Annotated in this window: 51 protein-coding genes, 1 pseudogene and 1 riboswitch (1 of these 53 running past the window's edge); of the genes and pseudogenes, 32 read left to right on the top strand and 20 right to left on the bottom strand. The window is 63.9% G+C overall.

What is annotated here, in order from left to right:
* The 7 genes in view from EN853_RS27535 to EN853_RS27505 are tightly spaced (at most 33 nt apart) and all read left to right on the top strand, a layout consistent with a single transcriptional unit that may run on beyond the window.
* Positions 1-790, top strand: the 3' portion of a protein-coding gene (locus EN853_RS27535) for an ABC transporter substrate-binding protein (protein WP_127861956.1). Its footprint begins 215 nt before the window's first position; only the last 790 of its 1,005 coding nucleotides appear in the window; the start codon falls outside the window, past its left edge; its stop codon occupies positions 788-790.
* Positions 791-805: 15 nt separating this feature from the next.
* Positions 806-1,624: an ABC transporter ATP-binding protein gene (locus tag EN853_RS27530; protein WP_127861955.1), complete on the top strand. Its 819-nt coding sequence runs from the start codon at positions 806-808 to the stop codon at positions 1,622-1,624.
* Complete coding sequence (locus EN853_RS27525) at positions 1,611-2,462, top strand: ABC transporter permease (RefSeq protein ID WP_127861954.1); 852 nt, start codon at positions 1,611-1,613, stop codon at positions 2,460-2,462. Before EN853_RS27530 ends, EN853_RS27525 begins: the two co-directional genes overlap by 14 nt.
* A gap of 33 nt (positions 2,463-2,495) precedes the next feature.
* Positions 2,496-3,797 (top strand): cytosine deaminase, encoded by a 1,302-nt coding sequence (locus tag EN853_RS27520; RefSeq protein ID WP_127861953.1) that lies wholly within the window; start codon positions 2,496-2,498, stop codon positions 3,795-3,797.
* A complete protein-coding gene (locus EN853_RS27515) occupies positions 3,797-5,194 on the top strand; it encodes an FAD-binding oxidoreductase (RefSeq protein WP_127861978.1) in 1,398 nt (465 codons plus the stop codon). The genes EN853_RS27520 and EN853_RS27515 overlap by 1 nt, the downstream gene beginning before the upstream one ends.
* On the top strand, positions 5,194-5,775 hold the full coding sequence (locus tag EN853_RS27510) for an NAD(P)H-dependent oxidoreductase (RefSeq protein WP_167524621.1): 582 nt from the start codon (positions 5,194-5,196) through the stop codon (positions 5,773-5,775). Before EN853_RS27515 ends, EN853_RS27510 begins: the two co-directional genes overlap by 1 nt.
* Complete coding sequence (locus EN853_RS27505) at positions 5,775-6,362, top strand: NAD(P)H-dependent oxidoreductase (protein WP_127861951.1); 588 nt, start codon at positions 5,775-5,777, stop codon at positions 6,360-6,362. The genes EN853_RS27510 and EN853_RS27505 overlap by 1 nt, the downstream gene beginning before the upstream one ends.
* Before the next feature lie 36 nt (positions 6,363-6,398).
* On the opposite strand, the gene EN853_RS27500 is transcribed toward EN853_RS27505, so the two are convergent.
* Genes EN853_RS27500 through EN853_RS27480 form a run of 5 tightly spaced genes read right to left on the bottom strand, consistent with a single transcriptional unit; the run spans position 6,399 to position 13,948 of the window.
* Positions 6,399-8,861 (bottom strand): FAD-dependent oxidoreductase, encoded by a 2,463-nt coding sequence (locus EN853_RS27500; RefSeq protein WP_167524620.1) that lies wholly within the window; start codon positions 8,859-8,861, stop codon positions 6,399-6,401.
* On the bottom strand, positions 8,858-10,039 hold the full coding sequence (locus EN853_RS27495) for a pyridoxal phosphate-dependent aminotransferase (protein ID WP_127861950.1): 1,182 nt from the start codon (positions 10,037-10,039) through the stop codon (positions 8,858-8,860). The genes EN853_RS27500 and EN853_RS27495 overlap by 4 nt, the downstream gene beginning before the upstream one ends.
* Positions 10,032-10,937, bottom strand: a complete 906-nt coding sequence (locus EN853_RS27490; RefSeq protein WP_127861949.1) for a homocysteine S-methyltransferase family protein — start codon at positions 10,935-10,937, stop codon at positions 10,032-10,034. Before EN853_RS27490 ends, EN853_RS27495 begins: the two co-directional genes overlap by 8 nt.
* Positions 10,934-13,387 carry an FAD-dependent oxidoreductase gene (locus EN853_RS27485; protein WP_127861948.1) on the bottom strand — a complete coding sequence of 818 codons (2,454 nt, stop codon included), beginning with the start codon at positions 13,385-13,387 and terminating at the stop codon, positions 10,934-10,936. The genes EN853_RS27490 and EN853_RS27485 overlap by 4 nt, the downstream gene beginning before the upstream one ends.
* Positions 13,388-13,405: 18 nt before the next feature.
* Positions 13,406-13,948 (bottom strand): XRE family transcriptional regulator, encoded by a 543-nt coding sequence (locus EN853_RS27480; RefSeq protein WP_167524623.1) that lies wholly within the window; start codon positions 13,946-13,948, stop codon positions 13,406-13,408.
* Between the two features lie 288 nt (positions 13,949-14,236).
* On the opposite strand from EN853_RS27480, the gene EN853_RS27475 reads away from it, so the two are divergent.
* Positions 14,237-14,941, top strand: a complete 705-nt coding sequence (locus EN853_RS27475) for a nitroreductase (RefSeq protein WP_127861946.1) — start codon at positions 14,237-14,239, stop codon at positions 14,939-14,941.
* Positions 14,942-14,984: 43 nt separating this feature from the next.
* Here the strand turns inward: EN853_RS27475 and EN853_RS27470 are convergent, their stop codons facing one another.
* The 5 genes from EN853_RS27470 to EN853_RS27450 all read right to left on the bottom strand — a co-directional run bounded on the left by EN853_RS27470 (position 14,985) and on the right by EN853_RS27450 (position 21,690).
* The gene (locus EN853_RS27470) at positions 14,985-16,367 is read right to left on the bottom strand and encodes an MFS transporter (RefSeq protein ID WP_245517206.1); all 1,383 of its coding nucleotides are present in this window, start codon (positions 16,365-16,367) and stop codon (positions 14,985-14,987) included.
* A 186-nt stretch (positions 16,368-16,553) separates the two neighbouring features.
* Positions 16,554-17,141, bottom strand: a complete 588-nt coding sequence (locus tag EN853_RS27465) for a sarcosine oxidase subunit gamma (RefSeq protein WP_127861944.1) — start codon at positions 17,139-17,141, stop codon at positions 16,554-16,556.
* Positions 17,134-20,127: a sarcosine oxidase subunit alpha gene (locus tag EN853_RS27460; protein ID WP_127861943.1), complete on the bottom strand. Its 2,994-nt coding sequence runs from the start codon at positions 20,125-20,127 to the stop codon at positions 17,134-17,136. The genes EN853_RS27465 and EN853_RS27460 overlap by 8 nt, the downstream gene beginning before the upstream one ends.
* A complete protein-coding gene (locus EN853_RS27455; protein ID WP_127861942.1) occupies positions 20,124-20,417 on the bottom strand; it encodes a sarcosine oxidase subunit delta in 294 nt (97 codons plus the stop codon). The genes EN853_RS27460 and EN853_RS27455 overlap by 4 nt, the downstream gene beginning before the upstream one ends.
* A gap of 13 nt (positions 20,418-20,430) precedes the next feature.
* On the bottom strand, positions 20,431-21,690 hold the full coding sequence (locus EN853_RS27450; RefSeq protein WP_127861941.1) for a sarcosine oxidase subunit beta: 1,260 nt from the start codon (positions 21,688-21,690) through the stop codon (positions 20,431-20,433).
* A 204-nt stretch (positions 21,691-21,894) separates the two neighbouring features.
* Here EN853_RS27450 and EN853_RS27445 point away from each other — a divergent pair, with 204 nt between their 5' ends.
* From EN853_RS27445 to EN853_RS27345, 21 genes are all read left to right on the top strand, one after another.
* Complete coding sequence (locus tag EN853_RS27445) at positions 21,895-24,384, top strand: mechanosensitive ion channel family protein (RefSeq protein ID WP_127861940.1); 2,490 nt, start codon at positions 21,895-21,897, stop codon at positions 24,382-24,384.
* Between the two features lie 156 nt (positions 24,385-24,540).
* Positions 24,541-24,804 (top strand): hypothetical protein, encoded by a 264-nt coding sequence (locus EN853_RS27440; RefSeq protein WP_127861939.1) that lies wholly within the window; start codon positions 24,541-24,543, stop codon positions 24,802-24,804.
* Positions 24,805-25,003: 199 nt separating this feature from the next.
* Positions 25,004-26,443, top strand: coding sequence for a UbiA family prenyltransferase (locus tag EN853_RS27435; RefSeq protein WP_127861938.1), 1,440 nt, complete (start codon positions 25,004-25,006; stop codon positions 26,441-26,443).
* Positions 26,440-27,798: an FAD-binding oxidoreductase gene (locus tag EN853_RS27430; RefSeq protein ID WP_127861937.1), complete on the top strand. Its 1,359-nt coding sequence runs from the start codon at positions 26,440-26,442 to the stop codon at positions 27,796-27,798. Before EN853_RS27435 ends, EN853_RS27430 begins: the two co-directional genes overlap by 4 nt.
* A gap of 122 nt (positions 27,799-27,920) precedes the next feature.
* The gene (locus tag EN853_RS27425; RefSeq protein WP_127861936.1) at positions 27,921-28,370 is read left to right on the top strand and encodes an EamA family transporter; all 450 of its coding nucleotides are present in this window, start codon (positions 27,921-27,923) and stop codon (positions 28,368-28,370) included.
* Positions 28,367-29,374 carry an NAD(P)-dependent oxidoreductase gene (locus EN853_RS27420; RefSeq protein ID WP_127861935.1) on the top strand — a complete coding sequence of 336 codons (1,008 nt, stop codon included), beginning with the start codon at positions 28,367-28,369 and terminating at the stop codon, positions 29,372-29,374. The genes EN853_RS27425 and EN853_RS27420 overlap by 4 nt, the downstream gene beginning before the upstream one ends.
* A 24-nt stretch (positions 29,375-29,398) precedes the next feature.
* Positions 29,399-30,871, top strand: coding sequence for an aspartate aminotransferase family protein (locus EN853_RS27415; RefSeq protein WP_127861934.1), 1,473 nt, complete (start codon positions 29,399-29,401; stop codon positions 30,869-30,871).
* 8 nt (positions 30,872-30,879) lie between these two features.
* Entirely contained in the window at positions 30,880-32,115 is a 1,236-nt protein-coding gene (locus EN853_RS27410; protein WP_127861933.1) for a hypothetical protein, read from the top strand.
* Positions 32,112-32,864, top strand: a complete 753-nt coding sequence (locus tag EN853_RS27405) for an FkbM family methyltransferase (protein WP_127861932.1) — start codon at positions 32,112-32,114, stop codon at positions 32,862-32,864. The genes EN853_RS27410 and EN853_RS27405 overlap by 4 nt, the downstream gene beginning before the upstream one ends.
* An 88-nt stretch (positions 32,865-32,952) precedes the next feature.
* A riboswitch (TPP riboswitch) is annotated at positions 32,953-33,069 on the top strand.
* A gap of 104 nt (positions 33,070-33,173) precedes the next feature.
* Entirely contained in the window at positions 33,174-34,988 is a 1,815-nt protein-coding gene (thiC, locus tag EN853_RS27400; RefSeq protein ID WP_127861931.1) for a phosphomethylpyrimidine synthase ThiC, read from the top strand.
* A complete protein-coding gene (thiO, locus tag EN853_RS27395) occupies positions 34,985-35,959 on the top strand; it encodes a glycine oxidase ThiO (RefSeq protein WP_127861930.1) in 975 nt (324 codons plus the stop codon). The genes thiC and thiO overlap by 4 nt, the downstream gene beginning before the upstream one ends.
* A complete protein-coding gene (gene thiS / locus EN853_RS27390; protein ID WP_127861929.1) occupies positions 35,956-36,153 on the top strand; it encodes a sulfur carrier protein ThiS in 198 nt (65 codons plus the stop codon). The genes thiO and thiS overlap by 4 nt, the downstream gene beginning before the upstream one ends.
* 2 nt (positions 36,154-36,155) lie before the next feature.
* Positions 36,156-36,929 carry a thiazole synthase gene (locus tag EN853_RS27385; protein ID WP_127861928.1) on the top strand — a complete coding sequence of 258 codons (774 nt, stop codon included), beginning with the start codon at positions 36,156-36,158 and terminating at the stop codon, positions 36,927-36,929.
* Complete coding sequence (locus EN853_RS27380; protein WP_127861927.1) at positions 36,926-37,531, top strand: thiamine phosphate synthase; 606 nt, start codon at positions 36,926-36,928, stop codon at positions 37,529-37,531. Before EN853_RS27385 ends, EN853_RS27380 begins: the two co-directional genes overlap by 4 nt.
* Positions 37,522-38,280 (top strand): hydroxymethylpyrimidine/phosphomethylpyrimidine kinase, encoded by a 759-nt coding sequence (locus tag EN853_RS27375; protein ID WP_127861926.1) that lies wholly within the window; start codon positions 37,522-37,524, stop codon positions 38,278-38,280. Before EN853_RS27380 ends, EN853_RS27375 begins: the two co-directional genes overlap by 10 nt.
* A 157-nt stretch (positions 38,281-38,437) precedes the next feature.
* Positions 38,438-40,999 carry an FAD-dependent oxidoreductase gene (locus EN853_RS27370; protein WP_127861925.1) on the top strand — a complete coding sequence of 854 codons (2,562 nt, stop codon included), beginning with the start codon at positions 38,438-38,440 and terminating at the stop codon, positions 40,997-40,999.
* 87 nt (positions 41,000-41,086) lie between these two features.
* On the top strand, positions 41,087-41,935 hold the full coding sequence (locus tag EN853_RS27365; protein WP_127861924.1) for a DUF1194 domain-containing protein: 849 nt from the start codon (positions 41,087-41,089) through the stop codon (positions 41,933-41,935).
* Between the two features lie 200 nt (positions 41,936-42,135).
* On the top strand, positions 42,136-42,480 hold the full coding sequence (locus EN853_RS27360; RefSeq protein ID WP_127861923.1) for a peptidase inhibitor family I36 protein: 345 nt from the start codon (positions 42,136-42,138) through the stop codon (positions 42,478-42,480).
* A 161-nt stretch (positions 42,481-42,641) separates the two neighbouring features.
* Entirely contained in the window at positions 42,642-43,592 is a 951-nt protein-coding gene (locus EN853_RS27355; RefSeq protein ID WP_127861922.1) for an ABC transporter substrate-binding protein, read from the top strand.
* Positions 43,593-43,655: 63 nt separating this feature from the next.
* Positions 43,656-44,432 (top strand): ABC transporter permease, encoded by a 777-nt coding sequence (locus EN853_RS27350; RefSeq protein ID WP_167524619.1) that lies wholly within the window; start codon positions 43,656-43,658, stop codon positions 44,430-44,432.
* Positions 44,429-45,220: an ABC transporter ATP-binding protein gene (locus EN853_RS27345; protein ID WP_127861921.1), complete on the top strand. Its 792-nt coding sequence runs from the start codon at positions 44,429-44,431 to the stop codon at positions 45,218-45,220. Before EN853_RS27350 ends, EN853_RS27345 begins: the two co-directional genes overlap by 4 nt.
* 71 nt (positions 45,221-45,291) lie before the next feature.
* On the opposite strand, the gene EN853_RS27340 is transcribed toward EN853_RS27345, so the two are convergent.
* Entirely contained in the window at positions 45,292-46,230 is a 939-nt protein-coding gene (locus EN853_RS27340) for a GlxA family transcriptional regulator (protein WP_348628162.1), read from the bottom strand.
* Positions 46,231-46,536: 306 nt separating this feature from the next.
* On the opposite strand from EN853_RS27340, the gene EN853_RS34165 reads away from it, so the two are divergent.
* On the top strand, positions 46,537-46,890 hold the full coding sequence (locus EN853_RS34165) for a hypothetical protein (protein ID WP_168247759.1): 354 nt from the start codon (positions 46,537-46,539) through the stop codon (positions 46,888-46,890).
* A gap of 141 nt (positions 46,891-47,031) precedes the next feature.
* On the opposite strand, the gene EN853_RS27330 is transcribed toward EN853_RS34165, so the two are convergent.
* Positions 47,032-47,217 (bottom strand): hypothetical protein, encoded by a 186-nt coding sequence (locus EN853_RS27330; RefSeq protein WP_127861919.1) that lies wholly within the window; start codon positions 47,215-47,217, stop codon positions 47,032-47,034.
* A 218-nt stretch (positions 47,218-47,435) separates the two neighbouring features.
* On the opposite strand from EN853_RS27330, the gene EN853_RS27325 reads away from it, so the two are divergent.
* Both EN853_RS27325 and EN853_RS27320 read left to right on the top strand, forming a co-directional pair.
* The gene (locus tag EN853_RS27325) at positions 47,436-48,335 is read left to right on the top strand and encodes a LysR substrate-binding domain-containing protein (RefSeq protein WP_127861918.1); all 900 of its coding nucleotides are present in this window, start codon (positions 47,436-47,438) and stop codon (positions 48,333-48,335) included.
* 166 nt (positions 48,336-48,501) lie between these two features.
* Complete coding sequence (locus EN853_RS27320) at positions 48,502-48,717, top strand: helix-turn-helix domain-containing protein (protein ID WP_245517205.1); 216 nt, start codon at positions 48,502-48,504, stop codon at positions 48,715-48,717.
* A gap of 4 nt (positions 48,718-48,721) precedes the next feature.
* On the opposite strand, the gene EN853_RS27315 is transcribed toward EN853_RS27320, so the two are convergent.
* The 8 genes and pseudogenes from EN853_RS27315 to EN853_RS27280 all read right to left on the bottom strand — a co-directional run bounded on the left by EN853_RS27315 (position 48,722) and on the right by EN853_RS27280 (position 57,303).
* Positions 48,722-49,669, bottom strand: coding sequence for an alpha/beta hydrolase (locus EN853_RS27315; RefSeq protein WP_127861917.1), 948 nt, complete (start codon positions 49,667-49,669; stop codon positions 48,722-48,724).
* 230 nt (positions 49,670-49,899) lie between these two features.
* Positions 49,900-50,085, bottom strand: coding sequence for a hypothetical protein (locus EN853_RS27310; protein WP_127861916.1), 186 nt, complete (start codon positions 50,083-50,085; stop codon positions 49,900-49,902).
* Between the two features lie 186 nt (positions 50,086-50,271).
* Entirely contained in the window at positions 50,272-52,341 is a 2,070-nt protein-coding gene (locus EN853_RS27305) for an ASKHA domain-containing protein (RefSeq protein ID WP_189343919.1), read from the bottom strand.
* Between the two features lie 10 nt (positions 52,342-52,351).
* Positions 52,352-53,329 (bottom strand): methyltetrahydrofolate cobalamin methyltransferase, encoded by a 978-nt coding sequence (locus EN853_RS27300; RefSeq protein ID WP_127861915.1) that lies wholly within the window; start codon positions 53,327-53,329, stop codon positions 52,352-52,354.
* Between the two features lie 80 nt (positions 53,330-53,409).
* A complete protein-coding gene (locus tag EN853_RS27295; RefSeq protein WP_127861914.1) occupies positions 53,410-54,501 on the bottom strand; it encodes a methylenetetrahydrofolate reductase in 1,092 nt (363 codons plus the stop codon).
* Entirely contained in the window at positions 54,498-55,097 is a 600-nt protein-coding gene (locus EN853_RS27290) for a methylenetetrahydrofolate reductase C-terminal domain-containing protein (protein ID WP_127861913.1), read from the bottom strand. The genes EN853_RS27295 and EN853_RS27290 overlap by 4 nt, the downstream gene beginning before the upstream one ends.
* Positions 55,090-55,392, bottom strand: a complete 303-nt coding sequence (locus tag EN853_RS27285; protein WP_126088682.1) for a virulence factor — start codon at positions 55,390-55,392, stop codon at positions 55,090-55,092. Before EN853_RS27285 ends, EN853_RS27290 begins: the two co-directional genes overlap by 8 nt.
* Before the next feature lie 1,039 nt (positions 55,393-56,431).
* Positions 56,432-57,303: pseudogene (locus EN853_RS27280) on the bottom strand (IS5 family transposase).
* Positions 57,304-57,671 lie beyond the last annotated feature (368 nt).

Here is a 57,671-nt window from a genome sequence, read left to right as displayed (position 1 = left end):
GATGCTGCTGGCCGGCAAGATCGATTTCTACATGGGCGGCAACCTGCTCTCGGCCTTCGACGCCGTACAGCAGGGCATTCCGATGCGCGTCGTCGCTGCCGACTTCCAGAAGGACCCGCAGGTCATCATGTCCCAGCCGGGGCAGGGGCTGGACAAATGGGAAGACCTCAAGAACGCCGACCAGTACATCCTCGGCGACGAGGGCGCGCAGACCTTCTTCCAGTGGATGGTGACGGATCTCGGCTTCGATGCCGCCAAGCGCGTGCCCTACACCTTCAATCCGGCGCCCTTCATCGCCAACAAGAAGTCGATCCAGCAGGGCTACGTGACGTCCGAGCCCTTCGCCGTGCAGAAGCAGGGCGGCTTCGTGCCGAACCAGTTCCTGCTCGCCGACAATGGCTGGGATACTTATGCCACGACAGTCGAGGTGATGCAGGACACGATCGACAAGCGGCCGGAGGTGGTGCAGTGCTTCGTCGATGGCTCGGCCAAGGGCTGGTACAACTATCTCTACGGCGACAACAAGGCCGCCAACGATATGATCAAGAAGGACAATCCGGATATGACGGATGAGCAGATCGCCTTCTCGATCGAGCAGCTGAAGAAGTTCGGCATTGTCGATTCTGGCGATGCGGAAAAGCTCGGCATCGGCGCCATGACCGATGCGCGCATCCAGAGCTTCTACGATAAGATGGTGAAGGCCAAGGTTGCGCAGCCGGGCATCGACATCAAGAAGGCCTATACACTCGCCTTCATCAACAAGAGTGTGGGGATGGAGCTGAAGAAGTAAGGCGGCCCGCCTGACATGATCCAGGAGAAAGTGGCGCGGAAGCCGGCGTCGAGCGAGAGCCCGATGCTGCTTTCGCTGCGCAACGTCGGCAAGGTCTTCTCCAACGGCGTGACGGCGCTGAGCAAGGTTGACCTGGCGATCCGGGAAGGCGATTTCCTCAGCCTGCTCGGGCCCTCGGGCTGCGGCAAGTCGACCGCGCTCAGGCTGATCGCCGGCCTGTCGACGCCGACCGCCGGCCAGCTCGACTGGCGCGGTTCGATCGATCGCTCGAATATCGGCTTCGTCTTTCAGGAGCCGACGCTGCTGCCCTGGGCCAGCGTCTTCGACAATGTCTGGCTGCCGCTCCGGCTGAAGGGCGTGTCGCGTGCAAATGCCGAGCCGGCGGTGATGGAGATGCTGTCGCGCGTCCACCTCAACGGCTTCGAGACCGCCGTGCCGCGCGAGCTTTCCGGCGGCATGAAAATGCGCGTCTCGATCGCCCGGGCCATGGTGACGAAGCCACGCATCCTTCTGATGGACGAACCCTTCGCGGCACTCGACGAGATCACCCGCTTCAAGCTCAACAATGACCTTCTTGAGCTTTGGCAGGACGAGCGCTTCACCGTTGTCTTCGTCACCCACAGCGTCTTCGAAAGCGTGTTCCTGTCCAGCCGTGTCGTCGTGATGGCGGCGCGGCCGGGCCGCGTCTTCGGCGAGCTAGCTATCGATGCGCCTTATCCGCGCGACGAGGCGTTCCGCACCTCACCCGATTATGCGGCGCTGTGCCGGCAGGCCTCGGACGTGCTGGTCAATGCCATCAACTCAACCGCCGGATCCCATCATGACGGTCATTGAAGACACAGCCCTGAAGCTCGACCCGGAGGAGGCGCGCCGCGTCCGCCAGGAGCGGCTGGAGCGGATCGGCAAATGGGTGCTGCCGCTGGCGATCATGGTGCTGGCGATCTGGCTGTGGGACCGCATCTGCGTCTGGAACGAGATCCCGCAATACATCCTGCCGCGCCCCGGCGTGGTGCTGCAGACACTGCATGACGATGCCGGCCTGTTGTCCTCGTCGCTGCTGGTGACGCTCAGGATCACCTTCCTCAGCCTGCTTCTTGCCGTCATCGGCGGCGTCGGGCTGGCGGTGCTGTTCGCGCAGTCGAAATGGGTGGAGATGTCGTTCTTCCCCTTCGCCATCGTGTTGCAGGTGACGCCGATCGTTGCCATCTTTCCGCTTATCAACATCTACATCAACAACCAGACGACGAAGCTTCTGCTCTGCGCCTGGATCGTCGCCTTCTTCCCGATCCTGTCGAACACCACACTCGGGCTGAACTCGGTCGACCGCAACCTGCGCGACCTGTTCAAGCTCAACGGCGCAACCCGCTGGCAGCAACTGCGCTATCTGCGCCTGCCCGCGGCGATGCCTTATTTCCTCGGCGGGCTGAAGATCGCCGGGGGCCTGTCGCTGATCGGCGCCGTCGTTGCCGAATTCGTCGCCGGCGCGCAGGGACAGTCCTCCGGGTTGGCCTCCCGCATCATCGAGGCCGGCTATCGGCTCAATGCGCCGCGGCTGTTCGCGGCGCTGATCTTGATCTCGCTCACCGGCATCCTGATCTTCCTGGTGCTGTCGCTGGTGTCGCATCTCATCCTGCGGCGCTGGCACGAGAGCGCGCTGAAGCAGGAGCGCTAGGGTGGTTCGTCCCGTCACCCAGGAGAGCCGCGGTTGATTCCGGTTTCGACGTCATACCATCTCGCCAACGTCCGTGTTCATCGCTCGCTGACGCCGGGTTTTGCCGCGACGTTCGACGCCGACGGTTTCGCGCTTGCCGACATGACAGTGGCGAATGGTAAGATCTCCGGCATCGTCGCGCACGGCAAATCGAAGGCCCCGGCATATGCCGTCGATCTCGGCGGCCGCATCGTGCTGCCGTGCTTCGTCGACTGCCATACCCACATCGACAAGGGCCATATCTGGCCGCGAAAACCCAATCCCGACGGCACCTTCATGGGCGCGCTCAATGCCACCGGCGCCGACCGCGCCGCGCGCTGGAACGCTGAGGACGTCGCGCGGCGCATGGATTTCTCGCTGCGCTGCGCTTACGCGCACGGCACGAAAGCCATGCGCACGCATCTCGACAGCGTTGCCCCGCAGGAAGAGATCTCCTGGCCGGTATTCGAGACGATGCGGGAGACCTGGCGCGGCCGCGTCGACCTGCAGGCCGCCTGCCTGCTCGGCATCGAAGGGGTGCGGGACAAGGTCTGGTTCGAGCGGCTGGCGAAGCGCGTCGCCGCGGCCAAGGGCGTGCTCGGCGTCGTCACCTATATGGTGCCGGATCTCGAGGAATTGCTCGACCAGGTGTTCGCGCAGGCGATCAAGCATGGGCTCGACCTCGATTTCCATGCCGACGAGACTGACGACGTCGCGGCCGTTTCGCTGAAGAAGATCGCCGAGGCCTCGCTTTGGAACGGTTTCGACGGCAACATCCTGGTAGGCCATTGCTGTTCGCTCTCGCGCCAGCCGGACCTCGAGGTGCTCGACACGCTGGACAAGGTGGCGAAGGCCGGCTTGGCCGTCGTCTCGCTGCCGATGTGCAACCTCTATCTGCAGGACAGGCGCAACGACCAAACCACTCCGCGCTGGCGCGGCGTGACGCTGCTGCACGAGATGAAGGCGCGCGGCATCAAGGTGGCGGTCGCTTCCGACAACACGCGCGACCCGTTCTACGCCTATGGCGATCTCGATATGCTGGAAGTCTACCGCATGGCGACGCGCATCCTGCATTTCGACCACCCGGTCGGCGATTGGCCGAAGGCGGTGGCGGCGACGCCGGCCGAGGTGATGCGGTTGGAAGGCGTCGGCACGCTTGCCGCTGGCGGCAGCGCCGACTTCATCGTCTTCAAGGGGCGGAACTGGACCGAATTGCTGTCGCGGCCCGAATCGGATCGCATCGTGGTGCGCGAGGGCAAGGCGATCGAGCGCCGGCTGCCCGACTATGCCGAACTCGACGAACTGATGGTGGGATGATGGATATCGCAGCGCTGAAGCGCGATCTCGAAGGGCTGAAGATCGACGACCATCCGGCCATCGTCCAGCAGAAGAGCCGCGATTTTTACTGGTACAGCCCGGTTCTGAAACAGCAGCTCGACCACATCAAGGGCGACCTCATCGTCACCCCGAAGAACGAGGCCGAGGTGATCCGCGTGCTCGCCGCCTGTCACCGGCACGGCGTGCCGGTGACGCCGCGCGGCAGCGGCACCGGCAATTACGGGCAGGCGATGCCGCTGTCGGGCGGCGTGGTGCTCAATCTCGCCGAGATGAACGAGATCAAGACGATCGCGTCCGGACGCGTGGTGACTGGACCGGGAGCGGTGCTGGCCGAGATCGACAAGGCGACGCGGGCGCATTCCGCCCAGGAACTGCGCATGTCGCCGTCCACCTACAACACGGCATCGATCGGCGGCTTCGTCGCCGGCGGCTCCGGAGGCGTCGGCTCGATCCGTTGGGGCGGGCTGCGCGATCTCGGCAATGTCATCCGGCTGAGGACGGTGACCATGGAGGCGGAGCCGCGCGTCATGGAACTCACCGGCGAAGACGTGCTCAAAGTCATGCACGCATACGGCACCAACGGCATCATCACCGAGGTCGAGATGCCGCTGACGGCCTCCTACGACTGGATCGATGTCATTGTCGGCTTCGACGATTTCATGGATGCGGCCGGCTTCGGCAATGACCTCGCCGTCCAGGACGGCATATTGGCGAAGCTGATCACGCCGATCGCGGCGCCCATCCCGTATGACTACTTCAAACGGCACCAGAAATTCTTCCGGCGCGAGCAGAGCATCGTGGTCTGCATGATCGCGCCGCATGCGATGGATGCTTTCGTAGCTTTCGTCGGCAGCACCAAGGGCGAGATCATCTTCCGCGCCGACCGGGAGGCGGATCTGAAGGGGTTGCCGCCTGCCTATGAGCTGACCTGGAACCACACGACGCTGCGCGCCATCCGGGTCGATCCGACCATCACCTATCTGCAGGCGCGCTACCCTTCGCCGGATCATCTCGCTCACGTCAAGGCGATGGTCGACCGCTTCGGCGACGAGCTGCCGGCGCATCTCGAATTCATCCGCTTCGACGGCGCGATCGGCGCCGCCGGCCTGCCGCTAGTCCGCTTCACTACGGAGGAGCGGCTCGACGAGATCATCCGCATCCACGAGGACAATGGCTGCTGGATCTTCAATCCGCACCGCTACACGCTGGAAGAAGGCGGTATGAAGCAGACCGACGAGGTACAGCTCGCATTCAAGCGCGAGACCGACCCGCAAGGGCTGCTCAATCCCGGCAAGATGATCGCCTGGGAAAATCCGGACTATGACTACCGTTCCGGCAAGTCGTTCCTGTTCAAGGGGCTGCAAAAGGCGGGCTGATGAAGATCCTCGTGCTCTTCGCTCATCCGGTGGAGACCAGCTTCAACGCCGGCCTGCACCGAGTGATCGTAGAGCGCTTGACGGCGGCGGGTCACGCGATCGACGACTGCGACCTCTATGCCGAGGATTTCGATCCCAGGCTGACGCGGGCCGAGCGGCTCGGTTATCACGATCAGCGCGGGCCGAACGACGCGGTCGCCGGCTACGTCGAAAGGCTGCGCAAAGCCGAGGCGCTGGTGCTGTCGTTTCCGGTCTGGAACTATGGCTATCCGGCGATCCTGAAAGGCTTTTTCGACCGCGTCTTCCTGCCCGGCGTGTCGTTCAAGCTGGTCGAGGGCAAGGTGCAGCCGACGCTGCACAACATAGGCAAGCTCACCGCCGTCACCACCTATGGCGGCAGCCGGTTTCGCGCCCTGCTGATGGGCGATCCGCCGCGCAAGGTGGTGAAGCGCATGCTGCGGGCCACGATCAAGCCTGGCGCTCCGGTCTCCTATCTCGCGCACTATTCGATGAACCTGTCGACCGACCAGACCCGCAGCGGCTTCATGGCGAAGGTGGCGGCCAGCATGGATCAATTCTGATGCGCGTGCTGGTGGTCTATTGCCATCCGGTGCCAGAGAGCTTTTGCGCGGCGATCCGCGATACAGCCGTCGAGGTGTTGAGGGGCAGAGGCTGGGACGTGCGGCTGCTCGACCTCTATGGCGAGAACTTCAATCCAGTGATGAGCTGCGAGGAGCGGCGCTTGTACAATGAGCGTGCGCCCCAGGATCCGGCGCTCGAACCACATTTCGATCATCTGATGTGGGCGGAGGCGATCCTGTTCATCTATCCGACCTGGTGGTACGGCCTGCCGGCGATGCTGAAGGGGTGGTTCGATCGGGTATGGGCGACCGACATCGCCTTCAAGCTTCCGGCCGGCAAGGGACGGATCACGTCGCTGATGAGGCATGTGACCAAGGTCGGCGTCATCACCACCTGCGGCGCGCCGACCTGGTGGAGCGTGGTCGTCGGCCAGCCGGGCCGCAAGACGATCCTGCGCGGCATGCGGGCGCTATGCGCCACCCGCTGCAAGACGTTCTTCCTGGCGCACTACCTGATGGACGCCTCGACGCCGAAGAGCCGGGCCGCGTTCCTGGCGAAGGTGCGGGCGAAGCTCGAGAGGTTTTGAAGCGCCCCTCTCCTTCGCCCACAGGGGAGAAGGGAGCTACATTCTCACTCGTTCCGCTTTTGGATCATACATCGGCTTCAGCGATGCTTCCGCGGCGAAGCGCTCGCCGGCGATCTCGATCTCATAGGACGAGCCCAGCACATCCGCTTCGCTCTCGCCCTGGCACGGCACATAGCCGAGGCCGATCGCGCCGCCGAGATGGTGGCCGTAATTGCCCGAGGTGATCGGGCCGACGATCTTGCCGTCGCGCAGGATCGCCTCGTTGTGGAAGAGCAGCGGCTGCGGGTCCCTGAGGCGGAACTGCACCAGGCGGCGATTCGGCCCGGCCTCCTTCGTTCGCAACACGGCATCGCGGCCGATGAAGTCGCTTTTACTGGTCTTCACCGCGAAGCCCAGACCCGCCTCCAGCACATTGTCCTCGTCGGTGATATCGTGGCCGAAATGTCGGAAGGCCTTTTCGATGCGGCAGGAATCCAGCGTGTGCAGGCCGCAGAGTTTCAGGCCGACATCCGCGCCGGCATCGGCGATCGCCTCGAAGACGTGCGCCGCCTGCTCGGTCGAGATATAGAGCTCCCATCCGAGCTCGCCGACATAGGTGACGCGATGGGCGCGGGCGAGGCCCATGCCGATCTCGATCTCCTGGAAGGTGCCGAACGGGTTGGCTTCGTTGGAGAAGTCGTTCGGGCTCACCTTTTGAATCAACTTTCGCGCTTCCGGACCCATCAGGCAGAGCACGGCCTCTGCCGCGGTCACGTCGGTGATGACGACGAACTCGTCGCCGACATGCCGCCGCAGCCAGGCGAGATCGCGCTGCAAGGTGGCGCCCGGCACGACCAGGAAATAGGCGGTCTCCGAAAGCCGCGTCACGGTGAGGTCGCTTTCGATGCCGCCCTTGGCATTGAGCATCTGCGTGTAGACGATCCTGCCCGGCGCCACGTCCATGTCGTTGGCGCAGAGCCGTTGCAGGAAGGCACAGGCATCCCGGCCCTCGACACGGATCTTGCCGAAGGAGGTCATGTCGAAGAGGCCGACGCCGTTTCTGACCGCAAGATGCTCTTCGCGCTGGTTGTCGAACCAGTTCTGCCGCTTCCAGGAATAGCGGTATTCGCGCTCCTGGCCTTCGCGGGCGAACCAGTTGGCGCGCTCCCACCCGGCCACCTCGCCGAAGACGGCGCCGCGCGCCTTCAGATGCTCGTGCAGAGGCGAGCGGCGCACGCCGCGCGACGTCACCATCTGGCGGTAGGGGAAATGATCGGCATAGAGCAGGCCAAGCGTTTCGGAGACGCGCTCCTTCAAATAGCGCCGGTTCTTCTGGAAAGGCTGGGCGCGGCGGATGTCGACCTCCCAGAGGTCGAATGGCGCTTCGCCGTCGTTGATCCATTGCGCCAGCGCCATGCCCGCGCCGCCGGAAGAGACGATGCCGATCGAATTGTAGCCGGTCGCCATCCAGTATCCGGCAAGTTCCGGCGCTTCGCCGAGATAGTAGCGGTCGTCGGGCGTAAAACTCTCGGGACCGTTGAAGAAGGTGTGGATGCCGGCCGTGCCCAGCATCGGCATGCGGTTTACGCCCATTTCCAGGATTGGCTCGAAATGGTCCATGTCCTCGGGCAACTGGTCGAAGCAGAAATCCTCGCGGATGCCTTCCATGCCCCAAGGCTTCGCCACCGGCTCGAAGGCGCCGAGCATCATCTTGCCGGCGTCCTCCTTGTAGTAGGCGCATTCGTCGGGCACGCGCAGCACCGGCAGGCGGGCAAGGCCGGGGATAGGCTCGGTGACGAGATAAAAATGCTCGCAGGCATGCAGCGGGATGGTGACGCCGTTCTGACGCCCAAGCTCGCGCGCCCACATGCCGGCGCAGTTGACGACGATGTCGGTTTCAATCGTGCCCTGGTCCTCGCCCTGCGCCCAGGAGACGCCGGAGACGCGGCCGTTTTTAGTGTGGACCTTGGTGACCTTGACATTCTCGATGACGGCGGCGCCGCGCTGGCGCGCGCCCTTGGCCAGCGCCATGGCGATGTTGGCGGGATCGCACTGGCCGTCGAGCGGCAGGTGTACCGCGCCGACAACATCCGATACGTTGAGATGCGGATACATCTCACTGACTTCGCTCGGCGAAATCTCGCGCACGTCGACGTCGAAGGCGCGGGCCAGCGAAGCCTGCCGGTAGATCTCGTGCTTGCGCTCTTCGGTCAGCGCGACGGTGATCGAGCCGACCTGGCGCATGCCGGTGCCGACACCGGTCTCGGCCTCGAGCTTGACGTAGAGGTCGGCCGAATATTTCGCCAGCCGCGTCATGTTCTGCGAGGCGCGCAACTGGCCGATCAGGCCGGCCGCATGCCAGGTCGTGCCGCAGGTGAGCTGCTTACGTTCGAGCAGCACAATGTCGGTCCAGCCGAGCTTGGCCAGATGATAGGCCACCGAACAGCCGGAAACCCCGCCGCCGATGATGACGGCCCTCGCTTTGTTGGGGATGGCCCTGGTGCGAATGGTCTCAGTCATGCGGCCTCGCGGCGGTAGTTGAAGGCGAAGCGGCGCAGGCGAAGCGCTGCCTCCTTAAGAAGGGGTTCCGGCTGGCAGAGGCTGACGCGTATGTGGCCGGCGGCGGCCTTGCCGAAGCTGGAGCCCGGCATGACACCGACCTTCTCCTTGTCGAGCAGGCCCCAGGCGAACTTCTCGTCGTCGGGCTCGATGGCCGAGATGTCGAGCATGACATACATCCCGCCCTCGGAGCCGTGCACTGTGACGTCGTTCATGCCGCGCACGGCTTCAAGCATCAGCGCCCGGCGCGCAGCGTAGCGCTCTGCAATCTCTTTCACACCATAGTGGTTTTCGAGCGCCTCGGCGCAGGCGATCGAGATGAAGGCCGGCAGGCCGTAGGTCGTCACAAGGTTGAGGTCGGTCATCAAAGCGATCATCTTCTTCGGGCCGGTCAGCCAGCCCATGCGCCAGCCGGTCATGCCGTGGCTCTTCGACATGGAGTTGATGACCAGCGTGCGCTCGGCCATGCCGGGCAGCGAGCGCGGCGAGATGTGCTCGCCGCCGCCGAGCGTCCAGTAAACCTCGTCGGACAGCAGCCAGAGATCGTGCTCGTTGCAGATTCCGGCCAGTTGCTCGAGCCGTTCGCGCGAATAGACTGCACCCGTCGGGTTGTTCGGCGTGTTGATCAGGATGGCGCGCGTGTTTGGCCTGAGCGCCGCGCGGATCGTCTCGGCGCGGGGCTGGAAGCCATCCTCGGCAGGCGTCTCGACCACGGTGAATTCGGCGCCGGCAGCGCTGAAGGTATTGGGGTAGGTGGCGTAGTAGGGTGCGACGACGATGGCATGGTCGCCCGGGTCGAGCACGCCCTGCACGGCGGCGTAAAGCGCGCCCTGGCCACCAGCCGTGGCGATGATCTCGTCAGGCTCCGTCAGGATGCCTGTGCAAGCGGTGGAAGCCGCCGCCATCGCCTTGCGCAGACGCGGCAGGCCGGGCAGCGGCGTGTAATGGTGGTTGCTGCCGCGAACGGCGTTGACGCAGGCCTCGATCGTTTCCGAAGGCGTGTCGAAGTCGTGGTCGCCGACCGACAGCATGATGATGTCCTCGCCGGCCTGCTTGCGGGTCCAGGCGGCGAAGTGGACTTCCCAGCCATCCTTGCCCGAAGGCACGATGCCGGTGATGCGCGACGATGGTCTAGGCATTGGGAACTCCCGAGATCTGATGACCGGCTTGCACGAGCCGGTCGCGCAGGGCGGCGATGTGGTCGGGGCCGACTTCGCAGCAGCCGCCCACGATGCCGGCGCCGGCTTCGACCCAACCAATTGCCTGGGTGGCATAGGTCTCCGGATCAAGGTCATGGCGGGCGTGCAGAACGTCGACCGTACCGCCATGCTTGAGCGCCTCGACCGAGGTGAAGCCATTGGCATAGGCGCCGACCGGTCCGCCGAGAGCGGCAAGCTCCGGCAACGCGGCGGTGATGGCCTCGGGGCGGCAGCAATTGAGCAGCCGCGCCGCGACCGGCAGGTCGCCGAGAGCACTTGATGCCGCGGCAATGGTCTCGCCGCTGCGCAGGCGTGGCGTGCCGTGATCGGCAAGCGTCCACGACACCCATACCGGCTTGCCGCTTTCCGATGCAGCGGTGACGGCGGCGCGTGCCTCATCGGCACTAGCCATGGTTTCGCACAGGAACAGATCGACGCCGTCCGCCTGCTCGGCGACGATGCGGCGATAGGTGGCGAGTGCCTCCTCGAAGGACGTTGTCAGCGCCGGCGCATAGCTGCCGAACAGGGGTGAGAGACAGCCGGCGATGGCCGCGTCACCGGCTTGCTCGCAAGCCTGCCTGGCCAGTTCGATGCCGCGTTTCTGCAGCGGCTGGAACAGTTCTTCCGCTCCCTCGCGCGCCAGGCGCTCGGGCGTTGCCGAATAGGTGTTGATGGTGATGACGCGGGCGCCGGCACGGATGAATTCGGCATGCAGGTCGCGCACCAGGCCAGGTTCGTCGATCAGCACTCTGGCCGACCACAAAGGCGTCGGTTCGGACTTGCTGCGGCGCACCAGTTCTTGGCCCATGCCGCCATCGGTAAGAATGACGGAGGTCATGCCCGCAACCTTTCGTTCTTCGGATCCCAGAGTGGCTCGTCCTTTTGCACCACTGCCCTGAATCGGTCGCCGAAGATCTCGACCTCGATGGCCGTGCCCGGTTCGGCCAGATCGGCGCGCAGCATGCCGAGCGCGATCGATTTTTCGACGCGATGGCCCCAGCCGCCTGACGTCGTCTCGCCGACGATCCTGCCGTCATGCCACAGCGTCGACATATAGGGCGCGTCGCAATCGCCAGGGTTCTCGATGACCAGCGTGACGAAGCGCTTCTTCACGCCTTGCTGCTTTTCATTGAGCAAAGCCGCCTTGCCGCGGAAGTCGGGCTTGTCCCATTTGACGAAGCGCTCCAGCCCGCCCTGCAGAATCGAATAGTCGGTCGACAGGTCACCCTTCCAGGCGCGGTAGCCTTTCTCCAGCCGCAGCGAATCCAGCGCGTACATGCCGAAGGGTTTCAGCCCATGTCCTTGCCCGGCAGCCCGGACGGTGTCGAAGACCGTTGGGGTATCGGCAACCTTGGTGTGGATCTCCCAGCCGAGCTCGCCGGCGAAGGACACGCGCACCAGTTTCGCCCAGCGGCCGGCAATCGTCGTTTCCTGATGCGTCAGCCAGGGCAGGGCCAGGTCAGCATCGCAAACCTCGGCAAGGATTTTTCGCGAGTTCGGGCCGGCGAGGATTTGCGTGGAATATTCCTCGGTCCGGTCGGTCAGCGTGAAGGGGGCATCGGCCGGCATGCGCGACTTCAGCCATTCGAAATCGTGCCACTGGGCCACCGCCGCGGTGATCAGCGTCATCAGGTCCTCGCGGTGGCGCACGACGGACATTTCAGTGACGATGCGGCCCTTGTCGTCGGCATAGTAGACGAGGCCGATGCGGCCGGGCTTCGGCACAAGGCCGGTGACCTGCAGCGCCAGCCATTCGGCGGCGCCCAGACCTTCGAGGTTGAAGCGCGAGAAGCCGGGCAGGTCGAGGATGCCGGCGGTGTCGCGTACGGCCAGGCATTCCTCGCGAACCCGATGCTGCCACGGCCCGTCGCGGCGGAAGGTCAGCGTCGCTTCCTCCGAAATGTCGTCGCCGGGTCCGGCATACCAGGTGGCGCGCTCCCAGCCATTATAGGCGTCGAACTGGCCGCCCAGCGCCTTGATGCGATCGTGCAGCGGCGACAGCTTGCGGTCGCGCCCGGCCGGCCAGGCGTGGCGCGGAAACTGGATGGCGTATTCGTTGCCGTAGATCTCCATGCCCTTGGCGACGCAGTAGTCGTGCGCGGCGGCAAATGACGTGAAGCGACGCGGATCGCAGGACCACATATCCCATTCGGTCTGGCCCTCGGTCACCCATTCGGCCAGCACCTTGCCGGCGCCGCCGCCTTGGGCGATGCCGAAGGTAAAGACGCAGGCCTCGAAGGCGTTCGGCACGCCGGGTGTAGGCCCGATCAGCGGGTTGCCGTCCGGCGCATAGGGGATCGGACCGTTGATTACCTTGGAGAGGCCGGCTGTGCCCAGGATCGGCACGCGGGCGACGGCGTCGGCCAGATAGTGCTCCAGGCGGTCGAGATCGTCGGGGAAGAGCTGGAACGAAAAATCCTCCGGCATCGGATCGTTGTGCGTTGCCCAATGCGCGCGGCAATTGCGCTCATAAGGGCCGAGATTCATGCCGGTCTTTTCCTGGCGCAGGTAGTATGACGTGTCGACGTCGCGCAGCAGCGGCAGCTTATGGCCCTGTTCCTTCGTCCAGGCGGCGAGTTCGGGGATTTCCTCAAATAGGATGTACTGATGGCTCATCACCATCATCGGCACTTCGCGGCCGAACATTTTTCCGACTTCGGCGGCGCGGTAGCCGGCGGCGTTGACGACGATCTCTGAGCGGATCTCGCCCTGCGGTGTCGCAACCACCCACTCGCCGTTCTCGCGGCGAACGCCGGTGACCGGGCAGAAGCGGATGATCTTGGCGCCCATGTTGCGCGCACCCTTGGCGAGCGCCTGTGTCAACTGAGCCGGGTCGATGTCGCCATCGCTCGGATCGTAGAGCGCGCCTTTCAGCTCATGCGTCTCGATGAAGGGATAGCGGCGCTTGATCTCGTCGAGGCCGACGACATCGATATCCATGCCCTGGTAACGACCCATGCCTTTGGCGCGCTGGAATTCCTGCATGCGTTCTTTCGTGTGAGCGAGCCTCAGCGAGCCGGTGACATGGTAGTTCATCGGATAGTCGACCGCCTCGGCGAGGCCGCGATAGAGCTCGGTCGAATAGCGCTGCATGTTCATCAGCGACCATGACGAGGAGAAGGTCGGCACGTTGCCGGCGGCGTGCCAGGTCGAGCCGGAGGTCAGCTCGTTTTTCTCCAGCAGCACGCAGTCGGTCCAGCCAGCCTTGCACAGGTGGTACAGCGAGGAGGCGCCGACGACGCCGCCTCCGATTATCACCACGCGTGCCGTGGTCGGCAAACCGGCCATGTTCTCCTCCAAAGTAAATCAATACACGGGCGGCGAAACCACCCAGATCACGACCACTGGTTCGGTACCCGGGTTGCGCCAGCGATAGGGCTTGCCCTCGAAACGAAACGAGTCGCCCTCGGAAAGCCGGTGCCAGACGCCGTTTATCTCGATGTCGAAGAGCCCGGAGGCAATGTAACCAGCCTCTTCGGTCGGCCGCAGCGCTGCCGTCTTCATCTCCGCGCCGGGTGCGAAGACGGAGCGCACCATCTCGAAGCTACCGCCGAGATCGGGCGACAGAAGCTCCTCCACAAGGCCTGATTCGCTTGTGCCAAGCACCCGGCGCCTACCGGCGCGCACGATGACGCCGCGCTCTTCCTCGACGGGGACGTCATGACTGAAGAACAGGCTGATCGGCACGCCAAAAAGGTCGGCGAATGCCCGCAGATCGCCAAGCGACGGCACCGAGAGACCGCGCTCGACCTGGCTGACCCAGCCGACCGAGCGCCCCAACTTGAGCGCAGTTTCAGCGAGCGTCAGCCCGCGCGCCTTGCGCAGCGCGCGAATGTCGCCGGCCAGCAGCCGGTCGCCATTGTCCTGCTCCGATCTGATAGCGGTCGAGGTCAATCGTCCCTCTGTTTGAAAATTCGACATGAAAAAATCTGAGCAATTTTCATGAGAGAGTAAGGTCATGAAAAAATCAAGGGGATTTTCATGCGTCGCAAGATTTGCTTGCGCGATTCTGGCGGTTGATGCAAAGGCTCGCCCACGAGCGGCGAGTGGGGACGTCCGATCGGACCAGTTAGTTATCTAGCCTGCGGATGGTCGTTGCGGAAACCGGTTGCGGGGCCATGCGCGAAGGGACGGCCCATGCTGGAGAAGAATAGCCAAATCGCCCCAGATGCGCTGGTCGTCGACGAGGCGATCACGTCGCGCCGGTCCGTGCGCGCCTTCTTGCCCGACATGGTCGACGACGAAACGATCCGCTCCATCCTGACGGTGGCGGCGCGAGCGCCGTCGGGCACCAACATGCAGCCCTGGCGGGTCTATGTGACCAAGGGCGAGGTGAAGCAGCGCATCAGCGACGCCATCCTCAATTCCGGCATCCGCGCCGAGAAGGCGGAATGGGACGAGTACCGCTACTATCCCGACCAGTTCTTCGAGCCCTATCTCAGCCGGCGCCGCGCCAACGGTTTCGGCCTCTACGGCGCCATCGGTATCGGCCGGCGCGAGGTCGACAAGATGCGGGCGCAGCACGACCGCAACTTCGTCTTCTTCGACGCGCCGGTCGGCATGATCTTCACAGTCGACCGGCGGCTGAACAAGGGATCATGGATCGACTACGGCATGTTCCTGCAGAACATCATGGTCGCGGCGCGGGGCAGAGGATTGCACACCTGCCCGCAGGCAGCCTTTGCGCCCTACCACCGGCAGATCCGACCGGTGCTCAACATTCCCGACGAGGAAGTCGTCGTCTGCGGCATGGCGCTGGGCTATGAGGACAACTCGAAGCCAGAGAACGAATTCCGCACCGACCGCGCGCCGCTCGAAGACTGGGTGACGTTCGCAAAATAGTGACGGCGCAAAATAGTGCCGGCGCGGGCCGCAGTCCGATTTGTCAATCCGTGCCCGTATGCGCGCCATGGCCGCTGACATGGGCGCCGTCTTGGGGCGTCAGCCGCAGATAGGCCGACAGCGCGCAGAGCGTGATCAGGCCCTCGATGACGAACAGGATGCGGTAGTCGTTGATGCTGGCCTGGCCGCCGCTGGCAAGAAGCGAGAGCAGCGCGGCCGCCAGACCGACGCTGATCGCCACCGCCAACTGCCAGAGGATGTAATAGAGCGCGCTGAAGCGGGAAAGCTGCTCCGGCGCGATGTCCGAATATGAAAGATTGCCGGTCGACGCCCATTGGATCGAGCGGACAAGGCCGAAGACAAAGATGTAGGCAAGCACGATCCAGGTCGGCGTGCTTGCCTGCAGCAGGGCGAAGCCAGCGACCAGCAAGGCGGCGATCGGCGTGTTGGTGATCAACACCCGCCTGAAGCCGAAGCGGTTCAGGATGCGCGGCATGAAGAAGCGCATCAGCAGCGATCCGATTGCCGCGACGAAGGTCAGCGATCCCGCCTGCACCGCGCTCATGCCGAAGCCGAGCTGGAACATCAGCGGTAGCAGGAAGACAACGGAGCTCAGCCCTATCGTGTCCAGCCCGCCGCCGGTGAGGAATGAGATGCGGAAGGTGCGGATGCGCAGCAGGTTGAGGTCGAGCAGCGGATTGCGGGCGCGCAGGCAATAGAAGGCTGCCACCGTGAGGATCGCGATCGCCAGCCCCAGCTCCAAGGCGATGCTGCTGCCCGCGGCATCCCTCGCGGCGAGCGTATCCATGCCGAAGACGAGCAGCGCCATGCCGCTGCCGACCAGCAGGAAGCCTGGAAAGTCGAAGGGCGTGCGGACCGGCTTGGTGGTTGAGGGAAACAACGAAGCGGCAAACAGGGCCGCGATCAGCGCGATCGGGATGTTGATGTAGAAAATCCAGCGCCACGAGACGTATGTGGTGAGCGCGCCGCCGACCAGAGGCCCGACAAGCGGTCCCGATTGGCCGGCGAGCGAGATATACATATTGATCTTGAGCGTGCGGTCGCGCGGGAAGCTCGACAGGATGACGATCTGGCCCAGCGTGCCCATCAGCGCGCCGCCGAAGCCCTGCAGCGCACGAGGGCCGACCAGCGTCCAGATGTTCTCCGACAGGCCGCAGAGCGCCGAGGCGCTGGCGAAGACCAGCAGCGCAAAGCAATAGACGTTGCGCAGGCCGAAGCGGTCGGCCAACCAACCGCCGAGCGGCATCGAGATGATGAGGCTGGCGACATAGACCGTGATCAACAGGCCGAGCTGGCTCGGCGGGCGGGCGAGGCTTTCGCCGATACCGGGCAGTGCGGTCACCACGACGTTCTGGTCGAGGCTGGTCATGAACACGCCGCAGGCGACGGTGAACGGCAAAAACATGGATGCCTCGCCCGCCGTGGCAAAGCGGTTCGTGGCTGTCGCCGAAGTCTCTGCAGTCATGGAAGGAAATGGTCGAACTGGTTGCCTGAGCGGGCTCCGACAAGAGCCCATGATTCCCGTCTATCGTCTTCGATGGTCCGGCCTCAAGCAGCAGTTGTGGCCGTCGATAGTGCCAGGCGGCTGGCTCTAGTGCACCTCGTAGCCCACTTCCTCGCTGGCGTGGCAGAGCGCCTTCCAGAACGAGCGTGCGAAGGAGCGGAACACGTAGATATCGAACTGGTCGGCGCCGCTGCGCTGGATCTGGGCAAAGACATCGTGATGGTTGGTCGAGCGGCCGGCGCCCAGCGGGAAGGCCGGCAAGGCAAAGTCGATGGCGAAGAATTTGGCCATCACCCACTCGGCTTTCGGCCCGGCGATGCGGATCGCGGTGCGGCCATGCGAGAGATCGGTGACCGTGCCGATGTCCGGCGTGATGACGCCGGCGAACGCCGACGCCAGGCCTTCCGCCTCGTCGACCACGGTGAATTTCCCGGGCGCGAAGCCGAAAGCGGCGCGGCCGCCATTGCTTACACCGCCGCCCGCGCCGTCGGGCAAGGCGAGGCCGGTGACCTTGCGGATGGCGTCGATCAGCCGTTTCTCCTCGCCCGGCCATGCCGCGAGCTGCAGGATCGAGCCCGGCCGGGTCTCGGACAGGATGACGTCGACCCCATGTTCGAAATTGCCGTGCGAGCCCGGGTGATAAGCCGGCTCAAGCGGGGATTGGCGCTCAACCATGCATGCGGCTCCCGTCCGGATCGTAGAAATGGTTGGAGACGATCTCGATCGGCCCGAACCGGTTGCGCAGCGGGTCGGAGACAAAGGCGCGCGTGCCGTGCCGCGCCTTGCCGCCCTTGACCAGCGCAAGCGCTATGTATTTGCCGAGCGCTGGCGAATAGCAGCAGGCGGTGATATGGCCGATCGACCCGTGCGGATTGGCTTCGTCAAGTTCCTCGACGACATGCGCGCCGCCATTGAACGGCCGGTTGTCGAGCGAGACCAGCCCGACGAGCTGCAGCCGGTCCGAAGCGATCAGCCCTTCGCGGTCCATCATGGCCGAGCCGATGAAGGGTTTCTTCTTGGACAGCATCCAGTCGAGATGCAGGTCGCGCGCCGTGGTGCGGCCGTCGATCTCGGCGCCGGTGACATGGCCCTTCTCGATGCGCATCGTGCCGAGCGCCTCGAGCCCGTAAGTCACCAGGCCGAAAGGCTTGCCGGCCTCGATCAGAGCCTCCCAGACGCGTGTGCCGTAGCCGGCTCCGGAATAGACCTCGAAGGCCATTTCGCCGGAGAAGGAGAGCCGGCAGATCATCACCGGCACGCTGGCGATCTCACCGTGGACGATGCCCATGAAGGGAAGAGCGGCGTTGTCGACGGCCGTGCCCTTCACGCATGCGGCGAGGATCGCTCTGGCCTTCGGACCGCCGATCGCCGCGCCCGCCCATTCGTCGGTGACGGAGGTGACGGTGACCTTCAGCTCGGGCCAGATGACGTCGAGGAAATATTCCAGATGCTGCATCACCTTGCCGGCATTGGCGGTGGTGGTGGTCATCAGGAAGTCCTGCTCGCCGAGCCGCCAGGTGGTGCCGTCGTCGAAGGCAAGCCCGTCCTCGCGCAGCATCAGGCCGTAGCGGGCCTTGCCGACGGCCAAAGTGGAAAACATGTTGGTGTAGACGCGGTCGAGGAACTCCGCCGCATCCGGTCCCTGGACGGCGATCTTGCCGAGCGTCGAGACGTCGACGATACCGGCGCTCTCGCGCGTCGCCTTGGCCTCGCGCACATAGGCCTGCTCGACCGTCTCGCCGGCAAGGCCGTAGATCATCGGGCGGTACCAAAGGCCGGCCGAATACATGGTCGCGCCGTTTTCGATATGCCAGTCATGCATCGGCGTCAGCCGCTCGGGCTTCAGATCGCCGAAGCGCTCGGCCGCCAGTGAGCCGATCGATACCGCCGTGTAGGGCGGCCGGAAGCGCGTCGTGCCGACTTCCGGGATCGGCTTGCCGAGTGCTTCGGCCATGATGGCGAGGCCCGGCACGTTGGAGCTCTTGCCCTGGTCGGTCGCCATGCCGAGCGTGGTGTAGCGCTTAAGATGCTCGACCGAGACGAAGCCTTCGCGATGCGCGAGCCGCACGTCCTCGGCGGTCACGTCGTGCTGGAAGTCGACGAAGCTCTTGCCCTTGGCCTTGATCTCGAAGACCGGCGCCGGATCGGGGTCGCCAGGCACAGCCTCGACCACGGGCAGGGGCGCCAAGGACGCCGTTCCGCCGGCGGCCTGAAGGCCGGCCGCGCGGCCCTCGGCAATGGCTTCGGCGGTCGAGAAACTGCCGGTGAAGGCGCCGGCGCCGATCCAGCGCTGTGTCGGCTGCGGGGGCAGGAAAGCCTGCCTGCCTGGATCCCATTCAGCTCTCGCACCGGCCTGGCTGGCGAGATGAATGGTCGGCGACCAGCCACCCGACATAGCCAGGCAGTCGGCATGGATGCTGCGTTCGTCGCCGCTGAGCGCGCCGCTTGTCAAATCGAAGCGCTGCACTTTGAGGCCGGTGAGCGCCTTGCCGCCTTCGGTCGCGACCACCGCATGGCCGGCGAGCAGCTCGGCATCGGCCTCGCTGGCCAGCCTGCTCATCTCGCTCGACACGTCGCTGCGGACATCGACGATGGCGACGACAGCGGCGCCGGCCTTCTTCAGCGCAACGGCCGAGCGATAGGCGCTGTCATTGTTGGTGAAGACAACGGTGCGCTCGCCGGGCAGCACGGCATATTCATTGGCGTAGCGCTCGGCGGCGTGCGCCAGCATGACGCCCGGACGGTCATTGCCCGGAAACACCAGCGGGCGCTCGAAGGAGCCGGTGGCGAGAACCACTGTCCCGGCGCGGATCGCCCAATAGCGCTGGCGCGGCTCGCCCCTGGCCGCAACCTCCTTGTGGTCGGTCACTCGTTCGAGGGCGGCCAGCGTGTTGCCGTCGTAATAACCCCAGACCGTCGTGCGCGGCAGCAGGCGGACATTGTCATTGCCTTCGAGCTGGCCGACGAGGCGCCCAGCCCAGTCGGCGGCCGGCGCGTCGTCAATCGTCTCGCCCGACCAGTTGGCCGAGCCGCCGAAACGCGCCTCGAGCTCGGCCAAGATCACGCGCGCGCCCTGGTCTGCGGCAGCCTTGGCCGCCATCAAGCCGGCAGGGCCAGAACCCACCACCAGCACGTCGCAGAAGGCGTTCATGCGTTCGTAGCGCGAGGTATCGGGCGCTGTTCCGGCCCTGCCGAGGCCGGCGGCGCGGCGGATGAAATGCTCGCAGAACATCCAGAAGCGCGTGCCCTTCAGCGGACCGATCACCGGCCCCATGAAGGTCTTGTAGTAGAAGCCGGCCGACAGGACCTTGCCGCCGAGCTGGTTGAGCGCGCTGATGTCCCAGGCGAGCGAAGGCGAGCGATTCTGGCTGACGGCGACGAGCCCGTCATAAATCTCGACCATGGTGGCCGGGATGTTGGGCTCGCGGACGTCGCCGCGCAGCACCGTCACCAGTGCGTTCGGCTCCTCGACGCCGGCGGCGAGCAGGCCGCGCGGGCGGTGGTATTTGAACGAGCGGCCGAACAGCGTGACGCCGCTGGCGAGCAGCGCCGAAGCCAGCGTGTCGCCGGCATGGCCTGTATAGGGCGCGCCGTCGAAGGTGAAGCGGATGGTGCGCAGCCGGTCGATCCGGCCGCCGGTCTCGGTGCGGCGGGAGCTCACGGCTTGCCCTCCGTCCTGTGGCCCGCGGATTTGTGTCCGCCGCGGGCGAAGGCGGTGCTCAGGATCTCATGCGTGACAGTATTGCGCACGACCCTGAGATGTGCGCGGCAGCCGCCGGAATGCTGCCAGATCTCGTTGTGGTCGCCGGCCGGATTCAGCCGGTCGTAGACATAAGCATTCCAGGCATCGAGATCCTGCGAGACCGGTTGCGGTCGCTCGCGGTTGCCGTCGCCCTGGTAGGTGAATTCGATGACGTCGCGCGGGCCGCAATAGGGACAAGTGATCAGCATGGTATTTCAAACCCTAATGCAGCCGTGGCGTCGCGCCCTGGCCTTTGTCGTCGATGATCAGGCCGCGGTAGAAACGGTCGAGCGTGAAGGGCGCGTTGAACTCGTGCGGCTCGTCCTTGGCGATGGTCCAGGCGAAGCACCAGCCGGAGGCAGGCGTCGCCTTGAAGCCGCCGTAACACCAGCCGCAATTGAGATACATGCCGGGCAGCGGGCCGGTGGTGATGATCGGCGAGCCGTCCATCGTCATGTCGCAGAGACCACCCCAGGAGCGCAGCATGCGCACGCGCGCCAGGCCTGGGAACAGCGCCAGCATCTCGCTCATCACCTCGTCGACGATCGGCAGGCTGCCGCGCTGGGCATAGCTGTTGTAGCCGTCGAGGTCGCCGCCATAGACCAGGCCGCCCTTGTCGGACTGCGAGATGTAAAAGTGGCCCATGCCGAAGGTCAGGATCGTGTCGATGATCGGTTTCAGCGATTCCGAGACGAAGGCCTGCAGCACATGGCTCTCGATCGGCATCTTCTCGATGCCGGCCAACTGCATCACCCGGCCGGTGCTGCCGGCGACGGCGAGCGCCACCTTCTTGGCGCGGATCTCGCCACGCGTCGTCGACACGCCGGTGATGCGGTCGCCGTCGCGCAGGAAACCGGTGACTTCGCAATTCTCGATGATGTCGACGCCGCGCCGGTCGGCGCCGCGCGCATAGCCCCAGGCGACGGCATCGTGGCGGGCGCTGCCGGCGCGCCGCTGCATCAGCCCGCCAAGGACAGGAAAGCGCGCCGAGCCCGAGACGTCCAGCGCCGGGACAAGCCGCTTGATCTCACTAACGTTCATCAGCTCGGCATCGACGCCGAGATGGCGCATGGCGTTGCCGCGCCTTGCATAGTCGTCGAGCTGGGCCGGGGTGTGCGCCAGGTTCAGGCAGCCGCGCTGCGAGAACATGACATTGTAGTTGAGGTCGTGCGACAGGTTCTCCCACAGCTTCATCGAGTGTTCGTAGAAGCGGGTGTTGGAAGGCAAAAGATAGTTCGAGCGCACCGCGGTGGTGTTGCGCCCGACATTGCCCGAGCCCAGCCAGCCCTTCTCCAGCACCGCGACATTGGTGATACCATGCTCCTTGGCGAGATAGTAAGCGGTCGACAGCCCGTGTCCGCCGCCACCGATGACGATCACGTCATAGGATGCCTTCGGGTCCGGCTTGCGCCAGGCCGGCTTCCAGTCCTTGTTTCCGCTGAGCGCGTTCTTGAGTAGCGAGAAGGCTGAATATTCCGCCATTCTTCCCATCGTCCTGTTGGTGCGAGGCGGCAGACTATAGAGCAGGCGAGAAGCGCAAAGCCAAGATTACGCCATCGCTTTTCGACAGGCCGACTTCGATCCGCGGCACCGGCCCGATGATCGGAACGGCTTGCCGCCTGATATGCCGGTCTTTATCAAGGGCGGAATTTTCAAAGATTTCGGCCGCGAGTCGCCTGTCACGTCATGATTTTCCGACTGCTACGCCTGATCCTGGTCGCCCTTGTCGTTGTCGCGGCGCAGCCGTCGTTCGACGCCATGGCGCAGGCGATCGGCCAGGGCTCCGCGCAGCTCATCGCCGACCAGACCAAGGCCATAAAGGACCTGACGGCGAAGACCGACGGGCTGGAGAAGAAGGTAGGCGCCCCCGACCAGGACGATGCCGGCCTTGTCGACATCCGCTTGCAGCTTGAGGATATTTCGCGTGCCGCGCTGAACAGTGCGCTGATGTTCCGTACGCGCCTCAACGACATCAACGCTCGCATCGAGGTATTGGGGCCGCCGCCGGCTCAGGGGCAGCCGCCGGAGCCCGCGATCGTCACCAATGAACGCGCGGCGCTCACGGCCGAGAAGGCCGAGATCAATGCGGTTGTCGCCAGCGCGCAGAACCTGTCGATCCGCATCAGCGGGCTGGTCGACAAGATCGCCACCATGCGCAGCGAGCTTTTCCGCAGCGTTTTGACGAAACGCTACGAATTGACCGATGCGCTGAGCCCGCAGGCCTTTTCCGACGCGCACGATCAGTTCACCGGGCTCTACAAGGCGGTGACGTCCTGGCTCACCTTCGCGTTGAAGTTCAAGTTCCAGGCCATGCTTGCCGCGACGCTGATGGCGCTTGCGCTGGCGGCGGTGCTTCTGATCGGCGGCAGGCGCCTGTTCGGCCGCATCTTCGAGGCCGATCCTTCGGTCGAGGAGCCGTCCTATCTCAGCCGGCTTTCGGTGGCGTTCTGGTCGACGCTGCTGCCGACCGTGGCACTCGGCGCGTTCCTCGCCTCGACCGTGTTCTTCTTCAACTACTACAACGTGCTGCGCGGCGACATCGGCGAGTTCCTCAATGCGCTGCTCGCGGTCATCGCGGTGGTGTTCTGCGTCAACCGGCTGACCAACGCAGCGCTCGAGCCGCGGCTGCCGAACTGGCGGCTCATTCCGGTCGCAACCGGACCAGCGCGTTGGCTCGTGCGGCTGGCCACCGCCATGGCCGTCGTTCTCGGCTTCAACTACTTCCTGGCGGTCGTCAACGAGAAGATGGGTTCGCCGCTGTCGCTGACGATTGCCAGGAGCTTCGTCGCCACGATCGTCGTCGGCATCATCCTGATCCTGATGGGCGTGCTGAGGCCCTTCAGGGCAAAGGACGGTTCTTGGCGGCCGTGGCCGGCATGGCTTCGCTTCCTTGCTCTCGGGCTCGGCCTGTTCACCATCGCCGCGGCGCTACTCGGCTATATCGGTCTTGCGCTTTTCGTCTCGATCCAGGTCGTGGTCACCGGCACCACCCTGGTCACCGCCTATATCGGCTTCCTGTCGGCGCGGGCGATCGGCGAGGAGGGCGGTTTCGCCGACACTTCGATCGGGCGCTGGCTGTCGGCCAATTCCAGCTATGAGGACACCGCGCTCGACCAGCTCGGCCTTGTTGTCAGCATTGCCATCAACCTGATGATCGTGCTGGTGTTCCTGCCGCTGATCCTGTTGATGTGGGGCTTCCAGCCCGGCGACATCGAGGCCTGGGCCTACAAGCTGGCGACAGGCGTCACGATCGGCTCCGTCACCATCTCGTTCCTTGGCATCCTCACCGGCATCGTCGTCTTCGCCATCGGCTATTTCCTGACCCGCTGGTTCCAGGGCTGGCTCGACGGCTCGGTCATGGCGCGCGGCAAGGTCGATACCGGCGTGCGCAACTCGATCCGGCTGGCGGTGGGTTATGCCGGCGTCGCCCTCGCGGCACTCGTCGGGATATCGGCGGCGGGCATCGATCTTTCCAATCTGGCGCTGGTGGCCGGCGCGCTGTCGCTGGGTATCGGCTTCGGCCTGCAGAACGTCGTCTCGAACTTCGTCTCGGGCCTGATCCTGCTTGCCGAGCGTCCGTTCAAGGTCGGCGACTGGATCGTCGCCGGCGACATCAGCGGCACGGTCAGAAAGATCAGTGTGCGCGCGACCGAGATAGAGACGTTCCAGCGGCAGTCGGTGATCCTGCCGAACTCGAACCTCATCAATAACGCGGTCGGCAACTGGACGCACCGCAACAAGCTCGGCCGGGTCGATATCAGAGTGGGTGTCACCTATGGCAGCGACGTCAAGCGCGTACACGCCATCCTGCTCGACATTGCCCGCGCCCATCCGATGGTGCTCAAGAACCCCGAGCCCTTCGTGCTCTTCGCCAATTTCGGAGCAGCGGCGCTCGAATTCGAAATCCGCGTGTTCGTGGCGGACGTGATGAACGGCAGCATCGTCCAGAACGACATCCGCTTTGCGGTCCTCGATCTCTTCGACGACGAGCACATCGAGATCCCGTCGACGCCGCGCGCCGTGGTCGAGACCAAGAAGCACGAGTCGTGGCCGATCGACGACGACAAGATCGAAGCCGAATTTGCCGAGCGCGAGCGGCTGGAGGCGGAAGCCGAGGCTGAGCGACAGCGGCTCGCCAAGACGAAGCGCAAAGGCCGCAAGCCCGACCCAGGCTAGGCGTTACCTGGCCGTCAACCTGCCGCGGGAACCAATTGCGGCATGAATGCGGCATTCAGTTGCGGTTCAGCTTGCATCTCATATAAGCTCATCTGCAAAGGGCGAGAATGCCTTGCAAAATGCAACAGAGGCGGTGTGGAAACACCGGAAATTGCAATGTGGAAGTCTGTCGTTACCGCCATCGCTTTGCTGGCTCTGGGCGGTTCGGCTTTTGCCGCCAGCGCGGTCAACAAGGACGCCCAGACGCGGACGTTGATCGTGACCGAAGGCGGCGGCAAGACCGAGCTGGCGCTGGCCGCCGGCGAGACGGTGGAGTTCTGCCCGAATGGCTGCTTTGTCACCCTTCCCAATGGTGACCTCGAAGCGCTGACCGGCTCGGAAACGGTCGAGATCTCGGGTGGCGTTGCCCGCATCAAGTAAGATCTCCCTCGAATAGGATCGGCAAAGGCCGGGCATTGCCCGGCCTTTTATCGTTTCCGGTAGCCACTGTTAACGATGACGCCGGAAATACTGTCTGCACAGCGCGTTGCAACCGGACGTTTTAACGTTCGCTCCGCCATCTCCCGTTACATCCGTGCGAGGACGCCGACACGCGGCGCGGGGTGAGCAGGGCAGGACAATGGACGCGCGGTCGGACAGGAACGCAATTCCACTTGCGGTCGATCTCGACGGCACGCTGATTGCAACGGACCTTCTGTGGGAAGGCCTGTTCGTCCTGCTCAAGAAGAACCCGCTCTATCTTTTCCTGTTGCCGCTCTGGCTGGCCGGCGGACCGGCGCGGCTCAAGCAGGAAATCGCCGCACGCATCGATATCGATCCGGCTTCGCTGCCCTACCGGGTCGAATTGGTCGGGCGGCTCCGCGCCGAACATGAGGAAGGCCGCAAGATCGTTCTGGCGACAGGCACGCCGCGCAAGTTCGCCGAGGCGGTCGCCGCTCATCTTGGCATCTTCGACCGCGTGCTGGCGACCGACGGGCCGCACAATCTGACCTCGGACAGGAAGCGTGCCTCACTGGTCGCCGCCTATGGCGATGCCGGCTTCGACTATGCCGGCAACAGCCGCCACGACCTCAAGGTGTTCGACGCCGCGCGCCATGCCATCGTCGTGGCGCCGGACCGCAGCGCCCTGCGCTGGCAGGCGGCGCATGGCGCCGAGACCGTGCCTGCGCCGAAGCGCACGCCGAAGATCTACGTCAAGATGCTCAGGGTCCATCAGTGGCTCAAGAATTCGCTGATCGCAGTGCCGATGGTGCTGTCGCATGAGTATTTCAACATCGGCATGATCTGGCAGTGCGTCGTGGCGTTCGTTTCCTTCAGCGCCGTGGCGTCCGCCATCTACATCGTCAACGACTTCTTCGACCTCGCGCTCGACCGCAAGCATCCGACCAAGCGCAACCGGCCTTTCGCCAGCGGCGCGCTGTCGATCCCGTTCGGCCTCGGCGCCATCGCCGCGCTGCTTGCGATCGGCATCGCCGTCGGCTGCCTGCTGCCGATCGAGTTCCTCGGCGTGCTTGGCGGCTACATGCTCATCACGACAGCCTATTCGCTGTCCTTCAAGCGCATGCTGCTGGTCGACGTCTTGACGCTCGCCGGCCTCTATACGATCCGCGTGCTGGCGGGTGCGGCGGCCACCGGGGTCGATGTCTCCTTCTGGCTGCTTGCCTTCTCGATCTTCTTCTTCCTGTCGCTGGCGTTGGTGAAGCGCTTTGTCGAACTGCGTACCACCGACATTCCGCCGGGCGAGCGCATTGCCGGCCGCGGCTACCGCACCGAGGACCAGGAGATCGTCGCCCAGGCGGGCATGGCCTCGGCCTTTTCCTCGGCGCTGGTGCTGGCGCTCTATATGGACAGCGTCGCGGTGCGCGAGCTCTATCCGCATCCGTGGGTGATGTGGCCCTTGGCGCCGATCGTGCTCTACCTCACCATGCGCGTCTGGATTCTCGCGCGGCGCGACGAGATGCATGACGATCCGGTCGTCTTCATCATCCGCGACTGGCGCAGCCAGATCGTCGTCGCCATCGGCGCGGCGCTTCTGGTGGCGGGAGGCTGGGGCTGGTGAGGGCGGGCGGCGAACGCTTCGGCAGCTTCGGGCTGGCGACGCCTGCGGCGCGCCAGGCGATCCCAGCCGACGATGCCATCGCGCTGTTGAAGAGCGGCGCGGCCAAGCCGGACTCGTTCATCGGCTACGGCAATGGCCGTTCCTATGGCGACAGCTGCCAGAACGACGCCGGCGCGGTGGTCGACATGCGGCCGCTGAACCGTATCCGTTCCTTCAATGCCGAGACCGGCGTGGTCGAAGCTGATGCCGGGGTGCTGCTTTGCGACATCATTGCCCACGCCGCGCCTTACGGCTTCTTTCCGGCCGTGGTCCCAGGCACGCAGTTGGTGACGCTCGGCGGCGCCATCGCCAATGATGTCCATGGCAAGAACCACCACCGGCGCGGCACTTTCGGCTGCCACGTCGAATCCTTTACCTTGCTGCGGTCCGACGGCCGGACCTATCGCTGCTCCGACGCCGGCAATGCCCGTCTGTACAAGGCAACGATCGGCGGCATGGGGCTGACCGGGCTGATCCTGTCGGCGTCGATCCGGCTGATGCGCGTGCCCTCGCTCGACATCGTCGAGAAGGCGACCCGGTTTCGCGATCTCGGCGAGTTCTTCGATCTTGCCGAGGCAGCCGATCAGGCCAATGAATATGCCGTTGCCTGGATCGATCAGCTTGCCGGGGGCCACGGGCGAGGCCGCGGCCTGCTGTTCACCGGCAACCACGCCGAGCACGGCTCGCATGCCGCCGCGCGGGCGGGCGGCCGGCTCTCGGTGCCCGTGCAGCCGCCCTTCAACGTGCTCAACCGGCCGTTCCTGACCGCCTTCAACGCCGCCTATCGGTGGAAGAAGGGACGCTCCCCGGACCCGCGCCGGGCGGGCCACCAGAGTTTCTTCTTTCCGCTCGACGGCGTTCGCGACTGGAACCGGCTCTATGGGCCGCGCGGGCTTTTCCAGCACCAGAGCGTCGTGCCGGAGACCGTGGCACGGCGCGCCGTGCCGGCCATGCTCGAAGCGGCGCGGCGGGCCGGGCAGGGCTCTTTTCTGACGGTGCTGAAACGCTTTGGCGACGTGCGTTCGCCGGCGCTGCTGTCGTTCCCGCGGCCCGGCTACACGCTGACGCTGGATTTCCCCAACAGGGGCGAGAAGACGCTGAAGCTGCTCATGGATCTCGACCGCATCACGGTCGAGGCCGGCGGAGCCGTCAACCCCTACAAGGATGCCCGCATGGGTCCCGAAACCTTCGCGGCGTCGTTCCCGGAGTGGCAGCGGCTGGAAGCAGTTCGCGACCCAGCCTTCCTGTCGAGCTTCTGGGCGCGGACAGCGAAAAAACTCGATGCAAGGCGCGATGCTGCGGAGGCGGCAGAATAGATCGAATTTGAGTAATTCTTGGTAAATGAAGCGTCAATATCGAGATTTACTCAAAATAGGCATATGATTTCACGAAATATTTGCAGGTCTGTAATAGGACCGCTCAAGGGCGGGTGGCAACAATGAAATACATAGTCTTCATTCTCTTCACGGTCATGACCAACGCCGCCGCGCAGCTGATGCTGAAGCAGGGCATGATGTCGATGGGGCCGATCTCGTTCGAAGGCGTCAACCCGCTCGTCAAGCTGCTGCAGATCGTCTTCAGCCCCTGGGTTTTCCTCGGTCTGTGCACCTTCGTCATCTCGATGGCCTCGCATCTCTACGTGCTGTCGAAGGTCGAGCTCAGCTTCGCCTATCCGTTCCTCAGCCTCGCCTATGTCGCGGTCGCGGTCTTTGCCTATTTCGTCTTCCGCGAGGACCTCAATGGCTGGCGTATCGCCGGCATCGCCTGCATCTGCGTCGGCACCGTGCTGATCGCACAAAGCGGCCGCGATCTGAGTGGCCGCGGGCACGAGGATCAAACCGCTTCCATCATTTCCGACAAGATCGGCACAAACGAGATCGTTCGATGAGACATGTGATTTTCGGCGGCGACGGTTTCGTCGGCCGTCATCTTGCGCCTAAACTTGCCGCCGATGGCCATGAGGTCGTCGTCGCCGACATCGTCAAGAGCGACCTGCCGCATTACCGCTCGATGCGTTTTGTCACTTGCGACGTTACCGATCCAGCCTCGGTCGCGGCAGTAGGCCTCAAGGCCGACGACATGGTCTACAATTTGTCGGCCAAGATGCTGTCGCCGATCCAGGTACGCGCCAAGCGGCACGACTTCTTCTTCCCGGTGAATTTTCGCGGCGCCGAGCACGTCATCCAGGCGATGGACAAGGCCGGTGCCTCGAAGCTGGTTCACTACACGACCGACATGATCTACGGCCATACGGTGGTGCTGCCGATGACCGAGGATCATCCCGTCGCGCCGCTCGGCGAGTACGGCCTGTCGAAGCTCAGGACCGAGGAACTCGCCGCCGAATGGCGCAAGCGCGGCATGTCGATCTCGCTGTTCAGGCCGCGCCTGATCATCGGACCCGGACGCCTCGGCATCCTGGAAAAACTCTTCAAGCTGATCGACTGGAACCTGCCGGTGCCGATGATCGGCTCGGGCAGGAATCCTTACCAGTTCATCTCGGTGTTCGATTGTGCGGAAGCCGCCCGCGCGGCCTGGAAAGCCGGCGTGCCGAACGAGGCCTATAATCTGGGCTCCCTCAATCCGCCGCCGGTCAGGAAATTGCTCGGCGACCTGATCCGCCATGCCGGCTCGAAGTCGATCCTGCTGCCGACCCCGGGCTGGGCGGTCAAGCGCACGCTCGACCTGCTCGACCTCATCAACATGCCGATCATGGATCCGGAGCAGTATCTGATCGCCGACGAGGAGTGCGTGCTCGACGTGTCCAAGGCCGAGCGCCAACTCGGCTGGGTGCCGCAATATCGCGACGAGGACATGCTGATCGCCGCCTACAGCGAATACCGCGCCAGGAAGGACGGCCATGCCGTCGCCACCGAACACGTTCCTGCCGAATAAGGCGACGAAGGGGAGATTTTCGAGATGACCGTCATGGCCAAGCCGGAACATACGGGCACGCGCGCGCTGGTCGACGCGCCGGCGCTGTCGCCCGCCACGATCGCCAAGCCCGATCTGATCAGCGTCGAGCAGGCCAAGGCGATGGACGTCGCCCGCATCACCGACCTGTTCAAGGCGCATCTCAATCCGGGCCAGCTGCATTTCATGAAGCTGCTCGGCTTCCACAAGGTCAAGATCGAGCGTGCCGAGGGCATGTTCTACGTCGATCATAACGGCCGCAAGATTCTCGACTTCTTCGGCGGCTTCGGCTCGCTCGCTTTCGGTCACAACCACCCGCGCATCCTGGAAGCGCGCAAGAAATTCCAGGAAGAGAAGCGCCAGGAGATCGCCATCGCCTTCATGTCGCAATATGCGGCCGCCCTTGCGCACAACATCGCCAACTGCTCGCCCGGCGATCTCGACATAGTGTTCCTCGGCTCGTCGGGCTCGGAAGCCATGGAAGCGGCGGTGAAGCTCGCCGAGCGTGCGGCGGGTCCGAAACGACCAAAGGTCGTCTATGCCGAGAATTCCTTCCACGGCAAGACAAAGGGCGTGCTGGCGATTACCGACGGCCAGCTCTATCGCGCAGACTTCAAGGTGGCCGACAATGTCGTGCGCGTTCCCTTTGCCGACATCGACGCGGTCGAGCGTTTGTTCAAGCGCGATCCAGAGATCGGCGTCATTGTGCTCGAAACCATCCAGGGCGGCGGCGGCATCATCCAGGCAGAGGCGCAATACTGGCAGAAGCTGCGCGCGCTTTGCGACCAATACGGCGTGCTGTGGGTTGCTGACGAAGTGCAGTGCGGCTATGGCCGCTCGGGCCGCTTCTATGCCTTCGAGCATTATGGCGTGGTGCCGGATGTGACGGCGCTCGCCAAGTCGCTCGGCGGCGGCAAGGCCGCGGTCGGCGCCATGATCGCCAAGCGCGATGTCTTCATGAAGGCCTATGGCACGCCGAAGACGGCGATGATCCATGCCATGGCGACTTTCGGCGGCATGGGCGAAGCCTGCGTGACCGCGATCGAGGCGCTGAATGTGCTCTATGACGAGGGCCTGATCGACAATGCCGCCTCGACCGGCGATTACCTTCTTCAGCGGCTGCAGGCGCTCAAGGAAAAATATCCGAAGATTGTCAAGGACGTGCGCGGCAAAGGTTTCATGATCGGGCTCGAATTCCACGATTTCTCGCAGACTCTGCCGATGGTGCTGCGCCCCGTGGTGAGCGTGCTCGACGACAAGCTGAAGGGCTCGCTGTCCGGCTTCGTCGGCTCGCTGCTTCTGCGCGACTACGACGTGCTCGTCGCCTTCACCGAATACAACCGCAACGTTATCCGGCTCGAGCCGCCGCTGATCTGCCAGCGCGAGCATATCGATCGCTTCGTCGATGCTTTCGACAGCCTTTTGTCGCGCGGCATCGTGGCGATCGTGAAGGATTTCGTCAAAAGCCAGGTCCGCTGAGGCAGACGATGCTGACCAGGCCGCCAGCCGCTCCCGCCAATCCGCTCGACCGGCTGACCGGCGCCGGCCTTGCCTGGAGCGAGGGGGTTTACGCGCGCTGGGCCGCGCCGATCGGCGCTACCGCCTTCTCGCTCTACGTCCTGCTCACCGCTTTTACGGCCTGGTTCATGCCCGACGCCAATTGGGACATGCTGCCTTATCTGGCGATTGCGGAGGAGGGCGCCTATCCAGATCCGCAGGCGCTGCATGACTATGCCTACAGCACGGTGAAAGCCGGCGTGACGGCCGGCGACTACAAGACGCTGACCGACGATGGCGGCGGCTTCCGCAGCCACATGACGGAGAATGCCGCCGACTTCCATTCGCTGCTCGGCATGTACCGCATCAAGTTCCTCTACGCCGAGATCCTGTCCAGCCTCAGCCCCGTCGTGTCGCCCGTCGAGGCGATGCGGCTGGTGCAGGTATTCTCGGTGCTTATGTTCGGCGCGATCACGCTCACCTGGCTGCGCGCGGAAGGGGCACTGGCGCTGGCGCCCGTCGTCGGCGCCGTCCTGATCATGGCCGATTTCGGCGACGCCGCGCGGGCTTCGACGCCTGACCTGTTGTGCTCGGCGCTGTTCCTGGGCGGGCTCTTCGCCTATGTGCGGGGACGAGAGGCCGCGACGGCGATTCTGCTTTTCCTCGCCTTCATGGCGCGGCCCGACAACATCGTCTTCCTTGCCATCTTCGCCGCGCTGCTCGTCGCATTCCGGCAGAAGGCATGGGGTGCGCTGGCCGGCTTTGCCGGCTCCTTCGTCGCCTATTTCGCCATCTCGCATTGGGCGCAGCATCCCGGCTGGTGGCCGCATCTGTGGTTCTCCAGCATCGAGCAGCATTACAATATGGAAGGTTTCGAGCCGCCGTTCTCGGCGGCGGCCTATCTCAAGGCCTTCGTCGCCTCGGTCGTGCGCGCCATCAACGTCAACAGCTGGGTCGGCGTCTCGGTGCTGGCTTTAGCCGGATGGTTTGGGCTCGACCGCGCCGGCTTCCGGCTCGACCGCCGCGCCGGCATCCTGCTTGCGGCGCTCGTGCTCGGCGTGCTTGCCAAGTTCACGGTCTTCCCGATCCACGATACCCGCATCTATTTCCCCAACCTTCTGCCGCCCTTCCTGCTGCTGGCCGCGCCGCTGATGGCGCTCTGGGCATCGGCGAGCCAGGGCCGGCATCGCGCCGCGCTGCAAGTTGTTGTCGGAGACAAGTCATGAGCTCGGTTTCCAGCCTCGCACGCGTCCTGCTGTCGCTGGGCCTTCCGGCCGGTCTGCTCGACCGAGGCCCGGCGCTGCATGGCACGAAGTTTCTTGCCAAGGCGGCGCTCAAGGCACGCTTTGGCAGCAGGCCGTTCCAGATGGTCAATGTCGGCGCCTGCGACGGCGCGCTGTTCGACGACGTCACGCCTTGGCTGCACCGCATTCCGGGTGCCCGCGCCATGCTGGTCGAGCCGATTCCGTATAACCAGAAACGCCTGCGCGCCAACTATCCCGATACGAGCCGCTTCATCATCGAGCCGGTGGCGGTGACTAGGACAAAGGGCACCATCACCGTCCATACCTTCGATGCGGCAGCGCTCGAGGCCGGCACGCTGCCGATCGAGTTCATCGGCTGCTCGTCGGTCACAGACACCAATCTGATGTCGGGCAAGAATGCCTGGGGCGAGGCCGACGCCAACTTCAACAAGTTCGCGCCGCATCTGAAGGACATCGAGGTGCCGTCGGAGACGCTGCAGACGCTGCTCGACCGCAACGGCATCGGCTATATCGACGCTTTCCTGGTCGACTGCGAGGGTGCCGACTGGATGGTGTTCGACCAGCTCGACCTTGAGCGCTACCGTCCCGGGATGATCAAGATCGAGGTCGGCGCTCTGCCGGCCGCCGAGATCGGACAGGTCGTGGTCAAGCTGAAGACCGCCGGCTATCAGGTCGGCTTGCAGGCGGAGGACATCTGGGCCTTCGCCTGACTTTCGCCGTCGACCTACGCTCCACGGTCGCTGTCGGCGCAACGGAGTCGACGCGCTTGACAAGACGGCGGCGCCTCGTTCAACTTGAGCCATTCACCAGGGGAGTCCCGGCAAGGGGCTGAGATACTGCTGGCTTTCGCGGCGCAGTGACCCGTTGAACCTGATCCAGTTCATACTGGCGTAGGGACGGTGCAAGCGCTTTGCGGGACTCCATGCCCGAAGACCTGTTCGCACAGGTGGACCAAGGCGGCTTTTCATCCTTCCGGCACAGAACTGGGTCTCCAATGCAGATGAGCAAAGGAGCCTCAAATGAATGCCTTGACCCCCACCGTTTCGACGGGACCGCTGCCCGCCTCGCGGAAGATCCACAAGTCCGGCGTCCTCCATCCGCAGGTCAGGGTGCCGATGCGCGAGATCGCCCTCCACCCGACCGCCGGTGAGCCGCCGGTGACGGTCTATGATCCGTCAGGCCCCTATACCGACCCCGCGATCGAAACGAACATCGAAAAGGGACTTGCACGGCTTCGCCAGGACTGGATCGCGGTGCGCGCCGATGTCGAAGCCTATGACGGCCGCCACGTCAGGCCCGAGGACAACGGATTTGCGACGGGCGAACGGCTGACGCCGGAATTTCCTGTGCGCAACCGCCCGCTGCGGGCGAAGGCCGGCAAGGCGGTGACGCAACTTGCCTATGCGCGCGCCGGGATCATCACGCCCGAGATGGAGTTCGTGGCCATACGTGAGAACCTTGGCCGCGAGATGCTGCGGGGCAGCCTGCAACAGGATGGGGAAGCGTTCGGAGCGTCGATACCGGATTTCGTCACGCCGGAATTCGTCCGCGACGAGGTGGCGCGCGGCCGCGCGATCATCCCCGCGAACATCAACCATCCCGAGAGCGAGCCGATGATCATCGGCCGCAACTTCCTGGTGAAGATCAACGCCAACATCGGCAATTCCGCTGTCACCTCCTCAATGGCTGAGGAGGTCGAAAAAATGGTCTGGGCGATCCGCTGGGGTGCCGACACGGTCATGGACCTGTCGACCGGCCGCAACATCCACAACATCCGCGAATGGATCGTGCGCAACTCGCCGGTGCCGATCGGCACGGTGCCGCTCTACCAGGCGCTGGAGAAGGTGGGCGGCATTGCCGAGGATCTGAGCTGGGAGGTTTATCGCGACACGCTGATCGAGCAGGCGGAGCAGGGCGTCGATTATTTCACCATCCACGCCGGCGTGCGGCTGCACTACATCCCGCTGACCGTCGACCGGGTCACGGGCATCGTTTCGCGCGGCGGGTCGATCATGGCCAAATGGTGCCTGCACCATCACCGGGAGAGTTTCCTTTACGAGCATTTCGAGGAAATCTGCGACATCGCCAGAGCCTATGACGTCTCCTTCTCACTCGGCGACGGCCTTCGCCCCGGCTCGATCGCCGATGCGAACGACAAAGCGCAATTCGCCGAACTGGAGACGCTTGGCGAACTGACCAAGATTGCCTGGGCAAAGGACTGCCAGGTGATGATCGAGGGGCCCGGCCATGTTCCCATGCACAAGATCAAGCAGAATATGGACAAGCAGCTTGCCGTCTGCGGCGAGGCGCCGTTTTACACCCTCGGGCCGCTGACGACGGACATCGCCCCAGGCTACGACCACATCACGTCCGGCATCGGCGCCGCCATGATCGGCTGGTTCGGCACGGCCATGCTCTGTTATGTGACGCCGAAGGAACATCTCGGCCTGCCGGACCGCAACGACGTCAAGACCGGCGTCATCACCTATAAGATCGCCGCGCATGCCGCAGACCTTGCCAAAGGCCATCCGGCGGCGAAGATCCGCGACGACGCGCTGTCGCGGGCGCGCTTCGAGTTCCGCTGGCAAGATCAGTTCAACCTTTCGCTCGATCCGGAAACGGCGCGCTCGTTCCACGACGAAACCTTGCCCAAGGAGGCGCACAAGGTGGCGCATTTCTGCTCCATGTGCGGGCCGAAATTCTGCTCCATGCGCATCTCCCACGACATCCGCGCCGAAGCGCAGAAAGAGGGGATGGCGGCGATGGCGAAGAAATATCGCGCCGGTGGCGATCTTTATATGCCGATCGACGCCAATTCGGCCGAGCTGTCATGAACGTACTGGTCAAGGGGGCCGGCGTCGCCGGCCTCACCGCAGCTTATGAACTCGCCTGCCGCGGCGCGGCAGTCACCGTCGCCGAGGTCCGGTCTCACCTCGGCGGCAATGCGTCATGGGCCGCAGGCGGCATGCTGGCGCCATGGTGCGAGCGCGAGAGCGCCGAGCAGCCGGTGCTGGATCTCGGACGCGGCGCCGCCGATTGGTGGGATGCCGCTTTGCCCGGCCAGGTGGCGCGGGCGGGAACGCTCGTCGTCGCGCCGCCGCGCGATGTGAGCGAGCTCGATCGCTTTGCCAGCCGCACTTCGGGCCATCGCTGGCTTGGCGAGGAGGACATCGCTGAGCTGGAGCCGGACCTTGCCGGTCGTTTCAGGCGCGGGCTGTTCTTCCCCGACGAAGCGCATCTCGACCCGCGCCGGGCAATGGCTGCGCTTCATGACAAGCTGGTCGCGATGGGTGTCCTCTTCCGTTTCGCAACCGACGGCGAAGGGCTTCCAGGCTTCAACTACGAGGTCGACTGCCGGGGGATCGCGGCGAACGACGCGGCCCTGCGCGGCGTTCGCGGCGAAATGCTGATCCTGCGTACGCCGGATATCTCGCTGTCTCGCCCCGTCCGGCTGCTGCATCCGCGCTTTCCGCTCTACATCGTGCCGCGCGTCGACCATCATTTCATGGCCGGTGCAACGATGATCGAGAGCCAGGATGGCAGCCCGGTCACTGTCCGTTCCATGATGGAACTGGCCGGCGCCGCCTGCGCGCTCCATCCGGCTTTCGGCGAGGCGGCGATTGTCGAGATGAGCGCCGGTGTCCGTCCAGCCTTTGCCGACAATTTGCCAAGCGTCGAAACGCTCGGCAACGGGGTCGCGATCAACGGGCTTTATCGCCATGGTTTCCTACTCGCCCCCGCCATGGCGCGGCGGGCGGCCCACATCCTGTTCAATCCCGACAAAGGCGTGGGAGCATGCGCATGAAACTGATCGTCAACGGAGAAGCGCTCGACAGTGCCGCCGCAACGCTGGCGGTGCTGCTTGCCGAGCTTGACTATGAAGGAGATTGGCTGGCGACGGCCGTCAACAGCGATGTCGTACACAAAGCCAACCGGGCTGAATTTCGATTGAGCGACGGCGATCGGATCGAAATCCTTTCGCCCATGCAGGGAGGCTAGCCATGTTCGACCTTCTCGGAGCGGCGCTGCCTTCACGCCTGCTGCTCGGCACCGCCCAATATCCTTCGCCGGCCATCCTGGCCGATGCGGTCAAGGCGTCGGGCGCCTCGGTGGTGACAGTTTCGCTGCGCCGTGAAATGGCTGGCGGCAAGGGCGGCGAGAAATTCTGGTCGCTGGTCAACTCGCTCGGCGTGAGGATCCTGCCCAACACCGCCGGGTGTCACTCCGTGAAGGAAGCCGTCACGACCGCGAAGATGGCGCGCGAGGTTTTTGGCACGTCCTGGATCAAGCTGGAGGTGATCGGCAACCATGACACGCTCCAGCCGGACGTCTTCGGCCTGGTCGAGGCCGCCCGCATCCTGTGCGAAGACGGTTTTACGGTGTTTCCCTATACAACCGACGATCTTGTCGTCGCCGAGCGGCTGCTCGGCGTGGGCTGCAAGGTGCTGATGCCATGGTGCGCGCCGATCGGCTCAGCGCTCGGGCCGGTCAACATCATGGCGCTGCGCTCGATGCGCGGGCATTTCCCAGACGTTCCGTTGATCGTCGATGCGGGGCTCGGGCGTCCGTCGCACGCGGCAACCGTCATGGAACTCGGATTCGACGCCGTGCTGCTGAACACTGCGGTCGCGAAGGCGGCCGATCCGGTCGGCATGGCGCGGGCCTTCAGCAAGGCGGTCGACGCCGGCCGCGAAGCCTTCGGCTCGGGATTGCTCGAGCCGCGCGATGTCGCCGTGCCGTCGACACCGACAATCGGCAGGGCGGTTTTTTCATGAAGCTCGATCCGTTCTACCTGATCGTCGACAGCGCTCAATGGATCGAGCGGCTGGTGCCGCTCGGCGTCAGACTGGTGCAGGTCCGCATCAAGGACATGGAGGAGGAGAGGCTGCGCGCTGAAATCCGCAAGGCGAAGGCCGTGTGCGCCCGACACCATTGCCAGCTCATCGTCAACGATCATTGGCAGCTGGCGATCGAGGAGGGGTGCGACTTCATCCATCTCGGCCAGGAGGATCTGCAGACGGCGGCCCTTCCGGCGATACAGGCGGCCGGTGTCCGGCTGGGACTGAGCACGCATGATGATGCCGAGCTCGAAACGGCCGTTGCGGCGGGGCCCCACTACGTCGCGCTCGGCCCGGTCTACCCCACCATTCTGAAGAAGATGAAATGGGCGCCGCAGGGGCTGGAACGGATCCGTGCGTGGAAGGAACGGGTCGCGCCTCTCCCGCTGGTCGCCATCGGCGGCCTCAACCCCGAGCGGCTCGACGGCGTCTTCGAGGCCGGCGCCGACAGCGCGGCGGTGGTCACGGACATAACGCTGAATTCCGATCCCGAAGCGCGCACCAGGGAATGGATCGAAAAGACGGATCGATGGCGCTGAACCGAGATCGGCATGTGCTTGTGGTCGGCGGATCGGATTCCAGCGGAGGTGCCGGGATTGCGCGCGATATCGAGACGATCTCCTCGATCGGCCTGCGGAGCTGTCTTGCCGTTACCGCGGTGACGGTGCAGACGCACGGCGCCGTAAAGGACATCCTTCATCTGCAACCTGGCCTGGTTGCCGATCAGATGCGGGCAGCGTTGCAGGCCAACGAGGTCGCGGCCATCAAGATCGGCATGCTCGCAACGGCGCCGACCATCGCCGCCATTGCCGCCGTGCTGAGCGAAAACCCGCGGATACCGGCAATCCTCGATCCGGTGCTGGCTTCCTCGTCGGGCAGGCCGCTGGTGGAACCGAATGCCGTCGACATCATGAAACGCGATCTCATGCCGCTTTGCCGCCTGGTCACGCCGAACCTCAATGAACTGGCGGCGCTGACGGGTTCGCAATTGGCTGTGAACGATGAAGACATGCTGCGGCAGGGAAGGCGATTGCTTGCGGCCGGGCCGCTGGCGCTGCTGCTCAAGGGCGGTCATGTGGCGGGGGCAAGATCGACAGACATCCTGTTGAGCCCTGGCCGGGAACCTATCCGCTTCGAAATGCCTCGCCTTGCCGCATCGATGCGCGGGACGGGCTGCATGCTGGCCAGCGCCATCGCCGCGCATCTGGCCGAGGCAAAGTCGCTGGAGGACAGTGTGCGCGAAGCCAAGCGGCGTGTCTTCGCGAAGCTCATGGAGGCTTCCGCCTGACTGCGGCGCACAAAGGGAATTCCTGATTGGTGGCACTTGGGGAGCGCGTTCGTTCGTCGGGGTCGCTCGGCTCTTTCGCAATGTCGCAAACAGGCTTCAATCTCCCTACCGCTCCGCCCTATAGTCCGCCCGCTTTTTCACTTTGGAGTCGCGGGCCATGGCAGAGTTTCCGAAAAGGGCGAAGGTCGTCATCGTCGGTCTGGGCGGTATCGTTGGCGCGTCGGTCGCCCATCACCTGATCGAGCGCGGTTGGGACGATATCGTGGGCATCGACAAGTCGGGCATTCCGACCGACATCGGCTCGACAGCGCACGCTTCCGATTTCTGCTACACGACCAGCCACGATTTCCTCTCCTGCTGGACGACGCTCTACTCCATCGATTTCTACGAGAAGATGGGCCACTACGCCCGCATCGGCGGCCTCGAGGTCGCGCGCGTCGGCGACGACAGCCGCATGGACGAGATCAAACGCAAGATCGCGTCGGCAAAGGCCTTCGGAACCCGCGCCCGGCTGATCGAGCCGGCCGAGATCAAGGAGAAGTTCCCCCTCATCGAGGAGCATCTGGTGCAGGGCGGCCTGTGGGACCCGGATGCCGGCCTCGTCATACCGCGCTCGCAGACGGTCGCCGGCAAACTGGTCGACCAGGGTGTCGCCTCCGGCAAGCTCCAGGCCTTCGCCAATACATCGGCCAAGGAGCTGATCGTCGAGAATGGCCGCATCAAGGGCGTGGTGACCGAGCGCGGCACGATCGAAGCCGATCATGTCGTGGTCTGCACCGGCATCTGGGGACGGCTCACCGCGGCATTGGTCGGCGAGGACCTGCCGGTCATGCCGATCGACCATCCGCTGACATTCTTCGGCCCCTACAACGAGTTCGCCGGCACCGGCAAGGAGATCGGCTGGCCGCTGCTGCGCGACCAGGGCAACTCGGCCTATATGCGCGACACCGGCGATCCCAAGACCGCCGAGGGCGGGCAGATCGAGTGGGGCTATTACGAAGAGACCAACCCGCGTCTCTGCCATCCGCGCGACCTGCTGGAAAAGGACCAGGCTCGGCTGTCGCCGTCGCAGCGCGATCTCGACATGGAGCAGATCATGGCGCCGCTGGAACGCGCCATGGAGCTGACGCCGATCCTCGGCGAGCTCGGCTACAATGAGGGCCATTCCTTCAACGGCCTGCTCCAGGTGACCACCGATGGCGGCCCGTCGATGGGAGAAAGCCAGAAGGTGAGGGGCCTTTGGTACGCCGTCGCCATCTGGGTCAAGGACGGACCCGGCATGGGCAAGCTGATCGCCGACTGGATGACCGACGGCCGCACCGCGATCGACCATCACGCCATCGACTATTCGCGCTTCTACCCGCACCAGACGAAGGAACAGTTCATCTGGGATCGCTGCACCGAGACGGCGATGAAGGTCTACAATCCTGCGGTGCATCCGCGCGAGCCCTTCTCCAAGGGCCGCAACATCCGCCGCTCGCCATTCTGGGAGCGCGAGAAGGAACTCGGCGGCTATTTCATGGAGCTGGGCGGCTGGGAGCGCGCCCACGGCTACGCCGCCAACGAGCATCTCTTGGAAAAATACGGCAACCGCGTGCCGGTGCGCGAGAACGAGTGGGACAACCGCCATTTCTGGCGCGTCTCCAATGCCGAGCATCTGGCGATGAGCGAGGATTGCGGCATCGTCAACCTCTCGCATTTCTCGATGTACGATGTCGAAGGGCCAGACCATGTCGCGCTGCTGGAGTGGCTGTGCGCGGCCAAGATCGGCGGCGACAACAATATCGGCAAGGGCATCTACACCCACTTCCTTGATGAAGAGGGCATGGTGCGCGCGGACTTCACCGTGATCCGCATGGCCGACCGCTGCCGGGTGATCGATGGCGCCGATGCCGGGCCGCGCGACTTCCGCTACATGCAGCGCACCGCGCAGGACAAAGGCTTCGACGCCACCGTCACCGATGTGACCGAAAAATACGTCACCATCGGCATCTGGGGCCCGAACGCCCGCACCACCTTGCAGAAGGTGGTCGATGACCCGAACGGGCTGACGCCGGAGAATTTCCCCTTCGCCGCGATCAAGCCGATCAAGATCGCCGGCAAGGACGTCACCGCCTTCCGCATCTCCTATGTCGGCGAGCAGGGCTGGGAACTGCATATGCGCTACGAGGATGGGCTGGCCGTCTGGGACGCGCTGCGCTCCACCGGCGTCATGCCGTTCGGCGTCGAGACCTACGCCAACACACGCCGCATGGAAAAGAGCCTTCGGCTGCAGAACGCCGACCTGTTGACCGAGTACAACCTGCTCGAAGCCGACCTTGCGCGCCCGAAGGTCAAGGAGAACGACTTCTGCGGCAAGGCCAAGCACCTGGAATATCGCGCCCGCGATCATCAGCCGGCAATGCTCTGCACGCTGGTGATGACCGAGAACAAGGACGCCAAGGGTGTCGCACGCTATCCGGTCGGCACCATGCCGGTGCAGGACCCCGCGACCGGCGAGACGCTGGTCGACGAGCTTGGCCGCCGCTCCTTCACCACCTCGGTCGCCTACGGCCCGACCATCGGCAAGAACATCGCGCTCGCCTACCTGCCTTGGGCCTATGCCCAGGAGGGTCGCAAGCTCAGTGTGGAGTATTTTGGCGAGACCTATCCGGTCGAGGTCGCCGGCGTCGGCTACAAGCCGCTTTACGACCCGGAGAACCTCAAGCCGCGCAGCTAGCCGCGCGTTAGTCTGGACAGAAAAGGGCCCGGTCGATGCCGGGCCTTTTTTCTTTGTTCGTGGCGGATTATCGCTTACCGTCGCGTCATGTCCGCTTTCGGCCGAACAGGGCATTGGCTTTCAGGCGCCACCGCGCTGGCGCTGCTTCTCAGCATGACCGCGGGATCGACGGCGACGGAGCAGGTCGACGTCGAGCTGGTGCTGGCGGTCGACGTGTCGCTCTCCATGTCACCCGCCGAACTCGAGATCCAGCGCCATGGCTATGCCGCGGCACTGACGCACGACGCCGTACTCAAGGCGATCGCCGACGGCGCCTATGGCAAGATCGTGGTCACCTATGTCGAGTGGGCCGGCACCAGATGGCAGCGGGTCGTCGTGCCGTGGACGGTGATCACGAACCGCGCCGATGCCGAAGGGTTCGTCTCGCAGCTCAATGCGCGTCCGCCGGACAGCGCGCGGCGTACCTCGATCTCCGGTGCGTTGGCTTTCGGCAGCGATCTTTTCGCCGAAAGTGGCTTTCAGGGCACCAAGCGCGTCATCGACGTTTCGGGCGACGGACCCAACAACCAGGGGGCGCCGGTCGATATCACGCGTGACGAGGTGGTGAAGCAGGGCATCACCATCAACGGACTGCCGCTGATGACAAGGGGCGGATTCAGCGGCGCCTTCGACGTCGACAATCTCGACCGCTACTACAGCGACTGCGTCATCGGCGGGCCGGGCGCCTTCATGATCCCGGTCAACGACTGGACGCAGTTCCCGGAAGCGATCCGCCGCAAGCTGGTGCTCGAGCTTGCCGGTCCGGCCTCGCAACAATGGGCGGCGGAAGAGGCGGCGCACCCGCCGGTCGTGCCCGCCGGCGACAGGCCGGCCGCCGATTGCCTGGCCGGCGAGAAGATGTGGCGCAACCGCGGCTGGATGCTGGACAGCCGCTAAAGCAATACTGGGATAAAATTGCTCAGCGGTCTCCCGACAGGAACCGCGCGGGCAAGAGCGTAGTTTCAGGAGAGCGTGGCGTTTTCCGTCTGGAAACCGCCGTCGAGGATTGGCGGATGCGGGCTTGCTTCCGGCGATCGCACGATGGCAAAGTGCGGCGGGGTCGGCGCAACTGCTCGAAGCAAACGAGGAAAGTCACCATGAAACGCCTGCTCATTCCGACCTTATTTGCGTCCTTGCTTTGCGCCGGCAGCGCCAGCGCCCAATTCTACGGCGAGGCGGCCTGTGTGCTGTTCGAGGACGTGAATTTCCGGGGGCGCTCGCTGGAAATGGGTCCTGACGACTCCGTCAATTTCCGCGGCGGCGAGTTCTGGAACGACCGTGTCTCCTCGGTGCTGGTGCGCCGGGGCTGTACGCTTGTTGCCTATGAGAATTCAGGCAGGCGCGGCCGCTCGATCGAACTCAATCGCAGGGTTCGCGGTTTCGGAGATTCCGGCTGGAACGACCGCATCTCGTCCGCCGAGTGCTATTGCGACCAGTATTGAACGCCGGCGTCGCTCCCGGCGAGCGGCCGCAACCGGTCCGGCATACGAGGCGTTTCCCCGCGCCGAGCTAGACAATGGTCCATGACCGATCCTGCTTGATTGACAAGCCTTTTGGGCTCTGTGAGACAATTTCCTCTCACCAGACAAGAAGGGGAACCACGATGAACAGGACCAGCATTTTCGCGGCGGCCGTGGCGGCCGCCATCGGATTGTCGGCGCCGGCGATGGCCGCTACGTCGCTCACCATCGGCATCAGCGGTTGGACCGGCTTTGCGCCGCTGACTTTAGCCAAGCAGGCTGGGCTTTTCGAGAAGCATGGGCTCGACGTCACGCTGAAGAAGGTTCCCCAAGCGAGCCGTCCGCTGGCGATTGCCAGTGGCGACCTGCAATGCGCGGCCACAACGGTCGAGACCTGGATGGTTTGGAACGCCAGTGGCGTCACCACCAAGCAAATCTTCCAGCTCGACAAATCCTACGGCGCCGACGGCATCGTCGTGCGCAATGACATCAAGACGGTCGCCGACCTGAAGGGCAAGAATGTCGCGTCGTCCGCTCCAGGAACGTCGCCCTATTTCCTGTTGGCCTGGGTACTCAACAAGAACGGCATGTCGACCAAGGACGTGACGGTCGTCAACCTGGAACCTGACGCGGCAGCGCAAGCCTTCCTCGCCGGCCAGAACGATGCCGCGGTCACCTATGAGCCCTTCATCTCCGCAGTGCGCGACAAGGCCGACCAGGGGCATATCCTGGCCACCACGCTCGACTATCCGATGGTGCTGGATACTGTCGGCTGCACGCCGGACTTCCTCAAGGCCAATCCCGGTGCCGCCAAGGCGCTGGCCGACAGCTATTTCGATGCGCTCGACATGATCAAGAAAGAGCCGCAGAAGTCCTACGAGATCATGGGCGCCGACGTGAAGCAGTCGGCGAAGGAGTTCGAGGACTCGGCCAAATACCTGAAATGGGCTGATCGGGAAGAGAACAAGCAGTTCTTCTCCAAGGACTTCCAGGACTTTTCCAAGACCGCGGCCGAGCTGTTGCTGCAGATGGGCCTCATCAAGGAAGCGCCGGACGTGACGACGCTCGCCGACACCAGCGCGGTTGCCAACTGATCCCGCATCTTCCGATCGACGGCGGCGGTAGCCGCCGTTCCTTCTCCTCAAGGACAGTGCCTGATGCTGCGTCCCTTGCATCCCGTCCCGCCGGGCACACGAACCGTGCTCGGCATCGCCTTCTTCGTGCTCTTCGTGGCGTTCTGGGCCTGGATAACGCTCGGCGGCCATGTGAACCGGATCTTTCTCGCCGATCCGCTGCAGATGTTGGGAGACGGCTGGCGGCTTCTGGTCGAGGACCGTTTCTGGCTCGATATCCTGATCACAATCTGGCGAGTCTTCGGCGGCTTCGTGCTGGCCTCGATCGTCGCCGTGCCGATCGGCATCGCGATGGGCGCCTGGAAGCCGGTCGAAGCCTTCCTCGAACCGTTCGTATCCTTCGCCCGCTACCTGCCTGCGTCCGCCTTCATCCCGCTGCTCATCCTGTGGGCCGGTATCGGTGAGCTGGAGAAGCTGCTGGTGATCTTCGTCGGCTCGGTCTTCCAGATCATCCTGATCATCGCGGTCAAGGTCGGCAGCACAAGGCGCGACCTGGTCGAGGCGGCCTACACGCTGGGGGCGACGGACAATGGCATCGTCAGGCGCGTGATCATGCCGGCCAATGCGCCGGAGATCGCCGAGACGCTGCGGCTGGTGCTCGGCTGGGCGTGGACCTATGTCATCGTCGCCGAGCTGATCGGCTCGTCGTCGGGCATCGGCTACATGATCATCAACAGCCAGTCGCGGTTGGCGACCGGGCAGATCATCTTCGGCATCATCGTGATCGGGCTGATCGGGCTTTTGTCCGACTTCGCCTTCAAGGCGCTCAACCGCTGGCTCTATCCATGGAGCCTGGCGTGAGCAAGCTTGTCATCGAGGGCGTTTCGCGGACCTTTGCCGGGGTGAGGGGCGGCCAGCCGGTGCAGGCTCTGCAGCCCGTCGACCTCGCGGTCGCGGCCAATGATTTCATCACCATCCTCGGGCCCTCCGGCTGCGGAAAGTCGACCTTGCTCAGGGTCGTCGCCGGGCTGGAGGCGCCGAGCGCCGGCCGCGTGCTGCTCGATGGCAAGGCCGTCACCCGGCCCGGTCCGGATCGCGGCATGGTGTTCCAGTCCTACACGCTGTTTCCTTGGCTGACGGTCGCCGAAAACATCGGCTTCGGCTTGCGCGAGCGGGGCATGCCCGAGCGCGACCGCAACGAGATCGTCGCTTCCTATGTCGACCTTGTCGGCCTGAAAGGCTTCGCGAGCCATTGGCCGAAGCAGCTCTCGGGCGGCATGCAGCAGCGCACCGCGATCGCGCGCGCTCTGGCCAACGACCCCGCGATCCTGCTGCTCGACGAGCCGTTCGGCGCGCTCGACAACCAGACGCGGGGGCTGATGCAGGAGTTGCTGCTCGGCATCTGGGAGCGGCGCAAGAAGACGGTGCTGTTCGTCACCCACGACATCGAGGAAGCGATCTTCATGGCCTCGCGGGTGATCGTGATGAGCGCGCGGCCCGGCCGCATCAAGTCGGACGTACCGGTCGAGCTTCCGCATCCGCGCCACTACACGCTGAAGACCAGCCCGGAATTCTCGGCGCTCAAGGCGCAGCTCACCGAAGACATCCGCATCGAGGCGATGCGGACGGCGCAGACCCAGTCTGCCTAGAGCAAAAACAAATACTTAGAGCGGTTCGGCGATTCGATGAATCGCTGAACCGCTCTAGGTATTTCGACGCCTCAAGCCGCCAGAAGCTGCTTGCGGTCGACGCGTTCCTGCTGCGGCGAGCGGGCGTAGAGCTCGCGGTAGCATTTGGAGAAATGCGAGGCCGAGACGAAGCCGCAGGCCACCGCCACTTCGACCACCGGCATGGACGATTGGATAAGCAGGTGCCTCGCGCGGTCGAGCCGGATCTCGAGATAATAGCGGGCAGGGGAGCGGCCCATCTCGGTGCGGAAGAGGCGCTCGATCTGCCGGCGCGACAGATCGACATGATCGGCGATCTCGATCAGCGACAGCGGCTCGGAGAGGTTCGCCTCCATCAGCTCGATGATGGTCAGCACCTTGGAATTCTGCACGCCCAGGCGCGCCCTGAGCGGCAGACGCTGGCGATCGGTCGGACTGCGCACACGGTCGGTCAGCACCTGTTCGCAGACGCGGTTGACGAGGCTTTCGTCGAAGTCGTCGCCGATCAGCTTCAGCATCATGTCGAGCGCGGCGGTGCCGCCGGCGCAGGTGTAGACGTTCTGGTCGACCTCGAAGAGGTCGGCGAAGACATTGGCCTTGGGGAAGGCTTCCGAGAAGCCCGGCAGGTTTTCCCAATGGATTGCGCAGCGCTTGTTCGACAGGAGCCCTGCGGCAGCCAGGATATGCGCGCCGGTGCACAAGCCGCCGACGGCGACGCCGCGGTTGTATTCCTCGCGCAGCCAGGCGAAAGCCGACTTGTTGTGGTAGCGCTCGACATTGATGCCGCTGCAGACGATCGCCATGTTCGGCCTGTCCGGCCCGGCCATCTTCCTGCGCTCTTCCTCAAGCGAGGTGTTGACGGCGCATTCGACGCCGTTCGAGGCGCGCACCGGCTTGCCGTCAATGCTTGCCAGGCGCCAGCTATAGGCCTCGTAGCCGAGCATCCGATTGGCCGAGCGCAGCGGGTCGAGCGCCGTCGCAAAGGCAATCATGGTGAAGTCAGGAATGAGAAAGAATACAAACGATCTCTTGATCGGGTGCTTTACGGCATTCACGGGAAACCTCACGCGGCCATGACGCGAACAGAATGTCGCGAACAGCATAGCGTCATCAGGAAAAACCATTCCTGTCAATCGGGTAGACGGCTAAGCGGAGATTAAATTTGCGACATGGGTCGCAAATGGGCAATTGGTCCTAGGTCAACGCCTCCACCCATGCAACGAAAGCCCGATAAAGACGAAAACGCCGCCCGGCCTTGCCGTGGCGGCGTCGAATTCCTTTCAATGCGACGGCCGCAAATGCCGCTCGAAAAGGCTGCCTCAGGCAATGAAACCGAGGCGGGCGGCAGCCATGGCGCCGGTCTGGCCGGGCATGGTCTTGGCGAGGCGCTGACGCTCGAGGGCGGTCGTCAGGTTCATTTCGCGGCGAGGGAACAGGCGGGCAAAGAGCTTCATTGTCATCTCCATTTGGGTTGCTCAGACGGGTCGCCTTCGCTTGATGGAGTGGGGCAGCTCGTTTTTGCTGGCGTTGATATAGGCTTGGTTCAGCGAAAACTAAATCGCAAAAGCGAAGCGCTTGATATGAAAAGCGACATCAATTGCGACATATTTGGGCAGGATGCCCGAAATTTACGATTATTTACAATGCACTAAATAGGAAACTGTGTCGCTATGCGAGTGGTTCATATGCGTCATGCAGCGGCCGCATGGCTCGAAAACTCATTTGAACGCAAACAAAAAAGGCCTGCCGGTCTGACGCACACGGCAGGCCTTCAATTCTCGATACACACTTGGCTACTTCGCCCCGGCCCAGGCTCCGACGCCGTAGCGCATACCGGTCTTGGCATCGGCGGCTTCCGGCCAGCCGATATCCTTCTGCAGTTCGATCGGCAGCGCATGGATGGCGCGTTCGGTCTGGTAGCGGGCGCGGGCCGCGCTGAATTCGGTCGCGAGCCGACCGATGGACGACAGGATGGACATCTTCTTTCTCCTCGATTCGGGCAGGGGCGCCCGGCAATGCGTTACGTCAGGTCTGTTTCAGCTTCATTTCATGTCGATTGCAGGTCCGTGTCGGGGTCGTTTGATGGCTGCTTTTGGCAGCATCCCGCATCGATCGAGTTGACTATGCGCCCGAAGTGATGTTCAATCAAACGAAATGGGATGATCGTTTGCATCAGAAAAATTGAAGGCAAGGTCCGATGAACGCCCCGCTCAACCATCCTCTGCCACTGCTCGATCTCGATGTGCTGCGCACTTTCGTGGCGATCGCCGAGACCGGCAGCTTCACCACCGCCGCCAATGCGGTGTTCCGCACGCCCTCAGCCGTCTCCATGCAGATCAAGAAGCTGGAGGACATTCTCGGCCGCTCGGTCTTCCAACGCGACGCGCGCTCGGTGACCCTGACCACGGATGGCGAAATGTTGCTCGGCTACGCCCGGCGGCTGCTGTCGATCAACCGCGAGGTGGTGTCGAAGTTCATCATTCCCGACATCGTCGGCGTGGTGCGGCTGGGCTCGCCGGACGATTATGGCGAGCGTGTGCTGCCGCATGTGCTGAAGCGCTTCGCGCAGTCGCATCCGTCGATCGCCGTCGACGTCACCATCGACCAGAGCATCAATCTGCGTCGCCGCATGGACGACCGCGCGCTCGACATCACGCTGCTGACCAATTCCTATAAGACCAGCGCGCTCGGCGCCGAGGTGCTTTTGACCGAACCGATCGTCTGGGCCGGCGCTAAGGGCGGCTGCGCGCATCTGCGCGAGCCGCTGCCCGTGTCGTTGTGGGAAGAGGGCTGCGCCTGGCGGGCCGGTGCCCTGGAAGCGCTCGGCCGCGAGGGCCGCAACTATCGCATCGCCTATATGAGCGCGCATACGGCCGGCCAGCGCGCCGCGATCATGGCCGACCTTGCCGTGGCGCCCCTGCCGAAATCTTTCCTCGGCGACGAGATGGTGTCGCTTGGCGCGAAGGACGGTATGCCCGACATCGGCACCTACAATCTCGCCATGGTGGTCGCGCCCGATGCCAGCGCGCCGGTGAAGGCGGTCGCCGACCACATCCGGGCGACGTTCGAGCTGTTCCGCGAAACCGGCAAGTTCTGACCAGCCTGGGCAAAACCTGCATTGAATGAGCCCGCCCTTTGGGGGCGGGTTTTTTCTTCACCGCGTCCAGCCTAGAACGCCATGGGACGATCATGGCGGTCGGCGCGCTGTCTCATGGCCCAATGCGCTTCAACGCATTGATGCGGCTGGCGGCGTTTCCCACCGCATGCTGACCCTCACGCTGCGCCGGCTGGAGCGGGATGGGCTGGTGAAACGAACCGCCTATCCAACCATTCCGCTAAAGGTCGAGTACGAGCTGACCGAGATGGGCCATTCGCTCATCCAGCCTTTGGAGGCATTGTCGAGCTGGGGCCAGCAGAACCGATCGGCAATCGAAGCGTCGCGCAGGGATTACGATCGAGACGTCGCTGCCGGGTCGTGAACGGTCAGGTCGCGGCCTGACCCTGCAGCGACCAGCCACGGGCTTTGACCGGCCGCGCCCTTGCTTCCCCGTTCAGAAAGGCGACGATGCTGTCCCTCGCGCGTCGCGCTTCCGGCATCTCGATCAGCGGCCAGACGTGGAACATGCCTTCCTCGTAGACCACGTCGATCTCGACGCCGGCATCGCGCGCCCGTTCCGCGAAGATCAGATTGTCGGGGCTGAGCAGGTCGTGCGAGCCGGTGAGCAGCAGCGTCCTCGGCAGCACCGAGAGATCGCCGTAGAGCGGACTGATGTGCCAGTCGGCGCGGTCGATGCCGGCGCTGTAGAGGCGGATCGCCTCGAGCCCGCCGGGAATGCCGAGCCACGGATCTCTGCGTTCCGCCTCGAACACCTCCGGATTGGACAGCGACATGTCGAGACCGGGCGAGATCAGCACGTGGCGCGCCGGCGATGAAAGGCCTTCCTCCGCGGCCATCATTGTGAGCACCACGGCCATGTTGCCGCCGGCGGAATCACCCATGAAGACGATGTCTTCCGCATCGGTCTCCTCAAGCATGCGCCGGTAGACGTCGCCGACCATGCCGAACATGTCATGGAAATCGTGCTCGGGCGCGATCGGATAGATCGGAACGGTGACGCCAAAGCCAAGCCGTTCGGCCATTTCGGCGATCAGACCCCAATGGTAGGATGTGATCTGAAAAACATAGGCGCCGCCATGCATGTAGAGGATGCGCCGCCGTTCGCCGGCCCTGGGCGCGATCTCGTAGACGGGAAAGCCGTCGACGCTGGTCTCGGTGATATCCAGCCGCGCCTTGAGCAATGCCGGTGGATGATAGTCTTCCGTCTTGCGCGCGTAGACGATCCAGCGTTGCAGGTTTTCGGGACTGGAAAAGGCCTTCTTGCGGCTGTGCCTAAGAATGAACGAGACGACGTGGCTTTTCAAACTGGGCATGCGGGTACACGGACTTCGGCAGAGCCGACTAAGAATTCCCCCGTCATGCGAAGATTGTAGCTCAGGTGGAAATGTCAAGCTACGCCATGGGCACATCGACGTGATGCGACGGTGACCGCCTCACCGTCGACCCGATAGCAACGCGGCGCGAAGCTTGTTGTCGCTGGTTGCCGAGGCCGCTTGCCGGCCCCGGCGGCTGCCGAGCAGCTTGCACTTGTCGGCGAACGTCATCAGCGCGGGGTGCCCAGGAGCAGCTTGTGAAGAGCCGCCTGCGGGTCGCTCGGCGGCGACGCCGGCCAGCCGATATCCTTCCGGACATGCGCCGGCAGGTCGTTTAGCGCGCGGATCGCCTTGTTGCGGGCATGGGCGTGCCTGATGGCAACACCGAAGCGGCCGAGATTATCGAACATCGACATTGTGGTTCCTCCGGAAGGTCGCGCTGGCCCGAAGGCATTTTCACGCCAGCCCTTCGATGCGAGCTAAATGCGCCCGACATGTTTCGAGTGGATTTCACGAAGACAGCACTTCGGTTTCCGGATCGGGTGGATCCGGAAACATTTGCATGCAAATGAAATCGAAATGCGTTTCGGTGTGAAGACGGCCTATTCGCGTCCGCGCCGTGCCGCACGCTCCTCGCGCGAGCGCCGCCGCGGGGTGGCGTCGCCGGCGGCACCATCCTCGCTCGTCGCCTTGCGCGGCGGCAGCTTCACCGCGGCCGCCAGCTTCGGGAACGGGTCGACCTTGTTCGGCAGCGCCATGGCGTAGACAAAGTGCTCCTGGAATTTTGGTTCCAGCGCGGTCTCGATCTTTTCGATCCTGCTCACCGTCTCCTCGATCTCGCGGCGGTAGCCCCGATTGAGGAGCGCCATGCGCGCGCCGGCGCCAGCGGCATTGCCGACGGCCGACACCTTGTCGAGGTCGCAGTCCGGGATCAGCCCCAGCACCATGGCGTATTTCGGATCGATGAAGGAGCCGAAGGCGCCGGCGAAATGGATGCGGTCGACATGGTCGGTGTGCTGCTTCTCCATGAGCAGCTTGGTGCCGGCATAGAGCGCCGCCTTGGCAAGCTGGATGGCGCGCACGTCATTCTGGGTGATGGTGATCTTCGGCTCGCCGTCCTTCAGCAGGTAGGAGAAGGTGCGGCCGTTGGCAACGATGCGCGGCGAGCGCGCGGCAAGGGAGCCGTCGACGACGCCGTCCTCGGAAATGATGCCCGACAGATACATCTCGGCGATCACTTCGATGATGCCCGAGCCGCAAATGCCGGTGACGCCGGTTGCCTGTACGCTTTCGGCGAAGCCCGGCTGATCCGACCAGAGCTCCGAGCCGATGACGCGGTAGCGCGGCTCAAGCGTGTTCGGGTCGATGCGCACGCGCTCGATGGCGCCAGGCGCCGCGCGCTGTCCGCCGGAGATCTCGGCACCCTCGAAGGCCGGGCCGGTGGGAGAGGAGGCGGCCACGACGCGCGTGCGGTTGCCGAGCACGATCTCGGCATTGGTGCCGACATCGACGATCAGCATCATCTCGTCCTGGCGATGCGGGCCTTCCGAAAGGGTCACCGCAGCGGCGTCCGCGCCGACGTGGCCGGCGATGCAAGGCAGCATGTAGAGGCGCGCGCCCTGATTGAGCTTCAAGCCGAGATCGGAAGCCTTGATGCGCACCGCACCCGAGACGGCCAGCGCGAAGGGCGCGCCGCCGAGCTCGGTCGGATCGATGCCGAGGAACAGATGGTGCATGATCGGGTTGCCGACGAACACCGTGTCGAGGATGTCGTTGCGCTGAACATTGCCTTCCGCGCACACCTTGTCGACGAGGCCGGAAACCGCCTCGCGCACGGCGACCGTCATGCCCTCGCGCCCATCCGGGTTCATCATCACGTAGGAGACGCGGCTCATTAGATCCTCGCCGAAGCGGATCTGCGGGTTGGAGGTGCCGGAGGAAGCGGCGACGCGGCCCGACAGCAGCGACACCAGATGCATCGCGATCGTGGTCGAGCCGATATCGCAGGCGAGCCCATAGGCCTCGTTCTTCAGCCCTGGCCAGAGCGCTATGACGCGCGCGATGTCGCTGTCGGCATCCTTGTGGATGGCGGCGGTAGCGGTCCAGTTGCCCTTGCGCAGGATGCCCTGCACCTGCGGCAGCAGATAGAAATCGAATTCGAGGCTCTTGAAACCCCAGTCCTTCATCAGGGCGATCTTCAAGCGGTCGAGATCGCCGAGCGGCTTGTGCATGTCGGGTTCTTCGATCTCGACATAGCACATGCGCACCGCGGAATCGCGGGCGATCACCCTGGTGTCGGCGTCCTTGCGGATGGTCTGGGCGTTGATGACCGTGTCCTGCGGCACGTCGATGACGAGGTCGCCGAGGATCTGCGCCGAGCAGGACAGGCGGCGGCGGTCGGGCAGGCCGCGCACGCGCTCGTAGCGCTCCTCCTTGGCGCCCTTGGCAGAAATGTGGTCGTTGGAGGAGACGATCTTGTGCTTGGCGAAATTGCCTTCCTGCACCTCGATCTGGCAGCGCCCACAGGTGGCGCGGCCGCCGCACACGCTTTCGACATAGACACCGAGCTGGCGCGCGGCGTCGAGCACCGGCGTGCCAACCGGGAACCGCCCGCGCTTGCCTGACGGCATGAACAGCACGAGCGGATCGGTGATATTGGGAGGCGGGTTCACGATTACATGCTTATCCGCGGGCCATCCGGGCTTCACGGCCGCCGCGGCGACGACCACCGGCAGCGGCTGCGCCATCGCCGGGGGCGGTGACCGCGACCGGAGCCGCAACCGCATGGCCGCCTTCGGCCGGCTTATAGTCCTTGTAGGTGCGGATCCAGGTGGTGCAGTTCTCGTCGGTGCCGTTGAGCACATTGGCGCCGCGCACGGCCTCCATTTCCTGCGGGCGGACCGGATTCATGATGGCGCTCGTCATGCCGGCGCCGATCACCATCGGGATGAAGGCGGCGTTGATGCCGTGGCGGTGCGGCAGACCGAAGGAGATGTTGGAGAGACCACAGGTGGTGTTGACCTTGAGCTCTTCGCGCAGCCGGCGCAGCAGCGCGAACACCTGGCGGCCGGCATCGCCCAGCGCGCCGATCGGCATGACCAGCGGGTCGACGACGACGTCATGGGCGGGTATGCCGTGGTCGGCGCAGCGCTCGACGATCTTCTTGGCGACGGCGAAGCGGACGTCCGGATCCATCGAGATGCCGGTCTCGTCGTTGGAGATGGCGACGACCGGAACGTTGTATTTCTTAACCAGCGGCAGGATCGCCTCGAGCTTCTCTTCCTCGCCGGTAACGGAGTTGACCAGCGGCCGGCCCTTGGCGACCTTCAGTGCGGCCTCGATCGCGGCGGTGACCGAGGAGTCGATCGACAGCGGCAGGTCGACGAGATTCTGCACGATCTCCAGCGTCTGCACCAAAAGCGCCGGCTCGGTGGCGTTAGGGTCGACGGCGGTGACGCCGGCATTGACGTCGAGCATGGTGGCGCCGCAGGCGGCCTGCTCCAGCGCATCCTTGACGACGGTCTCAAAATTGCCGGCCACCATTTCGGCGGCCAACTTCTTGCGACCTGTCGGGTTGATACGCTCGCCGATCACACAGAAGGGCTGGTCGAAGCCGATGACGATTTCTCGGGTCGCCGAGGCGACGATGGTGCGGGTCATGCGATCTCTCCGTCGGGATATAAAGAGTTCTTTATATCGTTATCTGATTTTGTTCAAGCGAATGGTGATCGGCCGCGCCCTCAGTGCGCGGTCTTCACCATGTCTACCTGGGTTTCGGTAATCTCGTCGTGCAATATGTGGTCGAGCCGCTCGGCGACGATCTGGTCGTCGCGGCGAATCTCCCGTTGCCAGGGCTGGCGGCCTCTCAGCACGCCCGATTCATCGACGATCTCGGCGACATACTCCTCCTGGCGGTAGGCCATCACATGGACGCCGGCGACGCCCGGGATTTCCTTCACCTCGTTGATGATGTCGATGCAGAGCTGCTTGCCTTCCTTCTTCTGGTCCTGCGCGCCTTCGAGCCGCTTGATCACCGCCTCGGGAATATGGATGCCCGGCACGTTGGAACGGATCCATTTCGCCGTCTTGGCGGAAGCGAGCGGCCCGACGCCGCACAGGATGAAGACCTTTTCGGTATGGCCGAGATCGCGCGCCTTCTGCATGAAGGTTTTGAACATCGGCACGTCGAAGCAGTATTGCGTTTGCACGAATTGCGCGCCGGCGGCGATCTTCTTGCCGAGATGGATCGGACGGAAATCGTAAGGCGGCGCGAAGGGGTTGACGGCGGCGCCGAGGAAGACCTGCGGCGGGGTCGTCAGCTTGCGGCCGGACAGGAACTTGCCGTTGTCGCGCATGATGCGGATGGTCTCGAGCAGCGACATGGAATCGAGGTCGAACACCGGCTTGGCTCCCGGCTGGTCGCCTGCCTGCACGCCGTCGCCGGTGAGGCAGAGCATGTTGGCGACGCCCATCGCCGCGCCGCCCAGCACGTCGCCCTGGATGGCGATGCGGTTCTTGTCGCGGCAGGCGATCTGCATGATCGGGGCATAGCCCATGCGGGTGAGCAGCGCGCAGATGCCGACCGACGACATGTGGCAATTGGCGCCCGAGGCGTCGACCGCGTTGATGGCGTCGACCCAGCCATCGAAGATCTTGGCGCGGTTGTAGACGTCTTCCGGGTCGGCGCTGTCAGGCGGGTTGAGCTCGGTCGTCACCGCGAACTCGCCGCGGCGCAGCACGCGCTCCAGCCGGCCGCGCGAGGTGTGGCCGGGCAGGGGATCGAGCGGCAGGTGGATGCCGGCCGGATTCTCGTCGCGTTGGCGGGCGTTCATGCGGAGGCTCCGGTGTTCTGCGCCTTCTGGGTCGTTTCTCGCGCGGTGGCGGCCTGCGCGGTCACCCGCAGCCAGGCCGAGGTTTCGCGCAGCGACTGGTCGACAGGCTTCTGCACGGTGAGGATGTTGTCGCCGTGGACCATGTTGCGGGAGCCTTCCCAGGCTTTGACCCAGACACAGGGCATATCCGGCTCGACCTCGCAATTGCCGTTGGCACGCACGCCGCCGCAAGGGCCGTTGCGCAACTGCTTCGGACAATTCATCGGGCATGACATGCCGGTCGAGGACAGGATGCACTGGCCGCACATGCGGCAATCGAACATGAAGCCCTTGACGCGCTTCTCGACGAATTTCACGGGAGCTTCGACACGGCCGTAGCCGATGCCCTTCCACAGAGGATGCAAGAGCAGGAAGACGTCGGCGAACCGGCTATAGAACCATTCGAGCAATCGCGAATGGCGGATCGACCACAGGCGTACAGCGAAGGTGCGCTGGACGCGCCGCTGAGGCGACACGTCGGCAGGCTTGTAGTCGGATTTCGGCGCGGCCTTCTTGACCAGGGTGGCCTGGGTAACCGTCGGCTGTTGCTCAGACATTTTCTTTCCCGCCAGCCTTGACCAGAGCGACCAGCCGCTCGCGGTCATATTTCGCATCGAGTTCGTTGAATGCCTTCTCGACCTCGGCCTCTATGTCGTCGCCGACCGGCACCGGCTCGGCCTTGCGCCATTCGGCCAGGTAATCGTCAGTGCCGCCGGCCCCCGTGCGCATGGCGCACATGTCGATCGCTTCGGTGAAGCGCAGCGGCAGCTCACGCTTGGCGTTCTGCCGGCCCTTCTTGACGATGACCTGGGCGGGGATGTCGCGCCAATAGACGACGATCAGATCGGCCATGAAACTCTTGCTCCTTGATGCTGCGAGCATTGCCGCAAGCGCCCTGAGGCCGCTTGTTATGGGACGACGCGCGCGCCTTCAAAAGCGACGCTGTCGTAAGCGCCCAAGGGGAGAGGTCGATTGGTAGGATCCGGTGAAAGAGTTAAAGTGCCCCCTCGGCTCTGGCTGGCCTGGTGTCCGGGCAGGACAAGTCGACTGAAGAGGCCTCTTGTTCGAACAACCAAGTGGCCCGGTATTTTCGACCGCGCGATCCGAAATGCTTAGAAATTAGCTCATTCGCTAACAGCGATTCCGTTCGCGACGCCGCCAGTCGTTGGGACCCCGCAGGGTGTGCCCAACGGGACCAGTGGTCCTGGGCCGAATTTGCCGACACTGGTCAAGCAATATGCTCCCCATCCCACCGGAGAAGTAGGTCCAGGTGCTGTGGGTGGTGGTGCGTCGGGTTGCGGCATCGGCAATAGTGGAATGTTTTTCGCAGCTCCTTCTATCGCTCGATTTTGCTGTTGCAACGTATCCAGACGCGTCCCAAATCCTCTTTGAATATCAGAAAGAAAACCAACGGCAACAACATACGGGGCTTGCCGGTTACTTGGTGCCGAATAAGCAGGAGACACGAAGCTCAGGCTGGCGTCGTTTGTGGCGCTGGGGCTGGGCGGGGGTTTGAGACTTGTTCCGTTCATGTAGGACGTGATCAACGCCGGAGCAGCAATTCCAAGCTGAACCAAAGACATGGGAGTACGTACTTCGGAATTAAGTGAAGCCATCACTCCACCAAGAAGAAGCAGGATAAAGACCCTAAGGCCATATCCAATATAATTTCCTATAGTTAAAGCATGAGGCCCATCTGTAAAAGAAGCAACGTCAATGGTAAGAAGGCTCACCAATATTGGAAGGAGACCGCCAAGAGCTCCAAGTAGGAACATCGATGTTCGCGACATCTGACTTGCTCCTTATTCACGTCGGTGCGCATCGTCAATGAAGATTCCGCACTTAGAGTTATAAACCAAATCTATACGCGAGTCGATTGCCTCCACATATGTTAACGAGGGAAACCGTCGGTCGATCGAGACGGTAAGCTGCCAAGGCGCCTATCGGCTTCGCCGGCGGTGCCGATGTTTCGCGAAGCTTGTGAATTGGTGACATAGTAGGACGTAGACTCATTACCGCGCAGCCAGATCCGGATTGCGACGAGTTTGAGGGCGGCAAGATAGTTCTCAGCCAGCTTGTCGTATCGGGTTGCGATACGACGGAATTGCTTGGCCTTGTTGAAGAAGCGTTCGACGAGATTGCGCGCCTTGTAGAGGAAGGGGCTGAAGCAGATCGCGTCCTTGCGGTTGGCCTTGGGCGGAATGTTGGCCCATGCCTTTCGCTGGGTGACAGCATTGCGCAAGGCGTTGGCATCATAGCCCTTGTCGGCGAGTAGCATGGCACCCTCCGGCAAATCCTTGATCAAGTCCGCTGCGGAGGCGATGTCACTCATCTGGCCTGCCGTGAGCGTCAGCTTGATCGGCCTGCCTTGGGCGTCGACAAGAGCATGGATTTTGGTTGTCAGCCCGCCTCGGGACCGACCGAGACAGTGATCTCGATCCCCCTTTTTGCCGTCGCGCCCTGCTGATGGATGCGAACAATGGAGGTGTCGATCATCTGCACCGTGCCGTCATGGGCTTTGGCGATGGCATCCATGAGGCGGTCCCACACACCTGCTTTCCGCCATCGGACGAAGCGATTGTAACAGGTGGTGCCTGGGCCGTATCGCTCTGGCAGTTCGCGCCATGGCGCACCGGATCGCAGCACCCAGAAGATGCCGTCGAGGACGCGCCTATCATCGACGCGCGGCACCCCTCGCGGCTTGTTGGGCAACAGCGGCTCGATCACGCGCCACTCGAAGTCGGTCAGGTCATATCGGCTCATGCGGACCCTGAATCAGATTCTGCCGCAACATAAAAGTGGCAGCCGACAACGACCAGGTGCTGAAGTTCGATTACGTCCCGGCCATGCCCTCATATTCCCAATCGAAGCGCTTTCTGAGTTCTTGCACGCTATCATCCCACGTCGCGTGCTCGCATTTCCGCAAGATGTTAAGGAGGCTCGCCAATACGCTCTGCCACTCAAACACATCGACAAACACCCATGCGGTGGAGCGACGTGGCAAGTGTCTAGTCCCGGAGTGTGGGGGAATCAGTCAAGCTGATCCTTCATTCAGGGATAAGCTATGGGACAGATACTCCACGGCAGCGCCACGACCACGCACGCCATCCGAGCAGCGATACAGCGATCGA

The organism is Mesorhizobium sp. M1C.F.Ca.ET.210.01.1.1 (genome assembly GCF_004791585.1).
In the GTDB taxonomy this organism is placed as follows: domain Bacteria; phylum Pseudomonadota; class Alphaproteobacteria; order Rhizobiales; family Rhizobiaceae; genus Mesorhizobium.
The sequence above is the reverse complement of the archived record's forward strand: the minus strand, read 5'-3'. Positions and strand labels throughout refer to the sequence as shown.

Coding starts and splice junctions, on each gene's coding strand:
- EN853_RS27420 (WP_127861935.1), top strand. CDS start 28,367: ATGAGACATGTGATTTTCGGCGGCGACGGTTTCGTCGGCCGTCATCTT.
- EN853_RS27525 (WP_127861954.1), top strand. CDS start 1,611: ATGACGGTCATTGAAGACACAGCCCTGAAGCTCGACCCGGAGGAGGCG.
- EN853_RS27290 (WP_127861913.1), bottom strand. CDS start 55,097: ATGTCTGAGCAACAGCCGACGGTTACCCAGGCCACCCTGGTCAAGAAG.
- EN853_RS27380 (WP_127861927.1), top strand. CDS start 36,926: ATGAAGCTCGATCCGTTCTACCTGATCGTCGACAGCGCTCAATGGATC.
- EN853_RS27435 (WP_127861938.1), top strand. CDS start 25,004: ATGGACGCGCGGTCGGACAGGAACGCAATTCCACTTGCGGTCGATCTC.
- EN853_RS27465 (WP_127861944.1), bottom strand. CDS start 17,141: ATGGTTGAGCGCCAATCCCCGCTTGAGCCGGCTTATCACCCGGGCTCG.
- thiS (WP_127861929.1), top strand. CDS start 35,956: ATGAAACTGATCGTCAACGGAGAAGCGCTCGACAGTGCCGCCGCAACG.
- EN853_RS27405 (WP_127861932.1), top strand. CDS start 32,112: ATGAGCTCGGTTTCCAGCCTCGCACGCGTCCTGCTGTCGCTGGGCCTT.
- EN853_RS27425 (WP_127861936.1), top strand. CDS start 27,921: ATGAAATACATAGTCTTCATTCTCTTCACGGTCATGACCAACGCCGCC.
- EN853_RS27475 (WP_127861946.1), top strand. CDS start 14,237: ATGCTGGAGAAGAATAGCCAAATCGCCCCAGATGCGCTGGTCGTCGAC.
- EN853_RS27310 (WP_127861916.1), bottom strand. CDS start 50,085: ATGTCGATGTTCGATAATCTCGGCCGCTTCGGTGTTGCCATCAGGCAC.
- EN853_RS27330 (WP_127861919.1), bottom strand. CDS start 47,217: ATGTCCATCCTGTCGTCCATCGGTCGGCTCGCGACCGAATTCAGCGCG.
- EN853_RS27365 (WP_127861924.1), top strand. CDS start 41,087: ATGTCCGCTTTCGGCCGAACAGGGCATTGGCTTTCAGGCGCCACCGCG.
- EN853_RS27355 (WP_127861922.1), top strand. CDS start 42,642: ATGAACAGGACCAGCATTTTCGCGGCGGCCGTGGCGGCCGCCATCGGA.
- EN853_RS27505 (WP_127861951.1), top strand. CDS start 5,775: ATGCGCGTGCTGGTGGTCTATTGCCATCCGGTGCCAGAGAGCTTTTGC.
- thiO (WP_127861930.1), top strand. CDS start 34,985: ATGAACGTACTGGTCAAGGGGGCCGGCGTCGCCGGCCTCACCGCAGCT.
- EN853_RS27340 (WP_348628162.1), bottom strand. CDS start 46,230: ATGATTGCCTTTGCGACGGCGCTCGACCCGCTGCGCTCGGCCAATCGG.
- EN853_RS34165 (WP_168247759.1), top strand. CDS start 46,537: ATGCCGCTCGAAAAGGCTGCCTCAGGCAATGAAACCGAGGCGGGCGGC.
- EN853_RS27490 (WP_127861949.1), bottom strand. CDS start 10,937: ATGACCTCCGTCATTCTTACCGATGGCGGCATGGGCCAAGAACTGGTG.
- EN853_RS27325 (WP_127861918.1), top strand. CDS start 47,436: ATGAACGCCCCGCTCAACCATCCTCTGCCACTGCTCGATCTCGATGTG.
- EN853_RS27320 (WP_245517205.1), top strand. CDS start 48,502: ATGCTGACCCTCACGCTGCGCCGGCTGGAGCGGGATGGGCTGGTGAAA.
- EN853_RS27530 (WP_127861955.1), top strand. CDS start 806: ATGATCCAGGAGAAAGTGGCGCGGAAGCCGGCGTCGAGCGAGAGCCCG.
- thiC (WP_127861931.1), top strand. CDS start 33,174: ATGAATGCCTTGACCCCCACCGTTTCGACGGGACCGCTGCCCGCCTCG.
- EN853_RS27315 (WP_127861917.1), bottom strand. CDS start 49,669: ATGCCCAGTTTGAAAAGCCACGTCGTCTCGTTCATTCTTAGGCACAGC.
- EN853_RS27295 (WP_127861914.1), bottom strand. CDS start 54,501: ATGAACGCCCGCCAACGCGACGAGAATCCGGCCGGCATCCACCTGCCG.
- EN853_RS27385 (WP_127861928.1), top strand. CDS start 36,156: ATGTTCGACCTTCTCGGAGCGGCGCTGCCTTCACGCCTGCTGCTCGGC.
- EN853_RS27515 (WP_127861978.1), top strand. CDS start 3,797: ATGGATATCGCAGCGCTGAAGCGCGATCTCGAAGGGCTGAAGATCGAC.
- EN853_RS27440 (WP_127861939.1), top strand. CDS start 24,541: ATGTGGAAGTCTGTCGTTACCGCCATCGCTTTGCTGGCTCTGGGCGGT.
- EN853_RS27285 (WP_126088682.1), bottom strand. CDS start 55,392: ATGGCCGATCTGATCGTCGTCTATTGGCGCGACATCCCCGCCCAGGTC.
- EN853_RS27370 (WP_127861925.1), top strand. CDS start 38,438: ATGGCAGAGTTTCCGAAAAGGGCGAAGGTCGTCATCGTCGGTCTGGGC.
- EN853_RS27415 (WP_127861934.1), top strand. CDS start 29,399: ATGACCGTCATGGCCAAGCCGGAACATACGGGCACGCGCGCGCTGGTC.
- EN853_RS27350 (WP_167524619.1), top strand. CDS start 43,656: ATGCTGCGTCCCTTGCATCCCGTCCCGCCGGGCACACGAACCGTGCTC.
- EN853_RS27485 (WP_127861948.1), bottom strand. CDS start 13,387: ATGGCCGGTTTGCCGACCACGGCACGCGTGGTGATAATCGGAGGCGGC.
- EN853_RS27410 (WP_127861933.1), top strand. CDS start 30,880: ATGCTGACCAGGCCGCCAGCCGCTCCCGCCAATCCGCTCGACCGGCTG.
- EN853_RS27455 (WP_127861942.1), bottom strand. CDS start 20,417: ATGCTGATCACTTGTCCCTATTGCGGCCCGCGCGACGTCATCGAATTC.
- EN853_RS27300 (WP_127861915.1), bottom strand. CDS start 53,329: ATGACCCGCACCATCGTCGCCTCGGCGACCCGAGAAATCGTCATCGGC.
- EN853_RS27445 (WP_127861940.1), top strand. CDS start 21,895: ATGATTTTCCGACTGCTACGCCTGATCCTGGTCGCCCTTGTCGTTGTC.
- EN853_RS27510 (WP_167524621.1), top strand. CDS start 5,194: ATGAAGATCCTCGTGCTCTTCGCTCATCCGGTGGAGACCAGCTTCAAC.
- EN853_RS27450 (WP_127861941.1), bottom strand. CDS start 21,690: ATGGCGGAATATTCAGCCTTCTCGCTACTCAAGAACGCGCTCAGCGGA.
- EN853_RS27470 (WP_245517206.1), bottom strand. CDS start 16,367: ATGTTTTTGCCGTTCACCGTCGCCTGCGGCGTGTTCATGACCAGCCTC.
- EN853_RS27360 (WP_127861923.1), top strand. CDS start 42,136: ATGAAACGCCTGCTCATTCCGACCTTATTTGCGTCCTTGCTTTGCGCC.
- EN853_RS27375 (WP_127861926.1), top strand. CDS start 37,522: ATGGCGCTGAACCGAGATCGGCATGTGCTTGTGGTCGGCGGATCGGAT.
- EN853_RS27500 (WP_167524620.1), bottom strand. CDS start 8,861: ATGACTGAGACCATTCGCACCAGGGCCATCCCCAACAAAGCGAGGGCC.
- EN853_RS27495 (WP_127861950.1), bottom strand. CDS start 10,039: ATGCCTAGACCATCGTCGCGCATCACCGGCATCGTGCCTTCGGGCAAG.